Source organism: Methylobacterium sp. P1-11 (genome assembly GCF_008329595.1).
Classification (GTDB): domain Bacteria; phylum Pseudomonadota; class Alphaproteobacteria; order Rhizobiales; family Beijerinckiaceae; genus Methylobacterium.
Map to the genome: position 1 here is coordinate 1 of NZ_NPKS01000040.1, position 53,936 is coordinate 53,936.

General features: G+C 66.8%; 55 protein-coding genes. 25 read left to right on the forward strand and 30 right to left on the reverse strand.

What is annotated here, in order from left to right:
* Positions 1–285 precede the first annotated feature (285 nt).
* Complete coding sequence (locus CIW48_RS28310; RefSeq protein WP_149313758.1) at positions 286–1,176, reverse strand: NAD-dependent epimerase/dehydratase family protein; 891 nt, start codon at positions 1,174–1,176, stop codon at positions 286–288.
* Between the two features lie 100 nt (positions 1,177–1,276).
* Positions 1,277–2,185, reverse strand: a complete 909-nt coding sequence (locus CIW48_RS28315; protein WP_149313759.1) for a LysR family transcriptional regulator — start codon at positions 2,183–2,185, stop codon at positions 1,277–1,279.
* Positions 2,186–2,933: 748 nt separating this feature from the next.
* On the opposite strand from CIW48_RS28315, the gene CIW48_RS28320 reads away from it, so the two are divergent.
* The 8 genes from CIW48_RS28320 to CIW48_RS28355 all read left to right on the forward strand — a co-directional run bounded on the left by CIW48_RS28320 (position 2,934) and on the right by CIW48_RS28355 (position 12,534).
* Complete coding sequence (locus CIW48_RS28320) at positions 2,934–4,052, forward strand: efflux RND transporter periplasmic adaptor subunit (protein ID WP_149313760.1); 1,119 nt, start codon at positions 2,934–2,936, stop codon at positions 4,050–4,052.
* Positions 4,053–4,056: 4 nt separating this feature from the next.
* Positions 4,057–7,248, forward strand: coding sequence for a multidrug efflux RND transporter permease subunit (locus tag CIW48_RS28325; protein WP_149313761.1), 3,192 nt, complete (start codon positions 4,057–4,059; stop codon positions 7,246–7,248).
* Between the two features lie 32 nt (positions 7,249–7,280).
* Entirely contained in the window at positions 7,281–8,123 is an 843-nt protein-coding gene (gene ppk2, locus CIW48_RS28330; protein WP_149313762.1) for a polyphosphate kinase 2, read from the forward strand.
* A 50-nt stretch (positions 8,124–8,173) separates the two neighbouring features.
* Complete coding sequence (locus CIW48_RS28335; protein WP_149313763.1) at positions 8,174–8,539, forward strand: PRC-barrel domain containing protein; 366 nt, start codon at positions 8,174–8,176, stop codon at positions 8,537–8,539.
* A gap of 121 nt (positions 8,540–8,660) precedes the next feature.
* Positions 8,661–9,089, forward strand: coding sequence for a potassium channel family protein (locus CIW48_RS28340; RefSeq protein ID WP_149313764.1), 429 nt, complete (start codon positions 8,661–8,663; stop codon positions 9,087–9,089).
* A 79-nt stretch (positions 9,090–9,168) separates the two neighbouring features.
* Positions 9,169–10,839 (forward strand): SulP family inorganic anion transporter, encoded by a 1,671-nt coding sequence (locus CIW48_RS28345; RefSeq protein ID WP_149313765.1) that lies wholly within the window; start codon positions 9,169–9,171, stop codon positions 10,837–10,839.
* Positions 10,840–10,980: 141 nt separating this feature from the next.
* Positions 10,981–12,045: an AraC family transcriptional regulator gene (locus tag CIW48_RS28350; protein WP_149313766.1), complete on the forward strand. Its 1,065-nt coding sequence runs from the start codon at positions 10,981–10,983 to the stop codon at positions 12,043–12,045.
* Positions 12,046–12,105: 60 nt separating this feature from the next.
* Positions 12,106–12,534 carry a hypothetical protein gene (locus CIW48_RS28355; RefSeq protein WP_149313767.1) on the forward strand — a complete coding sequence of 143 codons (429 nt, stop codon included), beginning with the start codon at positions 12,106–12,108 and terminating at the stop codon, positions 12,532–12,534.
* 73 nt (positions 12,535–12,607) lie between these two features.
* Here the strand turns inward: CIW48_RS28355 and CIW48_RS28360 are convergent, their stop codons facing one another.
* The gene (locus CIW48_RS28360; protein WP_149313768.1) at positions 12,608–13,105 is read right to left on the reverse strand and encodes a hypothetical protein; all 498 of its coding nucleotides are present in this window, start codon (positions 13,103–13,105) and stop codon (positions 12,608–12,610) included.
* A gap of 245 nt (positions 13,106–13,350) precedes the next feature.
* The gene (locus CIW48_RS34305; RefSeq protein ID WP_149313769.1) at positions 13,351–13,734 is read right to left on the reverse strand and encodes a hypothetical protein; all 384 of its coding nucleotides are present in this window, start codon (positions 13,732–13,734) and stop codon (positions 13,351–13,353) included.
* On the opposite strand from CIW48_RS34305, the gene CIW48_RS33560 reads away from it, so the two are divergent.
* From CIW48_RS33560 to CIW48_RS28375, 3 genes are all read left to right on the forward strand, one after another.
* Entirely contained in the window at positions 13,615–13,887 is a 273-nt protein-coding gene (locus tag CIW48_RS33560; protein ID WP_173009427.1) for a hypothetical protein, read from the forward strand. The two genes, CIW48_RS34305 and CIW48_RS33560, sit on opposite strands and share 120 nt — an antisense overlap.
* 33 nt (positions 13,888–13,920) lie before the next feature.
* Positions 13,921–14,148: an AraC family transcriptional regulator gene (locus CIW48_RS28370; protein WP_348645143.1), complete on the forward strand. Its 228-nt coding sequence runs from the start codon at positions 13,921–13,923 to the stop codon at positions 14,146–14,148.
* Positions 14,149–14,333: 185 nt separating this feature from the next.
* Positions 14,334–14,615: a hypothetical protein gene (locus CIW48_RS28375; protein WP_149313771.1), complete on the forward strand. Its 282-nt coding sequence runs from the start codon at positions 14,334–14,336 to the stop codon at positions 14,613–14,615.
* Positions 14,616–14,628: 13 nt separating this feature from the next.
* Here CIW48_RS28375 and CIW48_RS28380 read toward each other — a convergent pair whose 3' ends face one another.
* The 3 genes from CIW48_RS28380 to CIW48_RS34310 all read right to left on the reverse strand — a co-directional run bounded on the left by CIW48_RS28380 (position 14,629) and on the right by CIW48_RS34310 (position 16,373).
* Positions 14,629–14,970, reverse strand: coding sequence for a GNAT family N-acetyltransferase (locus CIW48_RS28380; protein ID WP_348645144.1), 342 nt, complete (start codon positions 14,968–14,970; stop codon positions 14,629–14,631).
* Between the two features lie 385 nt (positions 14,971–15,355).
* Positions 15,356–15,808 carry a hypothetical protein gene (locus CIW48_RS28385; protein ID WP_173009428.1) on the reverse strand — a complete coding sequence of 151 codons (453 nt, stop codon included), beginning with the start codon at positions 15,806–15,808 and terminating at the stop codon, positions 15,356–15,358.
* A 133-nt stretch (positions 15,809–15,941) separates the two neighbouring features.
* Entirely contained in the window at positions 15,942–16,373 is a 432-nt protein-coding gene (locus tag CIW48_RS34310; RefSeq protein ID WP_149313773.1) for a hypothetical protein, read from the reverse strand.
* Between the two features lie 224 nt (positions 16,374–16,597).
* Here CIW48_RS34310 and CIW48_RS28395 point away from each other — a divergent pair, with 224 nt between their 5' ends.
* Positions 16,598–17,188 (forward strand): DUF2147 domain-containing protein, encoded by a 591-nt coding sequence (locus CIW48_RS28395; RefSeq protein ID WP_149313774.1) that lies wholly within the window; start codon positions 16,598–16,600, stop codon positions 17,186–17,188.
* A 658-nt stretch (positions 17,189–17,846) separates the two neighbouring features.
* Here the strand turns inward: CIW48_RS28395 and CIW48_RS28400 are convergent.
* Entirely contained in the window at positions 17,847–18,521 is a 675-nt protein-coding gene (locus tag CIW48_RS28400; protein WP_149313775.1) for an antibiotic biosynthesis monooxygenase, read from the reverse strand.
* A 178-nt stretch (positions 18,522–18,699) separates the two neighbouring features.
* Here CIW48_RS28400 and CIW48_RS28405 point away from each other — a divergent pair, with 178 nt between their 5' ends.
* Positions 18,700–19,392, forward strand: coding sequence for a helix-turn-helix transcriptional regulator (locus CIW48_RS28405; RefSeq protein WP_149313776.1), 693 nt, complete (start codon positions 18,700–18,702; stop codon positions 19,390–19,392).
* An 84-nt stretch (positions 19,393–19,476) separates the two neighbouring features.
* Here the strand turns inward: CIW48_RS28405 and CIW48_RS28410 are convergent, their stop codons facing one another.
* From CIW48_RS28410 to CIW48_RS28460, 11 genes are all read right to left on the reverse strand, one after another.
* Entirely contained in the window at positions 19,477–19,683 is a 207-nt protein-coding gene (locus CIW48_RS28410; protein WP_091785476.1) for a DUF6582 domain-containing protein, read from the reverse strand.
* A 178-nt stretch (positions 19,684–19,861) separates the two neighbouring features.
* On the reverse strand, positions 19,862–20,074 hold the full coding sequence (locus CIW48_RS28415; protein WP_173009429.1) for a PAS domain-containing protein: 213 nt from the start codon (positions 20,072–20,074) through the stop codon (positions 19,862–19,864).
* A gap of 540 nt (positions 20,075–20,614) precedes the next feature.
* A complete protein-coding gene (locus CIW48_RS28420) occupies positions 20,615–21,499 on the reverse strand; it encodes an NAD(P)H-hydrate dehydratase (RefSeq protein ID WP_149313778.1) in 885 nt (294 codons plus the stop codon).
* Positions 21,496–22,260 carry a histidine phosphatase family protein gene (locus CIW48_RS28425; RefSeq protein WP_149313779.1) on the reverse strand — a complete coding sequence of 255 codons (765 nt, stop codon included), beginning with the start codon at positions 22,258–22,260 and terminating at the stop codon, positions 21,496–21,498. Before CIW48_RS28425 ends, CIW48_RS28420 begins: the two co-directional genes overlap by 4 nt.
* A 78-nt stretch (positions 22,261–22,338) precedes the next feature.
* Positions 22,339–23,415: a patatin-like phospholipase family protein gene (locus tag CIW48_RS28430; RefSeq protein WP_149313780.1), complete on the reverse strand. Its 1,077-nt coding sequence runs from the start codon at positions 23,413–23,415 to the stop codon at positions 22,339–22,341.
* Between the two features lie 135 nt (positions 23,416–23,550).
* Entirely contained in the window at positions 23,551–23,793 is a 243-nt protein-coding gene (locus CIW48_RS28435) for a hypothetical protein (RefSeq protein WP_149313781.1), read from the reverse strand.
* Between the two features lie 214 nt (positions 23,794–24,007).
* Complete coding sequence (locus CIW48_RS28440) at positions 24,008–25,174, reverse strand: Xaa-Pro peptidase family protein (protein ID WP_149313782.1); 1,167 nt, start codon at positions 25,172–25,174, stop codon at positions 24,008–24,010.
* 15 nt (positions 25,175–25,189) lie between these two features.
* Entirely contained in the window at positions 25,190–25,870 is a 681-nt protein-coding gene (locus tag CIW48_RS28445; protein ID WP_149313783.1) for a GntR family transcriptional regulator, read from the reverse strand.
* Between the two features lie 68 nt (positions 25,871–25,938).
* Complete coding sequence (locus CIW48_RS28450; RefSeq protein ID WP_149313784.1) at positions 25,939–26,748, reverse strand: transporter substrate-binding domain-containing protein; 810 nt, start codon at positions 26,746–26,748, stop codon at positions 25,939–25,941.
* Between the two features lie 66 nt (positions 26,749–26,814).
* Positions 26,815–27,498 carry an amino acid ABC transporter permease gene (locus CIW48_RS28455; protein WP_149313785.1) on the reverse strand — a complete coding sequence of 228 codons (684 nt, stop codon included), beginning with the start codon at positions 27,496–27,498 and terminating at the stop codon, positions 26,815–26,817.
* A gap of 34 nt (positions 27,499–27,532) precedes the next feature.
* A complete protein-coding gene (locus CIW48_RS28460) occupies positions 27,533–28,339 on the reverse strand; it encodes an amino acid ABC transporter ATP-binding protein (RefSeq protein WP_149313786.1) in 807 nt (268 codons plus the stop codon).
* A 431-nt stretch (positions 28,340–28,770) separates the two neighbouring features.
* On the opposite strand from CIW48_RS28460, the gene CIW48_RS28470 reads away from it, so the two are divergent.
* The 5 genes from CIW48_RS28470 to CIW48_RS28490 are packed head-to-tail and all read left to right on the forward strand — an operon-like array spanning position 28,771 to position 33,038.
* Positions 28,771–30,027 carry a Zn-dependent hydrolase gene (locus CIW48_RS28470; RefSeq protein WP_149313788.1) on the forward strand — a complete coding sequence of 419 codons (1,257 nt, stop codon included), beginning with the start codon at positions 28,771–28,773 and terminating at the stop codon, positions 30,025–30,027.
* A 26-nt stretch (positions 30,028–30,053) separates the two neighbouring features.
* The gene (locus tag CIW48_RS28475) at positions 30,054–30,827 is read left to right on the forward strand and encodes a 5-oxoprolinase subunit PxpA (protein WP_149313789.1); all 774 of its coding nucleotides are present in this window, start codon (positions 30,054–30,056) and stop codon (positions 30,825–30,827) included.
* Entirely contained in the window at positions 30,820–31,554 is a 735-nt protein-coding gene (gene pxpB / locus CIW48_RS28480) for a 5-oxoprolinase subunit PxpB (protein ID WP_149313790.1), read from the forward strand. The genes CIW48_RS28475 and pxpB overlap by 8 nt, the downstream gene beginning before the upstream one ends.
* Positions 31,547–32,584, forward strand: a complete 1,038-nt coding sequence (locus CIW48_RS28485; protein ID WP_149313791.1) for a biotin-dependent carboxyltransferase family protein — start codon at positions 31,547–31,549, stop codon at positions 32,582–32,584. The genes pxpB and CIW48_RS28485 overlap by 8 nt, the downstream gene beginning before the upstream one ends.
* A 40-nt stretch (positions 32,585–32,624) precedes the next feature.
* Positions 32,625–33,038 carry a VOC family protein gene (locus CIW48_RS28490; RefSeq protein ID WP_091785426.1) on the forward strand — a complete coding sequence of 138 codons (414 nt, stop codon included), beginning with the start codon at positions 32,625–32,627 and terminating at the stop codon, positions 33,036–33,038.
* Positions 33,039–33,178: 140 nt separating this feature from the next.
* Here CIW48_RS28490 and CIW48_RS28495 read toward each other — a convergent pair whose 3' ends face one another.
* On the reverse strand, positions 33,179–33,883 hold the full coding sequence (locus CIW48_RS28495) for a GntR family transcriptional regulator (RefSeq protein WP_246695459.1): 705 nt from the start codon (positions 33,881–33,883) through the stop codon (positions 33,179–33,181).
* 158 nt (positions 33,884–34,041) lie between these two features.
* Between CIW48_RS28495 and CIW48_RS28500 the strand changes: the two genes are divergently transcribed.
* Positions 34,042–34,971, forward strand: a complete 930-nt coding sequence (locus tag CIW48_RS28500) for a ribokinase (RefSeq protein WP_149313793.1) — start codon at positions 34,042–34,044, stop codon at positions 34,969–34,971.
* Between the two features lies 1 nt (position 34,972).
* Here CIW48_RS28500 and CIW48_RS28505 read toward each other — a convergent pair whose 3' ends face one another.
* A complete protein-coding gene (locus tag CIW48_RS28505; protein ID WP_149313794.1) occupies positions 34,973–36,181 on the reverse strand; it encodes a helix-turn-helix transcriptional regulator in 1,209 nt (402 codons plus the stop codon).
* A gap of 219 nt (positions 36,182–36,400) precedes the next feature.
* On the opposite strand from CIW48_RS28505, the gene CIW48_RS33565 reads away from it, so the two are divergent.
* Together CIW48_RS33565 and CIW48_RS28515 are read left to right on the forward strand one after the other, a co-directional pair.
* The gene (locus CIW48_RS33565) at positions 36,401–36,604 is read left to right on the forward strand and encodes a hypothetical protein (RefSeq protein ID WP_173009426.1); all 204 of its coding nucleotides are present in this window, start codon (positions 36,401–36,403) and stop codon (positions 36,602–36,604) included.
* Between the two features lie 16 nt (positions 36,605–36,620).
* Entirely contained in the window at positions 36,621–37,307 is a 687-nt protein-coding gene (locus CIW48_RS28515) for a LysE family transporter (RefSeq protein WP_149313796.1), read from the forward strand.
* Between the two features lie 270 nt (positions 37,308–37,577).
* Here the strand turns inward: CIW48_RS28515 and CIW48_RS28520 are convergent, their stop codons facing one another.
* From CIW48_RS28520 to CIW48_RS28530, 3 genes are all read right to left on the reverse strand, one after another.
* The gene (locus CIW48_RS28520) at positions 37,578–39,671 is read right to left on the reverse strand and encodes a TonB-dependent receptor plug domain-containing protein (RefSeq protein WP_149313797.1); all 2,094 of its coding nucleotides are present in this window, start codon (positions 39,669–39,671) and stop codon (positions 37,578–37,580) included.
* A gap of 176 nt (positions 39,672–39,847) precedes the next feature.
* Positions 39,848–40,336 (reverse strand): nickel-responsive transcriptional regulator NikR, encoded by a 489-nt coding sequence (gene nikR / locus CIW48_RS28525; RefSeq protein WP_149313807.1) that lies wholly within the window; start codon positions 40,334–40,336, stop codon positions 39,848–39,850.
* A 406-nt stretch (positions 40,337–40,742) separates the two neighbouring features.
* Complete coding sequence (locus tag CIW48_RS28530) at positions 40,743–42,320, reverse strand: FAD-dependent monooxygenase (RefSeq protein WP_149313798.1); 1,578 nt, start codon at positions 42,318–42,320, stop codon at positions 40,743–40,745.
* 68 nt (positions 42,321–42,388) lie between these two features.
* Between CIW48_RS28530 and CIW48_RS28535 the strand changes: the two genes are divergently transcribed.
* Entirely contained in the window at positions 42,389–43,171 is a 783-nt protein-coding gene (locus CIW48_RS28535) for a TetR/AcrR family transcriptional regulator (RefSeq protein WP_246695458.1), read from the forward strand.
* A 251-nt stretch (positions 43,172–43,422) separates the two neighbouring features.
* Here the strand turns inward: CIW48_RS28535 and rnhA are convergent, their stop codons facing one another.
* A complete protein-coding gene (gene rnhA / locus CIW48_RS28540) occupies positions 43,423–44,085 on the reverse strand; it encodes a ribonuclease HI (RefSeq protein ID WP_149313799.1) in 663 nt (220 codons plus the stop codon).
* Between the two features lie 1,068 nt (positions 44,086–45,153).
* Here rnhA and CIW48_RS28545 point away from each other — a divergent pair.
* A complete protein-coding gene (locus tag CIW48_RS28545) occupies positions 45,154–47,226 on the forward strand; it encodes a TonB-dependent siderophore receptor (protein ID WP_246695460.1) in 2,073 nt (690 codons plus the stop codon).
* A 389-nt stretch (positions 47,227–47,615) separates the two neighbouring features.
* Here CIW48_RS28545 and CIW48_RS28550 read toward each other — a convergent pair whose 3' ends face one another.
* The gene (locus tag CIW48_RS28550; protein WP_149313801.1) at positions 47,616–47,828 is read right to left on the reverse strand and encodes a DUF4287 domain-containing protein; all 213 of its coding nucleotides are present in this window, start codon (positions 47,826–47,828) and stop codon (positions 47,616–47,618) included.
* A gap of 806 nt (positions 47,829–48,634) precedes the next feature.
* Here CIW48_RS28550 and CIW48_RS28555 point away from each other — a divergent pair.
* Complete coding sequence (locus CIW48_RS28555; RefSeq protein ID WP_197739391.1) at positions 48,635–49,387, forward strand: lactoylglutathione lyase; 753 nt, start codon at positions 48,635–48,637, stop codon at positions 49,385–49,387.
* Between the two features lie 460 nt (positions 49,388–49,847).
* Here CIW48_RS28555 and CIW48_RS28560 read toward each other — a convergent pair whose 3' ends face one another.
* Positions 49,848–51,254, reverse strand: a complete 1,407-nt coding sequence (locus CIW48_RS28560; RefSeq protein WP_149313802.1) for an amidase — start codon at positions 51,252–51,254, stop codon at positions 49,848–49,850.
* A 109-nt stretch (positions 51,255–51,363) separates the two neighbouring features.
* On the opposite strand from CIW48_RS28560, the gene CIW48_RS28565 reads away from it, so the two are divergent.
* On the forward strand, positions 51,364–51,927 hold the full coding sequence (locus tag CIW48_RS28565) for a TetR/AcrR family transcriptional regulator (RefSeq protein ID WP_149313803.1): 564 nt from the start codon (positions 51,364–51,366) through the stop codon (positions 51,925–51,927).
* A gap of 73 nt (positions 51,928–52,000) precedes the next feature.
* Here the strand turns inward: CIW48_RS28565 and CIW48_RS28570 are convergent, their stop codons facing one another.
* From CIW48_RS28570 to CIW48_RS28580, 3 genes are all read right to left on the reverse strand, one after another.
* Positions 52,001–52,684 carry a type 1 glutamine amidotransferase domain-containing protein gene (locus CIW48_RS28570; protein WP_149313804.1) on the reverse strand — a complete coding sequence of 228 codons (684 nt, stop codon included), beginning with the start codon at positions 52,682–52,684 and terminating at the stop codon, positions 52,001–52,003.
* An 86-nt stretch (positions 52,685–52,770) separates the two neighbouring features.
* The gene (locus CIW48_RS28575; RefSeq protein ID WP_149313805.1) at positions 52,771–53,016 is read right to left on the reverse strand and encodes a hypothetical protein; all 246 of its coding nucleotides are present in this window, start codon (positions 53,014–53,016) and stop codon (positions 52,771–52,773) included.
* A 95-nt stretch (positions 53,017–53,111) separates the two neighbouring features.
* Complete coding sequence (locus CIW48_RS28580; RefSeq protein WP_149313806.1) at positions 53,112–53,705, reverse strand: TetR/AcrR family transcriptional regulator; 594 nt, start codon at positions 53,703–53,705, stop codon at positions 53,112–53,114.
* Positions 53,706–53,936 lie beyond the last annotated feature (231 nt).

A 53,936-nucleotide genomic window follows, 5' to 3' on the forward strand; every position in this document is an offset into this window, starting at 1 on the left:
TCTGATCGCGCTCGGCACCGACAACGAACCGTCCCATGCCATCCTCCGGTCGTGCAGAGGAAAGCTACCACCTTCGGGGTTTTGACACAGCCAGGGTCGAGAGCGGGCACGGCGGCGACGTCTGCTTTTTCGCATTGCCGCCTGAAGGCGGACTGGCAGAACTCCACCCCAAGCGGTCCTACGGCTTCCGACCCCACCCTGTCGAAAAGCTCGACCCGCCTCGGCCTCGAAAGCAGACACGAGCACGCCGCAGGTCAATGCCGACCTGCGGCCGCCAAGCAGCGGTCAGGCGATGACTGATCGATAAGAGCGCAACTCCTCGACAATGGAGACCCGTGACGGGCGCCAACCGAGTTCGCTCTTGGCCTTCTCCCCCGAGACGACCTGATCGCACGCGATCGCATCGGCGAAGGGGCCGAGCGTCGAACGGGCGTCCTCAATGGGCCAAGCCGCCACGCGGCCATCGGCTCCGGCCGCCTCGCTCGCCGCACGGGCGATCTCGACCAACGGCGTCGGCGCACCGTGGACGCCGTTGTAGATCGAACCCGCTTGCGCCCGTTCGAGCGCGACGGCGTAGAGGTCAGCGAGGTCGTCGGCGTGTACCGTCGTCCAGCGGTTCAGCCCATTGCCGACATGGCGCGCCACGCCGTGCTCCCCGGCTTCGCCGTACATCATCATCGCGGTGCCGCCGCGGTCGCCATAAACCCAGCCCGGCCGGATCACGATAGGATGGACGCCTTCGGTGACCCCGGCGAGGATCTCCGCTTCGAGGGCTTCGCGAAAGCGCACGAGGTCGATGGCTTTCACCGGGTTGTTCTCGGTCGCAGGTCGGTCGCCAGTCGACCCGTAGACCAGACAGCCGCTCGTATAAATGAACCGCTTGGACGTCCCCCGAAAGGCAGCGATGATCGCGCGCGTTGCGGCTTCGTCGCAGGCCGCGGTATTCCGGTCGCCGGGTGAGGCAGCGTGGACGACGGCGTCTACCCTGCGGGTCGCCTCCGCTAGGTCGCCTCCATGGGAGAGATCGCCGCGAGCGACCGAGAAACCCGCGTCCGCCAGTTTGATCGCGCTGGCCTGCGAGCGGGCGAGACCTACGACCTCATGCCCGCCGACCTTGAGACGGCGGGCCACGGCCCCGCCGATCAACCCCGTCGCACCCGTCACCAAGACCCGCATGATCACCACCGTTCGGACTTCACCGCTTGTTTCAAGCGGATCGGTGGATCGGGGGGAAATTGCACATTCTGATATCGCGCTATCGCCCCCGCCGATGACCTCAGACCGAAGCTGCGACCTCGGCGATGATGCCGCGCAGCCAGACGGTCGCCGCGTGGCTGTCCGAGCGGCGATGCCACATCAACGCGAGGGGCCAGTCGGGGAGGACGATCGGCGGCTCGTGGATGGAGATTCCAATCCCCGCATGGGCGAACCGCCGGGCGACGCGTCGGGCGATCGTCGCGATCAGATCGGTCTCCGCGATGACGAAAGGCGCGACCAGAAACTGTGGCAGGCTTAGCACCACGCGGCGTTCGAGCCCTAGGGCCGCGAGCCTGTGGTCGACCAATCCGGATCGATCGCCTTCGGGGGAGACCAAGAGGTGTGGTGCGGCCGCGAATGCCGCGATGTCGGCCCCTGGCGCAAAAGCTGGGTGCCCCGGCCGGGCAGTGCAGGCGAAGCCTTCCCGGAGCAGGGGGCGCGTGAGAATGCGTGCCGATACGTCGGGCGGCACGCCTACTGCGAGGTTTGCCTCGCCGCCGTCGAGAAGGTCGATCGCTTCATCCCGTCCGAAGATTCCGCGCACGCGCAGGTCGATGCCGGGCGCCTCCTCGCCAAGACGCGCCAGGAGCGGGGGGAGCAGTACGAACGCAGCATAGTCGCTCATCGCGATCGTGAAGGTTCGGTCAGCGGTGGAGGGGTCGAAAGGGTCGGCTCGCAAGGCACCGCGCACGAGGCCGAGCGCATCGGCGATAGGTCCGGCCAAGTCGTCGGCACGGACGGTCGGCTGCATGCCCGTGGGCGTCCGCACGAAGAGTTCGTCAGCGAGCAGTTCGCGCAGACGGGAGAGGGCGCCGCTCACTGCGGACTGGCTGAGCCCGACGCGCAGGCCGGCCCGCGTCACGTTGCGCTCGGCGTAAAGGGCGTCGAAGACCTTCAGCAAATTGAGGTCGAAGCTGCTGATATCCATGGCGTTGACGGTAGGCCGTTCGCATTGCGTCCGCTTACCAGCTTTTCGGCCCGAAAGCCGACCGTCGCGAAACCACCCATCTGAGAAGTCTTGAGGGCTGTAGGTGCCGACGGCACATGGCCGAAAGCCGCCGGTCTGCTTCGCGGAAGAAGCGCCGGAAAAGCGGACAGCCTCCTAACGACCCACGTCAGCCGCTTGGACCGCCTTTGGCGCTTCTCCAAAGCGGCCGTTGATCAGTCGTTAAGAGCTGCTGAGTGGTGAAGGGGTCATCGATGTCGCTCATATTAAACCCGCGCCGCAGAAGCGCTTGAACCTCGAATATGCTCGCCGACACCGGAGTAAAGATTAGCTGGCGCAGGCTCAAAACGGTCCGCTACTCCTAATAGGTCCTGCGCGCCTTGATTGATCGGATAGGGCATCACAGGAGTGGAAGTTTCTCGGCTGCTGCATTCCCACGGCGTTGAGACCGAGGCTCGTCAGCGGTCGATTCGCGTCGGCTCTCCCTCGATCGCCTTCCCGAGCCTCTCCAGTTCCAGCGCGTAGCAAAACAAGAATAACAGAAGCCGGAACAGTCCCGCGATCTCTTCAAAGTCGATCGCCTAAGCTGCTGCCGCCTGCGCCATCCCGAGTGATCCGCGAACGGGAAGCAAATCTTGAGTCGGGGATGTCCGGTTTGATCAAGCAGCACGTCTGGAAACGGTCACGATGGGGCGCCGGCGCATAGGGGCCCCGGCCGCAAGGTCGGAACATGGACCGCTTTATCCCTACGTTGTGCGCTCTGGCATTTGTCGCCGCACTCGAAGTGCCCGCCCAAGGGCAGCCAGCCGCTCCCGCGGCGGTTCCGGTCGGGACGGTCAACGCCCAGCGCAAAGCTATCGATCAGACACTCGACTTCGTCGGCCGCGTGGAAGCGGTCGGCCGCGTCGAGATCCGCGCGCGCGTGACCGGCTTCCTGGACGCCGTCCTGTTCAAGGAAGGTGAGCTGATCAAGGAGGGTGCGCCGCTCTATCGGATTGAGCCCGATCTTTTCGAAGCGGGGCTCAAGCAAGCCGAGGGCGCGCTGGAGCGTACCAAGGCCGCGTACACCTTGGCGGCCATACAGTTGCAGCGGGCGCAGGAGCTACTCGACCGAAATTCCGGAACGGTCGTCGCCCGCGACCAGGCCCGCGCCGCCCTCGACCAGGCTAAGGGCGCCGTCACGGGCGACGAGGCGGACCTCCAGACCGCGCGGATCAATCTCGGATACACGCAGATCACGGCACCCATCGCGGGCCGGATCGGCCGGACCAGCGTGACCAAAGGCAACGTGGTCGGGCCCGACAGCGGCGTCCTGACGACCATCGTCAGCCAGGACCCGATCTACGTCACCTTCCCGGTGAGCCAGCGCGAGTTCCTGCGTTACCAGCAAGGCGAGGGCGTTCCTGACCGCAGCAAGGTCGAGGTCAGGATCCGGTTCCAGGACGGATCAGAGTACGACCAAGTCGGCCGGGTTAACTTCGTCAACATCAGCGTCGACCGCGCGACCGACACGGTCGTGGTGCGCGCCACCATGCCGAATTCGGCGGGCGCGCTGCGGGACGGTCAGCTGGTCCGGGTCGCCCTTCAGGTGGGCAAGCCTGAGCAGAAGGTCTTGGTGCCGCAAGCGGCACTCATCGCCGACCAGGGCGGCGTCTACGTCTTCGTCGTCGAGGACGGGCGAGCCGTGACCCGTCGCGTCAAGCCGGGGCCTGGCGGTACCGGGCCGGATGCCGTCATCGACGAGGGACTGTCCGGCGGTGAGTTGGTCATCGTCGACGGCCTGCAGCGGGTGCGGCCCGGGATCCTGGTCCAGGCGAGCCCGATCCGTCAGTCGGCGAGCAGGATGTAGGGCCATGCTGTCCGCGATCTTCGTCGACCGGCCACGCCTAGCGGTGGTCATTGCCATCGTCACGTCGATTGCTGGCGCACTGGCGCTGCTCACCATCCCGGTGGCGCAGTATCCAGACATCGTCCCGCCGCAGGTCTCGGTGACGACGACCTATCCTGGCGCCGCCGCCGCGGTGGTGGAATCCACGGTCGCACAGCCCATCGAGTCGCAGGTCGTGGGCGTCGACAAGATGATCTACATGAAGAGCGTCAGCGGCAACGACGGCAGCTACACGCTCACGGGCTCGTTCGAGCTCGGCACCGATCCGGACATCAACGCCGTCAACGTCAACAATCGGGTCCAGATCGCCCTGGCCAAGCTGCCCGAGGACGTCCGTAAGCAGGGAGTCACGGTCAAGAAGAAGTCTTCCGCCCTGCTCGGCGTGCTGGCGGTCTACTCGCCCAAGGCGACGCAGGACCCGCTGTTCATCTCGAACTACGTGACGATCAACCTGCTCGACCGCATCAAGAGCACGCCCGGCGTCGGCGACGCGACGCTGTGGGGCCCGCAGGATTACGCGATGCGGGCCTGGGTGCGGACCGACCAGCTCACCGGCCTCAACCTGACCACCGGCGACGTGATCGGGGCGATCCAGGCCCAGAACGTCCAGGCGCCCGTGGGGCGGATCGGCGCCCGGCCCATCTCCGAAGAGCAGCAGCTCCAGCTCAGCATCCAGACGCAGGGACGCCTGACCTCGGCCGACCAATTCCGGAACATCGTCCTGCGCACGAACCCGGATGGGTCCGTGCTTCGCCTCGGCGATGTCGCCCGCATCGAGCTCGGCGCGGCCAATCTCGACCGCGAGACGCGGCTGAACGGCAGCCCGGCCACCGTCATCGCGATCTACCAGTCGCCCGGCGCGAACGCCCTATCGACCCTGAAGGAGGTCGAGAGGCGGGTCGGGGAGCTGGCGAAGGCCTTTCCCGAGGGCCTCGCCTGGAAGGTGACCTACGATCCGACCGCCTTCATCACCGAAACCGTCCACGAGGTCCAGAAGACCCTGGTCGAGGCCTTCGTGCTCGTCGTCATCGTGGTGTTCCTGTTCCTCGGCAGCCTGCGCGCGACGCTCATCCCGACGCTGGCCGTGCCCGTCAGCCTGATCGGCACCTTCATCGTGCTCAAGGCGGTCGGCTACTCGGCGAACTCCGTCTCGCTGCTCGCGCTGGTGCTGGCCATCGGGATCGTGGTCGACGACGCCATCGTGGTCGTCGAGAACGTCGAGCGCGTGATGGAGGAGTATCCGGAGCTATCGCCCCGGGAGGCCACCAAGCGGGCGATGGCCGAGATCACGGCTCCGATCATCGCGATCACGCTGGTGCTGCTCTCGGTCTTCGTGCCGGTCGCCTTCGTGCCGGGCATCTCGGGCGAGCTCTTCCGCCAGTTCGCGGTCGCGGTCGCGGTCTCGATGTTCATCTCGGCCATCAACGCGCTGACCCTATCACCGGCCTTGTGCGGCGTGCTGCTGCGCCCTCATCACGGTCCGCGTCGGGGCATCATGGGCTTCGTGATGCGCTCCATCGACCGAGTCCGCGACGGCTACGGTGCCGCCGTGGCCCGCATCGTGCGCCTCTCGATCCTCGGCCTCGTGCTGACCGCGGCGGCCGCCTACGGCACCTTTGAGCTCGCCCGGATGACGCCCACGGGCTTCCTGCCCGAGGACGACCAGGGCGCGTTCTTCGTCGTGGTGCAGCTGCCGGAGGGCGCATCGGTCGGGCGGACCTCCGAGGTGGTGGGCCGCGCCGAGGAGATCCTGCGGCAGGAGCACGCGGTCGCCGACACCACGTCGGTGATCGGCCTCAACTTCATCGACAACTACTCCCAGGGCAACGCCGCCTTCCTGGTCGTGACCCTCAAGCCGTTCGAGGAGCGCAAGGGGGCCGCGGATGGGGCCACCGCCCTGATCGCGCGTCTCGGACAGCGGTTCCGGGAGGTGCCCGGCGGGACCGTCGTGCCCCTCGCGCCACCACCCATCATCGGTCTCGGGACCGGCGGCGGCTTCAGCTACGTCCTGCAGGATCTGCGTGGCGGCGATCCGAAGGAACTTGCCCAGGTCCTGCGCGGTCTGGTCGTGGCGGCCAACGAGGAGCCGAAGCTCAACCGCGTGTTCAGCACCTTCTCGGCGACGAACCCGTCGGTGTTCCTCGATATCGACCGGGACAAGGTGCAGGTTCTCGGCGTGTCCCTGAGCGGCGTCTTCCAGGCGCTGCAGGCTTCGCTCGGCGGCTACTACGTCAACGACATCAATCTGTTCGGCCGCACCTGGCAGGTGCAGGTCCAGTCGGAGGCCACCGACCGCGCCAAGATCGACGACATCTACCGGATCAACGTGCGCAACAAGGACGGCGAGATGGTGCCGCTGCGCTCGCTCGCGGAGGTCCGGATCGTGGTCGGGCCGCCCGCGCTGATCCGCTACAACAATCTTCGCGCCGTCACGATCCAGGGCTCGCCCGCGCCGGGCGTCTCGTCCGGTCAGGCGCTCGCCGCGATGGACGGCGTCGCCGTCCGCACGCTGCCGGCGGGCTTCGGCGGCGAGTGGACCGACACGGCATTCCAGGAGAAGCGGGCGGAAGGCAAGACCGCCATCATCCTGGGCTTCGCCGTCCTGTTCGCGTTCCTGTTCCTAGTCGCGCTCTACGAGAGCTGGACCATCCCCGTCCCGGTGCTGCTGTCGGTCACGGTCGGGATCGTCGGGGCCTACGCGGCCATGGTGTGGGGTGGGCTCACCCTCGATCTCTACGCGCAGATCGGCATGATCGTGCTCATCGGACTCGCGGCCAAGAACGGCATCCTGATCGTCGAGTTCGCCAAGGAGCAACGGGAGAAGGGCATTCCCCTCCAAGAGGCTGCCACCGAGGGGGCGCGGCTGCGCTTCCGCCCGGTGATGATGACCTCCTTCGCCTTCATCCTCGGGTTGCTTCCCCTCGTGATCGCGACCGGCGCGTCGCAGCTCGCCCGGCGCAACGTCGGGACGCCGGTCTTCGGCGGCATGATCGCCGCGTCCTTCATCGGCATCTTCGTGATCCCACCCCTCTACGTGACGTTCCAGGGCCTGCGGGAGCGGGCTTGGCGGCTCCTCCGGGGCAAGGGGGCGAAACAGCCGGCGGCACCGCCGGCTGCCGGCGCGAGCGGCGCCCCGAAGCACTCGCCGGCCGAGTGAAGCGGCCACTGCGATGAGGAAGGAGCACGACGATGCACGATTCCGAGCAGGTCGAGCTAAACGCCAAGCCGGACGAGGACCCGCGCGACGCGGAGGGCGCCGAGAAGCTCAAGCGGAAGGAATATGAGCGGGAGCTGCACAAGCTTCAGGTGCAGCTCTGCCAATTACAGGACTGGGTCAAGCGCACCGGTGCTCGCATCATCGTCGTGTTCGAGGGACGGGACGCCGCCGGCAAGGGCGGCACGATCAAGGCTCTCACCGAGCGGGTCAGCCCGCGCGTGTTCCGTGTCGTGGCGCTGCCGGCACCGTCGGACCGGCAGAAGACCCAGATGTTCATGCAACGCTACATCGAGCATTTCCCGGCGGCCGGCGAGATCGTGATCTTCGACCGCTCTTGGTACAACCGCGCCGGCGTCGAGCGCGTCATGGGCTTCTGCAGTGATGAGGAGTACCGCCGGTTCCTCGATCTCTGCCCGCGGATTGAGCGCTTCATCGTCGATGGCGGCACGCAGCTCATCAAGTTCTGGCTGGAGGTCGGGAAGCAGGAGCAGAAGCGGCGCTTCCTGGCGCGGATCGAGGATCCTCTCCGACAGTGGAAGCTGAGCCCCATGGACGTGGAATCCTACGGGCGTTGGTACGAGTTCTCGAAGGCGCGCGACGCGATGCTGGCAGCGACCGACACGGACGACGCGCCCTGGCACGTCGTCCGCTCGGACGACAAGCGGCGGGCCCGCCTCAACTGCATCGCCCATCTCCTTCGCCTCGTCCCCTACAAGGAGCGGAAGCGCCAGACGGTGACCTTGCCGAAGCGCAGCAAGGACGGGGCGTACGATGACGCGCTTCGGGACAGGCGCTTCGTCCCGGAACGGTACTGAATTCGGGCTCGTACCCGCGGGATGGCGGGGCAGCGACATGGGAGCGGGCGATGCCGAGGCATCTACGGCACTGGGTCTGGATCGCCTCCGCCGTCACGCTCGTCGGCACGGCGGCTGCGCAGGAAGCCCGCTCTCCCGTCACGGACGCGGCGGCCTCACGCATGCAGATCAACGCCGCCTCGCTCGTCCCGACGCTCCGCGGGCGCTGGCTCTACGCGGATCACCGCCTCGTCGTGGGCCGTGTGCAGGATGTCCGGGTGTCGACGGACGGCCATACGCTGATTGCGGTCGTGGCCCGTCGGCGCTGGCTCGGAGGCGGGGAGATCGGCGTCCCGGTCCCGCACCTGCGTCAGGTCGACAATGGCCTGACCGTTGACGGTACACGCCAGACGATCCGGGCGATGCCGGCGCTATGAGTACGGAGGCCGAGCGCAAATTCGACCGTGTTTCTCAGCTCATGCCTCTCCGCCTGTACTGCGAACCGGTAGCCGGTCCCTACGCTGGTGGTCAGGCCGGATCGAGCGGCGGAGGCCCACGATGTTGGCTCAACTGGCGGTCGGTGCGGGTGCCAGCATCTGCTGCATCACGGTCCATTCGCTCATGATGGCCGTGGTCCTCAGGGTAGCCCGTTCACACACCCGTATTCGCGGGTATAGCAGCGTTTCCCTCTCCTGGGTCATGTCGTCTGTGGTGTGCGTGTTGATGGCAGCGCACACCCTGGAAGTCATGATCTGGGCTCTATTGTACAAATTGGTAGGCGTCGCGCCGGCCGGATCTGATCTCCTGTACTTCGCCTTCGTGAACTACACGACGCTCGGCTATGGCGACATCATGCCGGTCGCTCGTTGGCGTCTCCTTGGTCCTGCCGCCGCCATGAACGGCATCCTGCTGTTCGGCTGGTCGACGGCCGTCATCTTCGAGGCCCTTCGGCGTACCCTCATCCGCATGGACGGGATCGCGCACTGACGGCATCGGAGGTGGCGCGCCGGTCCGCATGACTGGCGGGACCTTCGCACGTGTCCGCTCCGAACCCGGAGGACCACACATGAAGGGTGTAGCATCGACGACGCGGGCCCCCTGGAAAGTCGCGCCGGCCACATTTCGCTTCGACCTCGTGGCAGGGCTCACGGCCGCGGCCGTCGTCCTGCCCAAGGCCATGGCCTACGCCACGGTGGCCGGGCTGCCGGTGGCCGTCGGCCTCTACACCGCCCTCGTTCCCTCGATCATCTACGGCCTTCTGGGCTCATCGCGTGTGCTGAGCGTCAGCTCGACGACGACGCTGGCCATCCTAACCGGAGCCGAGCTCGGCAGCGTGGTGCCCGATGGCAATCCGGCGACGCTTCTCGTCGCGACGGCAACGCTGACCGCCCTTGTCGGTGCGCTGCTATTGACGGCACGCCTGCTGAAGCTCGGCTTCGTCGCCAGCTTCATCTCCGTGCCGGTCCTGACGGGGTTCAAGGCTGGGATCGGCCTCGTGATCCTGCTGGATCAGGCGCCCAAGCTTCTCGGGCTCCACATCGCCAAGCAATCGTTCTTCGCCGATGTGGTAAGCCTCGTTCGACACCTCCCCGAGACTTCCCTGCCGACCCTGACCGTTGCAGGTGCGACGCTGGCCGTGCTCGTCGGCATGGAGCGTCTCAAGCCCCACTCGCCGGCCCCGCTGGTCACGGTCGCGGCTGCCATCGCAGCGTCGTGGCTGTTGAGCCTGAACACGTGGGGCGTCTCGACGGTCGGGACGATCCCCCAGGGTCTTCCGTCCCTGACCCTGCCCGATCCAACGCTCGTCCAGGCGCTGGTGCCGGGTGCGATAGGCATCGCCCTGATGAGCTTCACGGAGAGCATCGCGGCCGGGCGGGCGTTCGCGGCCCCGGAAGATCCGCCCATCGATGCCAATCGCGAACTGGTCGCCACGGGTGCGGCAAACCTAGGGGGAGCGTTGCTCGGGTCCATGCCGGCTGGCGGCGGCACATCGCAGACCGGCGTCGTGCGATCCGCCGGAGGTCGAACGCAGGTAGCCTCTCTCGTGACGGCCGCGGCTGCCCTTGCCACGATGTTGCTCCTGGCTCCTGTGCTGGGCCTCCTCCCGCAGGCGACCCTCGCGGCCTTGGTCATCGTCTACTCCGTGGGCCTCATCCAGCCGGCAGAGTTCCGGGCCATCTACACGGTACGGCGGATGGAGTTCCGCTGGGCGGTCGTGGCGGCCGTCGGCGTTCTGGTGTTCGGGACGCTCCAGGGCATCGTCGTTGCCATCGTCCTCTCGCTCCTCGGCCTTGCCCTTCAGACCGCCCATCCCCGGGTCTCTGTCATCGCCCGCAAACGCGGCGCCGATGTCCTGCGTCCCCTCACCTCCGAACATCCGGACGACGAGACGTTCGGAGGCCTCCTGATCCTCCGGCCCGAGGGGCGGCTTTACTTCGCCAACGCGCAAAACGTGGCAGACCGGATCCGCACCCTCACGGCCGAGCACAAGCCACGCGTCGTCGTTCTCGATTTCAGTCGCGTGCCCGACATCGAGTATTCGGCGCTGCAGATGCTCCAGGAAGCGGCACGGCGGTCAAGCGTCACGTTTTGGCTGGTGGACCTCAACCCGGGCGTGCTCGACGTGGTGCGGCGTGCAGGCTTGGATCAGGAACTCGGACCCGACCGGCTGCTGTTCGACACGCGCACGGCAATCGAGCGCTTTAAATCCTCCCGCGCATCGACTGGTCGTGACTAAAGCCATTTCCGTCTGATCTCGACGATTTCTGATTGCGCGAGTCGATTGTTTCTATTCTAATCGGAAACGCAGAATTGAGTAGCGGAGGTGTTAATGTCCTCTTCTGCTGCGTTGCGCATGCGCCTGCCTCGAACCCTATCGATGGCAGCCACAAACCCTTACGCCCCTGAGAAGCCGCCCGCAGTCGGCTTGGCCCGTCCCGGCGTCGCGCGGGCCGTGTACACCGCCCTCGTCGATCTCGGTGCCGATCCGGACCAACTCGCCTCCGAGCTGGGTCTCGAAGCCGGGCTCTTCGACCGCGGGGCTCGCGTCCCGTACGCCTCGCTGGGCAGATTGATCGCCCACGGGGCTGACCGCACGGGCTGCCCGCATCTCGGGATACTCGTCGGGCGGCGCTCGACGCTGGCCTCGCTTGGACCGCTCGGCCTGCTGATGCGCCACTCGGATACGGTCGGCGACGCCCTGCGAGCCCTCGAAGCGCATGCCGGCACGCAGAACTGGGGCGCGGTGGTCGGCTTGGCCATCGGCAGCGACGTCGCCGTCCTGAGCTACTGCCCCTATGGGCCGGACGCCGAAGGCGCACCGCTCCAATCGGAAAGGGCGCTCGCCACGACGACCGCCATCATTCGGATCCTGGCCGGCTCCGGTTCGGCCCTGCTGGAGGTTCTGCTGCCGCGCTCGATGCCGCGCGACCCGGCACCCTACCGCGACGTCTTCCGCGCGCCCGTGCGGTTCGACCAGGAAGTGGCCGCCCTGGTGTTTCCCGCGCGACTTCTCGCCCAACGCATCGAGGGCGCGGATCCGGCCGTCCGCCGGAGGGCGGAAGATCGCATCCGTACCCTCGAAGCCGGGCAGACCTCCAATCTCACGGACGACCTCCGGCAGTACCTCCGGGCACAGGTGACACGGCAGCGCTGCAAGGCGGAGCAGGTGGCGCGCCTGAGGCTGGTCAGCCTGCGCACCTTGAGCCGTCACCTGAAGTCGGAGGGAACGACGTTCAAGCGGCTCGCCAACGAGGCGCAGTGCCAAGTGGCGAAGCGGCTCCTGGCCGACACCCGCATGACCATGGCGGAGGTCTCGGCGATCCTGGACTTCTCCGAGCCCGCCGCCTTCAGTCACGCTTTCCGACGCTGGTCGGGCATGACGCCGAGCGCTTGGCGGCGCGAGCACCAACCGGAGACAAGCCTCGGTCAGCTGCAAGCCTAGGTTCGCTGATTCTGACCAGACACGGCGTCTGTTCCCAGTGTACTGATGGAGGAAGCCGCGATGAGACCCGCGCATTTCGCAATTACAGCGGCTCTCGGGCTAAGCCTTGCCGCATCGGCCGGAGTGTCGAAGTCGCAGGCGGCGGGCGACGGTCTTTCTGCCTATCAAGGCGCTTGGGTGTTGGAGGGGCGCGACTGTGCGGACGTCTATACATCCTCAGGAAAAGTGGCCTCGTTCAAGAAGCCGGTCGATATCTTCGCACCGGCCTTCCTCATCTCTGGCAAACGCCTGAGAACTCCGATGGCGACGTGCAGCATCAAGTCAGTTCGACCGACCGGCGACCGTCACCTTCTTGTCCTCGATTGTACCAACGCCGTGGCGGGCCAGGAGGTGAAGGTTTACATGGCACCTCAGCCGAACGGGGTTCTCAGACGCTATTACGATGTCCAAGACCCCGCAGGGACAGGTTACCGGCGTTGCTCGCAGTGACACGCGGAACGGGGGCACCGCAGCGTCACATGGTGCCCGACATTGATGATGATTATGCTTCCGAGCCTCAGGGTCACACGCGGCGTGTGTCCCAGTTGAGGAAGAAGCCAACGTCGCCCGGCATGCCGTCGGGCCAATCGACGATCATTGCCCGCAGTCCGTAGCCGGCAGGCTGAAGCCGGTCCTGCCAGAACTCATAGGCCTGACGGGCTCGTCCGGTCAGGGTCTCCGGCCAATCCGTCTCCGAGTTGTTGATGGCCCGGCCGCCGTCGCTGCACATCATGTTCGGAAAACGCATCACCAGGAGCTCGTTCTTGCCCTGGTCCGCCGCGATCCGGAGCTTGTGCAGGAGCGACTTCGTGATCTCCTGCATCTTCTCCGGCGTGAGCTCGATGGGCTTCGACAGGGTCTTGATCAGCTCGACCTGTGCCTTGCGGGCACGGTCATCGGCTTGTAGGTCCCTCTCGGCCTTGGCGGCCTTCAACTTGGCCGTGTAGGCGCCGAGCTCGATGGCGGACATGAAGGTCTCATCGCCGAGTTCGGTCGGGGGTTTCGTCCTCAGCGCTTCCATGGTGGGCTCCCATCGTTCACAGAGCTGGCTCTCGCCACGTTTGGCCCGGCACACCGCGCGTGGCGCTCGGTGATGGGCTTCCGCCTGTTGGAATGACCCAGGCGATGGCGCCGGGCCCCGCATCAGTCGTTCAGCGCCGAATGTATCGGGCGGATTGGCCGCCTCGCCCGGGACGAAGCCAGCCAATGGGCCCAATGGGCCAAGCCTGGCCGGACGGAGTGAACGTCACCGTACGAGGCTACCACTCAGTATGGGGTGCAGCCCCCGATGTTCGCGTCGTAGTAGTGATAGGGCCCACAGCCGCCATAGGTCCTGGCACCGTAGGCGGCAGCCGCACCGACCCCCAAGGCGGCCGCGCCGTAGGCATACGGACGGTACCCGTAGCGCCCGTACCCACCGCGATAGCCATAGCGCCCGTACCCGCCTCGGTAGCCGCCGGCGACGGCGCCTCGGTGTCCGTGAAAGCCTCCGCGATAGCCACCCACGCGGCCACCGTGGAAGCCACCGCCATGGAAGCCACCGCCACGGAAGCCGCCACCGCGGAAACCACCGCCCCCGAAGCCGCGCGCTTCTGCAGTCACACCGCTGACCATCAGGGCAAGCACGGACGCAATGATAAGTCGCTTCATGACGGAGGCCTCCTGCTTGTTGACACCGTTTTGTGGCGGCCTGCGCTCAACTCGTTCTTTGGCCGGATCCACATCAGAATCGCATCAACAGGGGTAGCGACCAATCAGAAGGACTGCTTGATCAGACAGGCCATGGGGCGGAGCGAATTCTGAGTACCGAGAGACCGCGCCGGCCCGCGCTGGCTTTTGGCCAACACCCGCATGACCGCGACGGAGATCTCGGCCGCCTTGGACTACTTTGAGCCGGCCGCCTTCACTCATGCTTTCCGACACTGGTTGGGCATGACGCCGAGTGCGTGGCGGCGCATGAGCCAATCAGAGACGAATCGCGACCGGCGGCACGAAGATCCTCGTCTCTGCGGCCGGGTCGGCAGAGTTAACAGCACGTCCGTGCCTGTGCCAGTACTCTCGTGAAGCTGTCGCGAGGGTCGAACGTGCAGGATGCTCGCTCAACCATCAGGTAACTCCCTACTGCATTTATAAGACGCAGATCAGAGATGTATCATAAAAATATTGATTGCGAAGTACGATTGCATACTAATCTATTTCGTCTATTTTAACAAGATTTCGCCTCAGATTGGCTGTCTCTTGGCACGTTCATGGCTGAGATGCCCGCCTTCGAAGTCCGGATCGCGACCAGAGAGACTGGCGGCATCCTGCGCGCGCCGACCGAGCGTGAGATTGCTACGAAGGCGGAAACCCAGATCCGCAGGGTCCATGCACGTGGCGAGCTGATTGGTCTCAGCATCGCAGGGCCGAGCGCTGCCGGCATCACCCGGCTCAACGCGTACTTCGACGATGTCCTGATCGAAGTTTCGCGATTGAACGATGCCGGAGATGCTGCTGCCGCCCGCTCTATGCGAACATGGGGCGGCGCATAGCGGGAACGTGCATTCAAGCGAGCTGAAAAGCTATGCCGACGGCGTCTGATCCGCGCCTGATTAAGGGCAGCCCGCACCGCTCGAACAGCGTCAGCATGGGCGTGTTGTCCGGCAGGACCTCTGCAATCAGTCCGGTTCGTCCGCTCTTTTGGGCGATGCCGATGAGGTGCCGCATCAGCGCGGCGCCGATGCCCTTGCCCTGATACCGGTCGACCACGGTGAAGGCCACTTCGGCTTGGCCGAGCTGTGTCACCACATAACGAGCGCCGCCAACGATCACGTGCTCGCCGGCCTGTTCCGCAACGGCGACTAAAGCTACATGGCTCTTGAAGTCGACGTTGAGGAAGAACGCGATCTCCTTATCCGTGAAGTGGTGCTTGGCGCCGAAGAAGCGGCGCTAGAGCGACTGGGGGCTCGCATGCTCCACGGCGCTCAACATCCCATCCCGATCATCAGGCCGCAATGCGCGGATTTCCAGTGCCCGGCCGTCCCGCAGGCGCTCGATAGCCCACTAGTGTGACGGATCATCCATCACGGCCACCCTCCTCGAAAGCGCCGTCGTCTTGCGAGACCCCGCGGCGTGAATTGCGCCTCATAGAAGCCGTTCGTCGCGAGGCTCATGGGCCGGCTCCAACACACAGGCCGCAAGCTCGGTCAGTATGCGTAACAAACAGTGAACGTCACCGGGTTCGCTTTGCGATAGGCCCGTAGGCAGCGGACCCGGTGTTCATGCAGTGCTGTCAGTAGCCGCAGGTGCAGCCACTGTATCCTTGCGCGGGGTAGCTGTAGCCGTAGGCGGCGGGGGCGTAGCCGCCATAGTAGGAATCGCCGTAGCCATAGCCGCCGTAATAGTTGCTGGCCGCAGCCCCGACCGCGGTGCCGACCGCGAGACCGGCTAGACCCGCGCCGACGCCATAGCCGTAACCTCGACCACCGTGCCCATAGCCGCGGTAGCCGTAGCCGCGGGCACCATAGAAACCGCCGCGATAGCCGTATCCTCGGCCACCGTAGAAACCGCCGCGGTAGCCACCAGCCACGCCACGATAACCACCAACGCCGCCGCGCCAGCCGCCTCCGGCGAAGCCACCACGGAAGTCGCCGCCACCGAAGCCGCCGCGGGCCTCAACGGTGTCCGCGGCGATCAGCGCGCCCATCCCGAGCACGGCCAGAGACACCAAAACAACTTTCTGCATAGCACTCTCCATAACGCCGGCTTCTGAACGGTATTATGCGTGTTAAGCTTCCACGAGCCGCCTCGTTGTCGAACGGAGCCGCTCGTATGCAGAACCTTGTCTTTGATGGTAGCCCGCGCGCTCCACTGCGGTGCTAGTAGGCGTGGGAGGCAGCCGTGTATGGGCGGGGTGGATGCCGTCCATAATGTCCCGACGCCAGCACACTTGCGCCAACGACTGGGGCAACAGGATCAAATGGTAAAAGCGCAGCGCCAACGGAGACGAAGCCTGCCAACGCACGCAGATCGTCGGGCTGCCGTGGATCGCGGGAGATGAACTGCGTCTCGCGTTGGAACCTCAGATTGCATGCTCGTGTCGGTAGGCTCCCGGCAGGGGTGCAGGCGTCGTGCCGGGCGCAGGCGGCGTCGAGGGCGTCGATGGGTGGTAGCGGCGCGTTGTTGCCCATGCCGCAATAGTTGCCGTGAATTAGCACTGCCGGCTGGTCAATGCCGCTCGCCGATTGAGCCAGAGCGGGTGAGGTCAGGCAAGCGGCAAGGATAAGGGGAGGTAAGATCCTGAGGAGCATGGTTTCAATCCTCGCTACAGGTCCAGGAGGTCGGATTCACCGGAAGAGGCCCGTACTGCTCCAAACTCCTCATCGGTCGGATCGTACCGTCACCTGAACAGGTTGCTTGATCCAAGAGGACAGCCGGCGAAGTCCGGCGACGTTTGTGGTCAAATGTTGCGATCGTCGGGGAGCAGGTGTCGCGGGCCGCCAATTCGTTCCGATTACGCCCTGAAAGGACAACGATGACGCCTATCCCGATCCGCTTCGCCACCGGAGCCCTGATTGGTCTCGCCGCGTCCGCCGGTACCCTGTGCAATGCGGCTCAAGCGGCCGAGCCTTTCGGCACGTGGCAGACAGAAGATGGACGTGATCGTATACGAATCGAACGCGGCGGTTCGGACCACGCCCGCCTATGCGGCTTTGTCGTCTGGGGAAAAGAGCTCCTGGACGAGAATGGTAAGCCGAAGGTCGACCGCTACAGCCCGAACCCGAGCAAGCAGGGGCGGCCTCTGCTCGGTCATCAACTGCTGTCCAGTTTGAAGCAGAACGCAGGGGGTCGGTTTGAGGGCAAGATCTATAGCTCTGACAACGGCAAGTCCTGCGAGGTAACATTGTGGAGCAACCAGCCGTCGGCGCTGACGATCAAGGGCTGTATGCTCGCCGTATTTTGCGGTTCACAGACTTGGTCGCGCGTGATGGACGCGCCTCCCGGCCAGCTCCAGGGCGCTACCGATGCGCCCGGTGGACCGCGCTCTGACTCGGAACTGGGGACCAAGCCGGCGGTCGGAGGTGCTCCGGCGAACAAGGGGCGCTCGGCTGCGCAGCCGCAGTGAAATCGTACGCCTGACATGGCACGCCCGGTCACCGTGACCCCACGCTACGACAAAGGCACTCAGCCCGATTTAAGCAATGCGATGGATGCCGCCTCTCCCCGGCGAGCGTCACCTTCGCCAAGGCGCTGCTGCGACCTGACGTCGAGATTGCAAAGCCGACCGATCCCACACATCGACGCATTGCGCTCAACCGCCACGCTTTACGTCCGCTATAGAGACGCTCTTGAGGCTCTTCGGATGACCGAGATGGGCGCAAAGCCGAATGTCGGGTTTGGAGTGATCGGCTGCGCTGCGGTCGCGTCGCATATCGCTGCAAGGTATTATCCGGCAGGATGCCTTCTAACATCATCTCGCAATCTGAATGACATAGGTGTTCGCAGTCTCAATCCGGTTGGCGCGCCAAACGTTTGTAGGACGACAGCCTAGCTGGAACAAACGACAGCTGGTTGGAACAAAATGGTAGCGGTGCCCCTGCGAGGTGCCGCGTCTAAGTCCTTCCAAATCAGGTAAAAATCGACGCTTGTGTGCGCCGGGTGCCTGCTGAGCAACCTTTTGGCATTGAGATAGACGCTCGGCTTTGGGCAGAGCGTCGGCATCTACACCCTGACTTGCTGCGTCGGCCGACAATGACGGTGGCAGGGCGGACGGAGGGTCGGGCTCACCGCTTCTTCCGTCGGTCGACCGGCGGGTAGAACTGCGGGCTCTCGCGGCGGTCGAACATGCCGTAGTCGCGTACCACCCGCACGGTCCGGATGCGCATGCATTCGGCCTGGGCCGGCTCGGTCGGCTTGAACGCAGAGGCCGCGTCGGGGTCGATCCACGACAACAACAGCATCACCTTGCCCGGATTGTAGATCGAGTCGAACACGTCCGATGCCACAAGGCCGCTGGCCGTGAGAGCGAGCCCGCGCGCACCCGTCAGGTCGTCCGGCAGGGACTGGCCGGGGCGAGGCACCGTCTCGCACAACTGGCAAACCTTGGCGGCGCCGACCTCGGTCGCGTCGAGCCGCTGCTCACGCACCCCATGGCCTTGAGGCGGATGGGTGTCTGCCGTCACCTCGCCGACCCGGAGGTGGTAATCGGAGAACACCTCGAACCGGCCCTTCTCCTGGACGAGGTGGTGGCCCGCATGCGTCCGCCAGCGGATCACCGACTTCTCGTCCCGCCAAGTCGAGTGCGACAGCACCCAACCCGGTCGGGTCCGGCTCGTGAAGCGCTCGTTATCGATGAAACCGTCGATGTTCTCCAACTCGGGCTTCAGTGCCTTGCCGTGCGCAAGGTACGCGTCCTTCCGGCCCTCGCTGGGACGGGCCTCGAAGATGACCGAGAACATGGCTCCTCCGTCTTTGCAGGTCTGGTGAGGCCGAGTTGATCCCGGCCAGGAAGGCGGGCCGACGCTGGACTGGCGATGAGTGTGTGGCGGGAAGCTCATGATGTCAGCGGCGAACGCTTCGGTCACGACCGAAGCGTTCCGACGTGATCGACGAACGTCTGAGGCCTATGGTCGTGCGATGACGAACGCCGCCAGCCTGTCCGGAACCGCTGCCCTGATCGGGGATCCCGCACGGGCCAACATCCTCACGGCCCTGCTCGATGGCCGGGCCCTGACGGCGACGGAACTCGCCTACACGGCGGGCGTGACGGCGCAGACTGCGAGCGGCCACCTCGGGAAGCTGGTCGAAGGGCGCCTGCTGGGCGTCGCCGTCCAGGGTCGTCACCGGTACTTCCGGCTCGCCTCGCCCGAGGTCGCCCGGATGCTGGAGACCATCCTGGTGGTGGCGGCGGCGGGACCGGAGGCAGCCAGGCCGCGCGCGACGCCCCGGGTCAGTCCGGAGCTGCGTGCGGCCCGAACCTGCTACGACCACCTGGCCGGGCGTCTCGGTGTCGCCATCGCCGACGCGCTCGTGTCGCGCGGCCTGATCGTTTTGGGTGACGAGGCCGGCGAGGCGACCGAGGCCGGCCGCGCGTGGCTCGCGCAGTTCGGGGTGTCGGTCGAGCCTGCCGGTCGGAGCAAGCGTATGTTCTGCCGTCCGTGTCTGGACTGGAGCGAGCGGCGACCGCACCTCGCCGGCCGCCTTGGGGCGGCGTTGTGCCGCCGATGCGAGGAACTTGGCTGGGTTGACCGGGCCCGGGACGGGCGGGTCGTCACGGTGACCGAAGCCGGCCGGAGCGGGTTCGCGAACGTGTTCGGGTTTTACAGGTGAACGCCGGCAGCCTCGTCGGGCAGCGCCGCCGACCGGTGCGGCCCTGTCGAGACGATGCCCACGGTGGCCGGGCATCAGCGCCGGCTAGCTCCTGTCCAAAACCTTATCGGCCTTCGCCTCGACCTTCTTCTTGTCGGCCGGCGAGAGGTTGCCGGCCTTCTCCTGCTGGGCGGCGCGGGCCTTGGCGTTCCGGGCGTGCGCCTTGTCCTCCACGGGGTATTTCCGCTCCTCCGGCAGGGCAAACTTGCTCTTGGACAGGTCCTCGCGTTCCTCGGTCTTGAGCTTCGACATCGTGGTCTCCGGGTTTTCGGAAGGGGCAACGCTGCACCGGATGCGGTGGTGCCCGACTCGAAGGCAGCGAGGGCGAGGCATCCGTTCCATGCCGTCGTCGTGCGGGCGCTCCCGAGTGTGGCCGGCATTGGCTCCGGCCTTGCCCGTCAGGTGCGCCCAGGCGATCACCATTCCCCGATCAGAACTCCTTCACCATGAAACGCGTGGCCCCGGACTCGTCCATGTCGGTGCAGGAGCCGACCCAGCGCGCAATGGCGCCGTGATGGTCGCGCACGGGCTTGCCGCGGGTCAGGAACCAGAGGTGGGCGCCGCCCGCGCGGCGGGTGCGGAACTCCGCCTCGAAGTCCTCACCCGTCGCGAGCGACAGCCGCCACACCCTGTCGGCCCCCATCCGTCGTCCGGGTAGACGATGCCGGCCCATGCGGAGCCGTCGAGGGTGCTGGGCGCCGTGCCGCTGTAGGCGTGGACCTGCTCGTTGAACCTGTAGAGCCTACCGTTCGGGCGGGCTGCCCGGACGTGGCTCGGCGCGGGCTGCGCGACGATGCGGAATTGCTCCTCGCTCGCGCGAGGCGGCTCCTCTCGGGCGTGCTCCGCGGTGATGTTTGAGGCCGTAGGCGAAGCGGACCTCCTCGGGCGCGCCGACCCAGTCGCGCACCAGCCGCTGGTGCTGCACCTCGACGGCGCCATCGCCGGCGAGCAACCGGGCGAACCCGGGCCCGAGCTCGTGCCGTGCCGTGCCACGGCGAATACTTTGCGTTCCGGTCGTCCCAGGGCGCCGGGATGCTTGCCCCTGGTTCGAGCAGCGCCACGCTCGGTTCAAGCCCGTTCTCAGGCCGCCGGACAGAGCGGCACCGCCGCACGGGGCGTGCCGGTGCAATGGCGTCCGAGGCGCCCCTGCGGACGGCGCAACCACTCTGGCAGCATTCGGGATCTAGCCCCCCGTCTCCCGTAGCAGCCCCGGCACCTCGCCCGAGAGCTCCCGGGCGAGGAAGCCGACCGGGCCGAGTGATGCGGCTAGGCGCTTGCCGGCCTCGCCGTGCAGGAACACGGCCCACAGCGCCGCGGGCAAGGGCGCCAGGCCGCGCGCGAGCAGCCCGACGACGATGCCGGCCAGGACGTCGCCCGAACCGGACGTCGCCAAGCCGACGCCGCCTCCCTCGTAGAGCCAGCGTGCGCCTTGCGGGTCCACGATCCAGGTCTTTGCCCCCTTCATCACGACGACGGCGTGCAGCAGGTCGGCCGCCTTCAGCGCCGCGTCGAGCGGGTCGGCCTCCACGGCGTCCCGGCTCCGGTCCAGCAACTGCGCCATCTCGCCGGCATGGGGCGTGATCACCAGCCGTTCCCCGTGCCGACGGACTCCAGCGGCATGCGCGGCGAGCCCGGAGACCGCGGCCGCGTCGAGGATGAAGGAGGCGTCCGGCAGCGCCTCCAGCAGTTCCACCGCCAGCTTGGTGGTCGGGCCGTCCTCGGTCAGGCCGGGACCGATCAAGAGGGCGTCGCAGCCCTTCGCCATCTTCTGCAGGCATTCCGAGGCGCGTGCGCCGTCGACACCGCCTTCCGGCGTCTCCGGAAGGTCGATGACCATCGCCTCGGGCACCGCCAGTCCCATGCCGGCGGCCCTGCTCTCGACGGTGGCGATCTTCAGCTTGCCCGCACCGGCGCGCAGGGCGGCGATGCCGGCCAGCAGGGCGGCTCCGGGGACCGACTTGGAGCCGCCGAGCACAAACGCGCTGCCGCGCTCGTCCTTGCTGCCCTCGTGCGGGACCGGCAGAGGAAACGCCTTGAGGCTGTCGGCGGTGAGGCTGTCGTGCGTCATCGGGCGGCCACGTTCGCGTCGGGCTCGGAGGTGACTGGCGCCCCGGCCTCGGCGACCGGCGCGACGAAGTTGTAGCGTTCCAGGACGAGCTTGCCGGTGCTGCCCTCGCGGGGTCGGAAGGCGTACTCCGTCACCGAGCAGTTCGCGACGTCGCCCGCGGCATCGATGGCCAAGATCTCCGCCTCGGTCATGTCCTCGATCAGGTAGCGCAGGCACAGCACGACCACCTGGTGCGCAACGATGAGCACCCGCCTCTCTCCATGGTGAAGCGAGACAGTGTCCAACACGCTCCGGAGGCGCTGGATCACGTCGCACCAGCTCTCGCCCGACGGTGGGCGGTGGTAGAACTTGCCCAGGCGCCGGCGCATCTCGGCCTGCTCGGGATACAACTGCTCGACGCCGGTCCGCGTCAGCCTGTCGAGGATGCCGAGCTCCTTCTCGCGCAGCCGCTCGTCGACCAAGTGTTCGGGTGCGCCTTGCGCGAGGCCGCCGGCGGCGCGGATGTGCTCGGACGTCTGCCTGGCTCTTCGGTAGGGCGAGGTCAGAACGATCTCGGGCCTGCCCCCGGCCGGAAGGTCGGCAAACCAGCGCCCGACGGCTTCGGCCTGTCGCCCCCCAAGCGCGCTGAGGGGTACGTCGACGTCACGCTCGGCGATGTCGATCCGGGCCAGGCTGGCCCCGTGCGCGGCCTCGGCGGCGACGTTGCCCGCGCTCTCGCCGTGCCGCACAATCCATAATCGGTTCGGCCAGCGCTGCTGCATGCGGTTGCGTCCTCCCGTCGTGTCCGGCAACGCCGCCGACGCCGACCAGTTCACGCGTGGGGTGCTGCACCGTCGACGTTATGCCTCTGCGGAAGCTGCCTGAGGCCCTGCGTCATTGGGCGGATCGAGGCTGTCGGCAAGGCTGAGGTAGTCGAAGCGGCCTCTCCCGCGCCCGTCCGGCGGCAGCAGCCTCAGTCCCTGCTCCGCGTCGCGTCGGCCCGCAGCCCAGCGGTCGCGGATCGAGGAGGGCGAGAAGTCGAAGCTCTTGGCTGCGAGCTCGTCGGCGCCGGCCTGGTAGACGAGGTGGAGCAGCGTCACCGCTGGTCCCTTGGGATCGAGCCGCTGCCGCAACTCGTACTCGCGCCTGAGGCCCGCAATCGCCCGGCGCGGCGCGCTGGCGAAGATGAGGTCGTTCGCGCGCTCGATGACTGCGTCGAGGGAAGCCGGACGCGGCGCGCGCAAGGAGAACAGGTCCGAGGCGATGCACAGGAGGTCCCGCTCGGGCTCGGTCTCGAAGAGCGGGTCGAGGGGCAGGTTGTTCGTGTAGCCCGCGTCGCACAGGACCCGCCCGTCCACCTCCACCGGCGGGAAGGCCGGAAGGATGGCCGTGCTGGCGAGGATGTGCTCGGGCCGGACCTCCTCGCGGGCGGTGTCGAAGTAGACCTCCTCGCCGGTCTCGATGTCGACGCAGCCGACCGTCAGGCGCGTGCCGCCCCGGTTCAGGCGGTCGAAGTCGACGAGGCGTTCGAGCGTCCGCAGCAAGGGTGCGTTGTCGAACAGGGCCACGTCGTTCGGCACCCATGGCAGGGCCGACCAGAGGCCGGGGAGGCGATGGCGGAAGATGCTCGGCCGCCCCCAAGCGAGCGCCAGGAGGGCATGGAGCCCATTGTAGACCTGGCGCGGCTTGAGCAGCCCGGTCGGGCTCGGTCCCGTGGCCTGGGTCGCCTCGTCCCAGAACGTCCGGAGCTTGGCGACCCTGTCCTCGGGGGCGTTGCCCGCGACGATGGCGGCGGTCACGGCACCGATGGAGGCGCCCACGACCCAGTCGGGCCGAAGCCCTCTGTCATGCAGCACCTCGTAGGTTCCGGCATGGTAGGCGCCGACGGCGTTGCCGCCGGCGAAGACCAGGGCCAGGTGGCGTGTGTTGTCCGGCATCCGTGCCTTCATCCGTTGCGGGCTGAACTTGGTTATGACCCGGTCAGTGTCGCCGAGGCCGCGGAGGTTCCCGTACCAGGTGCCTCACCAACCGCCGGCAGGGCTCCTGCTCCCGGGCCTACGTCCGGTTTGGCGTCAGCCCTGCGGCTTGAACACGACTTTGGTGCAGTCGTCGTTCAGCGGCGCCTTGGCTTGGCTCGCGTGCCGACGATGACCGCCGCCGTCGAGGACGTCCTCGCGACGGCCCACATCCGCCACTGCGTAGGCGAGATCGACGAAGCCGTCGATGGACCGCAATAGACGGTCGGCGGGAACGTGGGTGTCGAACGAGTATTCGTAGAACGGAGCGGCCGGCTCAACTTGCCGAGGCCCCATCATCTACGTCGATCCCCGCCTCACATCGGCAGTGAGTCAGCATGCAAATGCCGCCGCAACAGCCGAGTTTTTCAACGAAATCGGCCGAAAGCGGCCGGTCTGGTTTAAAGCAACGGCGAAGGAGAACTGGACGCTGGCACGCGAGCAATTCCGTCGCTTTCGCTGCAGGCAGCCCGGCCCCATGTTGCCTATGCAGATAGCGATGATGTCGGCTGCCTTACCGCAGCGACAAGGTACGGGGGAGGTCGGAAAGGAGCTCGATCCCGTTTGCGGTGACGACGACAGTCTCGGAGGCGCCGACCGTCCAGGCGCCGAACCGGCGCAGGGTCGCTGGCAGGTGGAAGACCATGCCGGGCTCGATCGGTCTGTCCTGTCCGGTGAAGAGCGAGAGCAGGCTCCCCTCCCCCCAGTCCGGGGCGAAGGCGATGCCCATCGAGTAGCCGATGCGCTTGCGGAAGGCCGGGCCGTAGCCCGCCGCGTCGATGATGGCCTGCGCCGCCCCGTGGGGAGCCGAGCAGGGATGGCCGGGGCGAATCGCGTCGAGCGCCGCGTCGAGGGCGCGCAGCGCGCAATCCATCATCCGCGACGCCTCTTCCGGTGGCGGCCCGATCCAGACGCTGCGCATCAGCGCCGCGTGGTAGCGGGCGTGACTGCCGGCAAGTTCGAGGAAGACTGGGTCGCCCGGCTCCAGCCGGCGCCGCCGCCACGTCATGTGCGGCAGCCCGCTGCGCGGGCCTGACGCGACCAGAGGCTCCATCGCCATGGCTTCGGACCCGGCGGCCGTCGCCGCCGCCAGCATGGCGGCGGCGACGGCGTTCTCGTCGGTGCCGGCGGCGCAGGCGTCGAGCCCCGCGGCGAGCCCGGCCTGCGCGTAGCGGGCGGCGGCCCGGATCGCCGCGAGCTCGGCCGCCGACTTCACTGCCCGCAAGGGGGCGAGGAGGCCGGAGCCGTCGCGCAGCGAGCCGCGGCCGAGGGCGGCGTCGATCCGCGTCGCGAGCGCCGGCGAGATGAACCAGCCGTCCCGCTCCAGGGCCAGCTTGGCAAGCCCGCGTTCGCGCACGAGGGCCGCCAGCGCCTCGACCGGGTCGGCGCCGTCCGGATAGGCCTGGATGTCGTCGAGCCAGGTATTGGCGGCCGCGCCCGGCAGTTCGAGTTGCCGGACCAAGAGGGCCGGGTCCCCCTCCGCCGGCACGAGGAGGGCCTGGAAGGCGAAGTAGCCTGCAGTCTGGCGTCCGGTCAGCCAGTAGATTGTCTCCGGGCTGGTCACGACGAGGGCGTCGTGGCCGGCGGCCGCGATGGCGGCCCGGGCCGCTCCCTGCCGGGCGGCGAACTCCGCTTCCGGGAAGGCTGCCTCGCAGCCGCGCAGGGCCGGGAATTCGTGCATCGCGCCGCCCTCGTTTCAGACTTCGCTCAGGCGTCGGATGATGCCCTGCTTGAAATTCTCGAGATGGGCCGCGATGGCGTCCGCCGCTGCCGCCGCGTCCTTGGCCCGCAGGGCGGCGACCACCGCGAGGTGCTCGTGATGGACCGCCTCGAACCGCTCGGGCATCCGGCTCAGGTTGAACATCTGCGTCTTGAGTCGCAGATCCTTGATCGTCTTGGCGAGGATCGCGTTGTGGCTGTGATCCGCGATCAGGTCGTGGAAGCGCCGGTCGACCTCCCAGTTGCCCGGCGCGTCCGGGTCGCCCGCCGCCAGCAGCGTCTCCATCTGCCGCTGCAAATCCGCCAGCACCGTGTCGGCGATCCGCCCGGTGGCCAGCATGACGCTCTCCCGCTCCAGCAGGCGGCGGACATGCAGGATCTCGATCAGTTCGCGCAGGGAGAACTCCTTGACGACGAGCATCCCGCCGGGCTGCCGCTCGATCAGCCCCTCGGTCTCCAGCCGCGACATCGCCTCGCGGGTCGGGGTCCGGGAGATGTCGAGCATCTCGGCGAGGCGGCGCTCGTGCAGCACGGTGCCGGCCGGAAGGTCGCGGCGGACCAGCATGTCGAGCAGCCGGTCGTAAGCCCTCTGCCCGAGGCTCTGCTCGCGCCGGGCATTGAGCGCCGTCGTGTACGACGATGCATCGAGGGTCTTCATCGTGTCCTCCCGGAGCGGCCGGCCGGGCCGCTCCCATTTTCTTGTTCTCCGGCGTCCGCCGCGCCCGCTCACATGGCGGGCGTGCGGATCGGCGCCTTCGGGGCCGGGTCATAGCCGATCAGCGGCGTGACGAGCTTGGCGTAGGTACCGTCAGCGACCATCTCGGCCAGGGCCTTGTTGACGGCGGCATGCAGGTTCGGCTTGCCCTTCTTGATGGCGAAGCCCTTCTGGACGGTGCTCAGCGGGGTCTCGATCATCACCAGCGGCAGCTTGCGCGCCTTGATGGCGTAGTTGCCGGCCACTGCGTCGTTGATCACCGCATCGATGTTGCCGCCGACGAGGTCCTGCATGGCGTCCGCGGCGGTCTTGTAGCTCTTCAGACTGGCGCCGTGCTCCTCGGCGAGCTTGCCGAAGGTCGAGGCCGAGAGGGCGCCGACATTGCGGCCCTTGAGGTCGTCCGGCCCCTTGATGCCCGTATCCTTGAGGGTGACGATCCGCGCGCCGGACTCGAGCCACCCGTCCGCGAAGGCGACCTGCTTCTGCCGGGCCGGGGTGATGTCCATCGACTCGCTGGTGATGTCGTACTGATCGGCCATCAGGCCCACCAGCAGGGCGTCGAACTTGATGTTGACCGGGCTGTATTCGAGCCCGAGCCGGCGGCAGACCTCGCGCATCACCCGGACTTCCAGCCCGTCGAGCTCGCCGCTCGGCGTGCGCATGCTGAAGGGCGCGAAGGTGCTGTCCGTCGCCACGATCAGCTTGCCGGGCTCGATCAGCTCCAGCTTGCCCTCGGCTGCGCGGGTCGCGGGGGCGGCGAGGAGGCCGGCGCCGAGGCTGGCACAGAGGGCGACGAGGGCGAGGACGTGGCGGCGGTTCATGGTGATCTCCGGTTTCGGGACGGGGCGGGAGGTGTCGGCCGCGGCCCGTCCCGCGGCGGGGGAGGCTCAGGACAGGCGGGCGTAGCGCCGCTCGAAATAGGCTGAGAGCTGCGACAGGATCGACGTGAGGCCGAGGTAGATCAGCGCCGCCGCAATGTAGAAGTCGAACGGCCGGAAGGTCGTGGCGATCATGAGCTGCGCGTAGAGTGTCAGCTCCACGACCGTGATCGTCGACAGGAGCGAGGTGTTCTTGACCGCCGAGATCGCCTCGTTGGTCAGCGACGGCAGGATCATCCGGAACACCTGCGGCAGGACGATCCGCACCATCATGATCCGCGGGTTCATGCCCAGCGCGAGCGCCGACTCGACCTGACCCCGGGGAATCGCCGCGAGGCCGGCCCGGATGGTCTCGGCCACGTAGGCGCCGCTGCTGACGCCCAGCGCGATGATGCCGGCAGTGATCGGCGAGAGCTTCACCCCGATCTGCGGCATGCCGAAATACACGATGAAGACCTGGATCAGGGTCGGCGTGCCGCGGATGAACCAGACGTAGAAGCTCGCGAGCGCCCGGAAGGGCGCGAAGGACGAGCGCTTGCCCAGCGCCCCGAGCAGACCGCAGACCCAGCTCACCAGGATGCTCGCCACCGTGACGCCGAGCACCACCAGGGTCGCCGAGAGGAAGCCGGGGCCGTAGGTGACGATCTCGTCCGAGAGGGTGAGCCACCAATCCTGCAACGCCGCGACGCTCATCGCTGTCTGATCTCCCCGGTGGTGGGTCGGCGGCTCACGCCGTCTGTCCGAGCGCGGCGGGCGCGTGCAGCACGCGCCGGAGGAACTGGCGCAGCCGCTCGCTCCGGGGGGCGCCGATGATCGCGTCCGGCGGCCCATCCTCGGCGATCACGCCGCCGTCGAAGAACAGGGTGCGGGTGCCGACATCCCGGGCGAAGGCCATCTCGTGGGTGACGAGCAGCATCGTCATTCCGTCCGCCGCGAGGGAGCCGATCAGCGCCAGCACCTCGCCGACCAGTTCCGGATCGAGGGCCGAGGTCACCTCGTCGAACAGCATCACCTTGGGGGCCATCGCCAGGGCGCGCACGATCGCCACGCGCTGCTGCTGCCCGCCCGAGAGCTTCGACGGGTAGGCATGCCGCTTCTCGTAGAGGCCGATGCGCTGGAGCAGCGCCTCCGCCTCCGCGACGGCCTGCCGGCGTGGCATCCGCCGCACCCGGATCGGCGCCTCGATGACGTTCTCCAGCACGGTCATGTGCGGCCAGAGATTGTAGCTCTGGAAGACCATGCCGATCCGCGCGCGCAACTCGCAGAGCTGCTGCGGCGTCGGCTGGCGGCGGGCGCCCTGCTCGTAGTCGAAGGCAAAGCGCTCGAAATCCATGAAGCCGGAGGTCGGCGTCTCCATGAGGTTCAGGCAGCGCAGGAACGTGCTCTTGCCCGAGCCGCTTGCGCCGATGATCGACACGACCTCGCCCTCGTGGATGTCGAGGGAGATGCCCTTCAGGACCTCGTTGGCGCCGTAGCTCTTGTGCAGCTTCCTGATCTTCAGGAGCGGAGGCGCGGCCGTCTCGATCTGAGCCATCGTCGAACCTGATGTTATGCGGTCATGTCGCGGATATATGCTTCGATCTGCGCCAGATCGACGCTTATTTGCTGACAGTTTGCTTTTCAAAGCTATCGTATCAAAGTTTTTATCTCGTTATCGGCACTGTTTTACGTTGCAAAGGCCGCTTCGATGCCTTAGCAGAGCCGGTATACCGCCGGCATTCAAGCGGTATTTTTGAGCATGGCTGCCTCCGACATGGTCATCGAGCCCCTGGGTCCCGGTATTCCCTTCGCGACCGCGCCGAACCCGTGCCTCATTGTTCAGCCGATCGACCGGCCCGGGCCGGCGCGTCGGCGGGCTGCGGCCTTGGAATCCCGGGCCGGCACCGGCCGCGGTCCCGCGATCCGCGCCGAACCGGACGCCGGGGATCGGCGAGGCTCGGGGGCCGCGCGCAGCGGGCAGCCGGCATGATGGACCTCGCGATCGACCCGGATTTCTGCGCAGCCCTGTTCGCCGAGCTCCTGGCCTTCAGCCAGGACGCGCCGGGCGTGACGCGGGCGGCCTACGGCGCCGGCGAGGAGCGCGCCCACGCCCTGATGCGCTCCACCGGGCTGGCGCTGGGGCTCACCGCCGAGACCGACGCGGCCGGCAACCTGTTCCTGACGATGGCGGGGCGCGACCCGGCCCTGGCGCCCTGGATGGTCGGCTCGCACGTCGACACGGTGCCCCACGGCGGCAATTTCGACGGGGCGGCGGGCGTGATCGGCGGCCTTGCGGCCATGGACGCCCTGCGCCGGGCGGACCTCGTGCCGGAGCGGCCCGTGACGATCGCGGTGTTCCGGGCCGAGGAGAGCGTGTGGTTCCCCGCCTCCTATGTCGGCAGCCGGGCCGCGTTCGGCCTTCTGCCGCCTGAGGTGCTCGACCTGCCCCGCGCCGATACCGGCCGGAATCTGCGCGACCACATGGCCGTGCTCGGCCTGCGGCCGGAGGCGGTGGCACGGGGCGAGCGGCTGCTCGATCCGGCGCGGATCCACGGCTTCGTGGAGATGCATATCGAGCAGGGGCCGGCGCTGGAGGCGGCCGGGATCCCGGTGGGTTTCGTCACGGCGATCAGCGGCAGCTTCCGCTACCGGAAGGCCGCCTGCTTCGGCCGCTACGGCCATTCCGGCGCCGTGGCGCGGGGCGAGCGCAGCGACGCCGTCTTCGCTCTCGCCGACCTGATCACCGGCCTGGATTCGCTCTGGGGCACGCTGGAGGCGGAGGGCTGCCCGGCCACGATCACGCTGGGCGAGGTCGCCACCGACCCGGTTCAGCACGCCTTCGCCAAGATCCCCGGCGAGGTCCGGTTCTGCCTCGACGTGCGCAGCACCGAGCCGGCCGTTCTCGACCGGATCGAGGCGGCGCTCGCCGAGCGCGTCGCCGCCATCGAGGCCGCCCGCTTGGTGCGCTTCGTCCTGGGCGAGCGCACCGGCAGCACGCCGGCGCGGATGAGCGCCGCGCTGGTCGAGGCCCTGTCCGGGCACGCGCGCCGGCTCGGGATGCCGTTCCGGACGATGGCGAGCGGGGCGGGGCACGACACCGCGACGCTGGCCGGCCAGGGCGTGCCGAGCGCGATGATCTTCGTCCGTAACCAGAACGGCAGCCACAACCCCGACGAGGCGATGCGGATCGAGGATCTCTGCGCGGCCGCCACCCTGGTGGCCCACCTCGTCGCCGAAGCCTGACCCCGCGCGCAAGAAAGGATGCACTGATGATCGTCGATCTGAACTGCGACATGGGCGAGGGCTTCGGCGTCTACCGCCTGGGCGACGACGCCGAGATGCTGACCGTGGCGACCTCGGCCAACATCGCCTGCGGCTTCCACGCCGGCGACCCGCTGGTGATGCACGAGACCCTGCGCGGCGCCGCCGCGAACGGCGTGCAGGCCGGCGCCCATCCGAGCTTCCTCGACCTCTGGGGCTTCGGCCGGCGGCCGATCCACGGCGAGCGCCCGTCCGACGTCGAGAAGGCGGTGCTCTACCAAGTCGGCGCCCTGCTGGCGCTCGCCCAGGATGCCGGCTGCCCGGTGCGCCACGTGAAGACCCACGGGGCGATGGGCAACATGGCCAACGAGGATGCCGACCTCGCCCTGGCGGTGGCGCGGGCGATCCGCACCCTCGACCGCGACCTGATCTTCGTGGTGATGCCGGGCCTGGAGACCGAGCGGGCCGGCGAGAAGCTCGGCCTGCCGATCGCGCGCGAGATCTACGCCGACCGCGCCTACGCGGATGACGGTACCCTGGTTTCGCGCAAGCTCCCCGGCGCCGTGCTGCACGATCCCGAAGCCGTCTCGGAGCGCGTGGCGCGGATGCTGGAGGACGGGGCGATCACCTGCCTGTCCGGGCGGCGCATCCCGACGCGGATCGACACGGTCTGCGTCCACGGGGACACGCCCGGCGCCGTCGCCATGGCCCGCCGGCTGCGCGCGAAGTGTGCCGCCAAGGGGATCGCCCTGCGTCCGATGGCCGAGGTGCTCGGTGTCTGAGCCCGGCTACCGTCTCCTCGATTGCGGCGATCGGGCTCTCACGGTGGAGCTCGGCCGCGCGGTCGACCCTACGGTCAACGCGCAGGTCATCGCCCTCGACGCGGCGCTCCGCGGCGCCGGCCGCCCCGGCCTCCTGGAGACCGTGCCGACCTACCGCTCGCTCCTCGTCCTCTACGATCCGGACCTGCTGCCCCGGGACGACCTCGTCGCACTGATCGCCGCGCACTGGCCGCCACCGGACGGGGCGGTGGGGGCGCTGCGCCGCTGGCGGGTGCCGGTCCATTACGGCGGCGCGCACGGCGCCGACCTCGCCGACCTCGCGGCCGGGGCCGGACTCAGCCCGGAGGAGGTGGTCGCGCTCCATGCCGGCCGTGATTACCGCGTCTACATGATCGGGTTCGCCCCCGGCTTCGCCTATCTCGGCGGCCTCGATCCCCGGCTCCACGCGAGCCGGCGCACCGATCCGCGCCCCAAGACGCCCGCCGGTAGCGTCTCGATCGGCGGGAACCAGACCGGCGTCTCGCCGCCCCTGGAGCTGCCGAGCGGCTGGCAGCTCATCGGCCGCACGCCCGCGCGCTCCTACGATCCGGCCCGGGCGGAGCCGTTCCTGTTCGCGGCCGGCGACCTGATCCGGTTCGAGCCGATCGACCGCGCCGCGTTCGACGCCCTCAGCGAGGCCGCCCGCGCCGGCGAGACCGTCGCGACCCTGGAGCAAATCGATGCCTGAGGGCCTGCGCGTCGTCGCGCCCGGCGTGTCCTCGACCCTGCAGGATGCTGGTCGGCCGGGCTACCTGCGCTACGGCATCTCGGGGTCCGGCGCGATGAATCCCGACCTGCTCGCCCTGGCCAACGGCCTCGTCGGCAACCCGCTCGACGCCGCGGTGATCGAGATGGCGATGGTCGGTCCGACCCTCGTCTGCGAGACGGAGGCCTGCCGCGTCGCCCTCGCCGGGGCGCCCTTCGCGATGAGCCTGAACGGCCGCGCCCTCGACCCGTTCACCGCCCACGACCTCCGGCGCGGCGACCGGCTCGTCCTCGGCGGCCCGCGGCAGGGCCTGCGCGCCTGCCTCGCGGTCGCCGGGGGCTTCGCCGTCGCGCCGATGCTCGGCAGCGTCGCGACGCACACCCGCACGCGCCTGGGCGGCCTCGACGGCAATCCCCTGGCCGCGGGCGACCTTCTGCCCCTCGCGGCGCCCGCACCCCGCGACCGCCCGCTGACCCTGCCGCTGCCCCACCGGCCGACCTTCGGCGGGCCGATCCGGGTGGTTCTCGGGCCTCAGGCCGACGGCTTCACCGAGGACGGTCTGCGGACCCTCCTCTCCGAACCCTACACCCTCACGGCGCGGGCGGACCGGATGGGCTGCCACCTCGACGGGCCGCCGATCGTCCACGCGGACGGCTTCAACATCGTCTCGGACGGGATCGTGAACGGCTCGATCCAGGTGCCCGGCCACGGGCGCCCGCTGATCCTGCTGGCCGACCGCCACACCACCGGCGGCTACCCGAAGATCGCCACCGTGATCTCGGCGGATCTCGGCCGCGTCGCGCAGGTGCGGCCGGGCGAGACGATCCGGTTCGCGGCCGTCGCCGTCGCGGAGGCCCAGGCCATCGCCCGCGCGGCGCGGCTCGGCCTGGCCGCGCGGCTGGCGGCGCTGGTGCCGGCCGGCGGCGGCGGCGATCTCGACAGCGCGTTCCTGCTGTCCTGCAACCTCGTCGGCGGCGTCGTCTCGGCGCGTGCCCCCGATCCGGCGCCCTGAAAGCGCCGTACCCCCTCCCCTGCGAAAAAAGAGGTCATCGATGCTCACGCCGTTCCATCTCGCCTACCACGTCACCGATCTCGACGCGGCCCGCCGCTTCTATGGCGGCGTCCTCGGCTGCCAGGAGGGCCGCAGCACCGAGACCTGGGTCGATTTCGACTTCTTCGGCCATCAGCTCTCGCTGCACCTGGGCAAGCCCTTCTCCACCACCCGGAGCGGGACGGTCGGCAACCATAAAGTGATGATGCCGCATCTGGGCGTGGTGCTGCCGCTCGACGCCTGGGAGGCGCTCGCTGGCCGCATCGAGGCGGCCGGCATCGCCTTCGACATCCCACCAGTCGTCCGCTTCGCCGGTGAGCCCGGCGAGCAGCGCACGATGTTCTTCTTCGACCCGAGCGGCAACCCGATCGAGATCAAGGGCTTCCGGGATCTCGCCGGCGTGTTCGCCCACTGAAGGCCGCCCATCTTTCATGGCCGCTTTGAGAGAACGCCTCGCACTCTCGAATGGCCGACATGGGCGACAAGCCGAAAGCGGATGGTTTCATCCGTCCGAATCGGTCCTGGCGAGTAGGTGCCAGACGTCAGTTACATTCGCTACGCGCTTAAATTTAGCCGATAGCGATATGCATCTCCCCGGAACAGGCCCTCAACGTACTCGATCATAACTGAGTCCTGATTGTAGCTGTGGCGCTTGATTAGCAGGCACGGGAGCGGCCGTTCGAAGGCGAAGATTTCGCATTCGTCCGCCGTCGGCATAGTCGCCTCCACCGTCTGCTCGCAGCGCACGAGACGGCCGCTCGGGTGCCCGCCTAGGAAGGCGTAGACTGAGCCGGAGAGATCGCCGGTCTCAAGGGCAGGCACCGCGCGGATGTTGTACCAAGCGACCTCACGCGACATCGGCACACCGTCGCCGTAGCGAACGCGCGTCAGGCGCAGGAACGGGGCCGTCGAGGGCAGGCCGAAGATCGATGCGATCGAGCGGTCCTCGGTGACCGCCCGATCGAGAATGCGCGAGGACGGGATCTTTCCGAGCTCCCGCATCTCCTCCGTGAATCCCTTGAGCCGGTCCATGCCCGGGCGCACGGGCTCAGGGGGACAGCGCACGAGGAAGCCGGAGCGCCCGCGCGGCACAAGAAGTTCGTTGTAGCTGAGTTCGGCATAGGCGCGCTGGACAGTGACGCGGCTGACCCCGAGGCTGTCGGCGAGCTGGCGCTCTGCCGGCAGGATGACGCCCGGCGGCAGCGAACCCGACAGGATGAGCTCGCGTAGCTGGCCTTCGATCTGCCGGTACAGCGGCATCGCAGTGTCGCCGCGCAGGCGCAGGAGAGAGAGCACCGAGGGACGCTCGTCTCTCGCGACGTCCGGCTCAAACTCACCGTTTGTCGTCCGATTTTTGGGGCGCACGTCCGATCGACCTCCGGTACATAAGCTTATATCGGACAGGCTCGGAGTGCTCCATGCGCGTCTTCGTCATTGGAAGCTTCGTGATGGCCTGCTCGGTCAAGGTCGCCCGGCTACCGCAGGCGGGCGAGTCCCTCAATGGCTTGGCCTTCCTGGCCGAGCCTGGTGGTAAGGGCTTCAACCTCGCGCTCGCCACGCATAAGCTCGGCATCACGGTGGACGGACTCTTTGCAGTCGGCACGGACGTGTTCTCCCCGATGGTCCGCTCGACCTTCGCGCAAGTCGGGTTCTCCGAGGATATGCTGGTGCCACATGTAGGCTCGACGGGCGCCGGCGTCGCCTTCGTCGATGCATCCGGCGAGAACTGCCTAGCGGTCTGCCTCGGCGCCAACCTCGCCCTTGGTGCGGAGGACGTCCGAGCCGTGGCCGCCCGTGTTGGGCAGGCGGACCTCGTGGCGGCGACCTTCGAATCGCCGGACGCCTCCATCCGCGAGGCCTTCGCCTTGGCTAGGACGCTGGGCCTTCCCACTCTGCTAAACCCGTCACCGGTGCGTCCTATCGACCCGACGATCTTAGCCGACACTGCGATCCTCGTCGTCAATGCGGTCGAGGCCGCCAACTTCGGCCTTGGAGCTCCTGACGCCATCGCCGACGCCCAGGCCGCGACGCCGGCCATTGCCGCGCTGCTAGACGGTGGCCTCGAACTGTTGGTGGTGACCCTGGGAGAGCGCGGCGCGATGGCGTTCCGCCCTGGATCGCCGCCCCTACGCCAGGCGGCCTTCGCGGTGGCGGCAGTCGATACGGTCGGCGCGGGGGACGCCTTCACGGCCGGACTGATGGCGGGCCTGCTCGCAGACGAGCCCGTCGACGCGGCCCTGCGACAGGCCGCAGCCTGCGGTGCGCTCACCACCTGCCGGTTCGGGGCCTTTGGCGCCTTTCCAACCGCGCGGGCTTTGGCCGCCTTCTTGGACGCCGCCGCAGTTTGATTTACGCCGCACCGAAGCACTTCGTCGTCTGCCCGCTGAACAGCGCGAGCGAGGCGACGATGCATAGCAACTCCGCCTGCCGCTTGGTCCCGGTCTTGTTGAAGATCGAGGTGAGCTGCGTGCGTACCGTGCTTGGTTGGACGCCGACGCTCTCTGCGTAGCTCTGCAGGCGCAAGCCCCCGGCCAGCGCCTGGAGCAGCCGCGCCTCCGCCGGGGTGAGGTCGAACAGCATGTTCAGGAGGCCGTCGTCCGGAACTGCCCGCGCGCCGACGTGCACTAGGATGAGCAGCACCGCCGAGGCACCAAAGACGTCGCCGGGGTGCCGCTCCAAGCGCATGATGTGAGCGATCTGAGGGCGGCGGTCGGAATAGCTGCGCACCGGCATGGTCTGCGCCGCGTGCCGACCGCCCACGACGTTGCCGATCGCGTCCTGCAGCAGCTTACTGTTGATCAGGCTCTTGAATAACAGGCCGCCGTGCTGGCCCGGGGGCAGTATCTCCTCCCGCTCCTGCAAACGAGCATTCATGGTGAGTACCCGCCCCGAAGCCGACAGGACCGCAGCAGGGAGTCCGATCTGGTTGAGCGTCATGCTGGTGAGACGGGAGCGCTCGCAGTTGAACCGGGCGCTGAGATGGCAGGCGCGCACGAGATGGGGCCGCAAGGCGTCGAGTCTGGGCAGGATGGAGGCCTCATGGGGGCCGGTTTGGGCCCGACGTTCGGCGGTGACGATCGCGACGTCGCCTGTCGGCAAGGGAATCGTTGTCCCAACCTGCCAGAACGGCTTCTCGACATCGCAGGGCCAGCCGTCATAGGAGCCCGGCACGAGGTCGACGTCGCGTATGAAGCCCGCATGGGCCTCGGCGCGCCATTGCGCCGTGCGCCCGCTGCCCCGCCAGAAGGTCGCGGCCGTTTCATGACTGAGGCGCGGCTCCAAAGCCGGCGAGGCAATCCAGCGGGGCCTTCCGACGGGGGGCAGCACCATGAGCACGGCGCCATCCGAGTTCGCCGTCTCGCCAACCGACTGAAGGACCTCCGGCCAGAGCTCCGGGGTGCCCGCAGCCTCGTAGATCCGGTCGATAAGCGCTTCCCGCATCGGCACGCCCCACGATGATCTTGCTGGCCGCGGTAAGACCAATATCAGTCCAAAACCGGCACCGGCATCCTTCAAACAGATGATGCCGCCGGCGAAGGTCGGTGCGCCGCGCACCATTCCGCTGAGTCCGCCGTCCGTTCGCCACACCGGAGGCGGCGGCGACACAGCCTCCGAAAACCAAGGGGCGGCCGTGCAAACACCTAAAGATACGGTGCTTTCACGCTCGGCTGGGACGTAGGCAGCGAGCCTGTAGCAGTGCAGGCAGTGCCATCCGCCAGACAGAGGATGCTCAGGGTCCAGCCATGCCTAGATTGTCGGCACGCGGAAGGAACAGCCATGAAGACAATCGTCGCCACCATCATCGTCGTCTTGTCGTGCGCCGGGGCCTGGGCCGACGAATTGAACGACATGCCGGACATCGCCTGCGCCCAAGCTTCCTCGGCCGCGGAGCGTGATCACATTGGGTGCCCGAACGCCAACAGCGCGGCAGCCGAGCCCCGGGCGGCCGCTTCGCCCCTCGACCGTCTGGAAGACGACTAGGTGCATTCCTGGCGTCATGGGTGTCATCGCCGCGGCCCTGCTCGCCGGCGCAAGTCTTGGTCTGTCCATCGCTGTGCCGATCGGGCCGACGAGCTTGCTTTGCATTCAGCGAACACTGTCAGGGGGCTTGCCCATTGGCCTTGCTACCGGGCTCGGCGTCGCCACCGTGCATCTGACATACGGGACCGTGATCTTGCGCTGGGGCGCGGACTTGGTTGCGGCGTGGTCGAACGGGGCCGTGCTCTCCCTGGTTTCAGGGGCCGTGCTACTCGCCCTCGCGGTCCGGGTGGTTCGCAGCGACTCGGTGCTGCATGTGAGCAGCGAGCGCCGCGACTCCCTGGCCGCGAGCTACGGCAGTGCGGTCGTGCTGGCCCTGGCGAATCCGATCACCCCCGTGCTGTTCCTGGCCGCTATGCCGGCACTCCTCGCGCGCGGAACCGCGCCACTCCCGATGCTGGCGGCCGGCGTATTCCTGGGCTCGTTCGCCTGGTGGGTCGTGCTTAACACCGCCGTGTCCTTGTTCCGGCGCTGTGTCACCAGTCAGGTTCTGAACCAGCTGAACAAGGCCGCCGGCCTCCTCCTCGCCCTTCTGGCGTTGAGCCTGCTGGTTCGGGGACTAGACGGTAGTACGGCAGGCCGTTTGGACAACGCGAGTGCGAGCGGGCCAATCGGCGCGACTGGCCAACCGCCGGGCCGGCTCTGAGACGGCGCACAGCACAGCCTGCGATCTCAACATCATTGTCACCGGCCATTCCCCGATCGAACGCACGCCATTCTGGAACTTGCCAACTGGCGCAGCGGACTTGGCGGGAAAGCAGTCGTTTTCCGGACACATAGTGTGACAGGATGAATGACCGCTCAGGGTGGATTGCCGCCGGTCCGCTTACGAGCAGCACCGCATCGAAGCGGACGTAGCTGCCTCGCTCTCGACCCTAAGGAGGCACTCTGAACGACCGAATGCAGGGGGATGAAATCAGAACCGGCCTGCGATCGTCAGACGCACGGCGGTGGGCTCCACCGGGTGGAACACCCGGTCGATCAGCCCCTCGGCGGGCTCGCCCGGCAGTCGAGATACGTACGCGTAGGTGATCTGATCGGACCGGATGTTGGTCAGGTTCAGCATGTCGAGCGAGACGCTGACGCCGGTCTCGAAGTTGTAGCCGATCCGGCCGTTGACCAGCGCGGTCGGGCGCGAGCGGATCGTGTTGTCCTCGATCAGCGGGCGCGGCCCGAAGTAGCGGAGGCGCAGCGACCCGAACCAGCCGAGCGACTCGCCGAAGGTGACGCCCGCCGACGCGATGGTGGTGGGGGCCTCCGGCACCCGGTTGCCCACCGGGTCGTAGCTGGAGAAGCGGGCGTTGGTGATCGTCAGATCCCCTTCCAGCGATAGGAAGGGCGTCACGGCGTAGCGGTTCGTCCACTCGACCCCGAAGCGCCGGGTCGGGCGGCTCGGCTCCGTGGTGCCGGTATCGCCCTGGAAGATGTTCTCCGAGGTGAAGTCGAGGCGGAACAGGGCGAGGCTCGTCTCCAGCCCCGCGATCGAGCGGTTGCGCAGGCCGACCTCGTAGCCCGTGGAGGGCACCAGGAAGGGCGAGCGGGTGATGTTGAACAGGGGACTCGCGGGATCCACCGTGGCGGTGACGCCGCGCGCGTCGTTCGAGTGGAAGCCGCCGCCGTAGTTCACGTAGAACTCGGTGTCGAACCACGGCCCGAGCACGACGCCGAGCTTCGGGTTGACGATCCCGTCGGTCGCCTTGCCCGAGTTGGCCGGCGTGTCCGAGCGGACATCGGCGTAGTAGCCGTCGGCGCGCACGCCCACGCTGGTGCGCAGCCACTCGGTCCAGCGCACCCGCGTGTCGAGGTTGAGCGCGCCACTCGACTCGAGCACCCGGTCGTCGAGCACGCCGGAGCGGTACTGACGGTTCGTGGTGTTGAACAGGCCGACGCGGATCGAGTCCGTCCGGGTCTGCGCGCCGACCTCGACCTCCAGCGGCCGGCCGAACAGGTCGCCCTGGAAGATGTGCAGCACCTCGCCGCCACCCAGAACGCGCTGGTCGAGCTGGTGGAACTGGTCGCCGTTGACGGGATCGTTGAGGAAATAGGTGAAGTCGTTGAACAGGTTCATCTGGTAGCGGATCACGTAAGCCGAGGCCCGGGTGATGCCGGTGTCGTCCGTGGCGCTGAACCGCCCGGAGAGCGAGAAGCGGCTCGTGTCGCCGCCATCCGTGGGGTTGATCGTGCCGTAGCGGCTGAGCTGCCCCGAGACGACGGCGCGCTCCGGGATCTGGTTCGTGGCGGTCCAGCGGGCCGCGTAGGCCATGCCGGTGATCGAGAACCCGTCCAGCGCCGTGCCCTGGCTGTAGCGGGCCACCCCGTTGATCTTGCGCAGGGCATCCGGGACGGTCCAGGGCCCGTCATAGACCTGCGCCTCGCCGGCCACGAGCAGGTTGCCCTCGCCCAACGGCACGCAGGCGATCGACAGGGCGCGTTGGTAGCCGAACGACCCGATCGCGGTCAGGGCCACGTTCTTGGCGACGGTGTCGAGGTAGTCGATGCGCACCGAGCCGGCGGAGGCGAAGTCGCCGTCGCGCACGAAGTACGGGCCCTTGTGGAACTCCACGGCGCCGACGAGTTCGGGGATCAGGAAGTTGAGGTCGGCGTAGCCCTGCCCGTGGGCGTGGGTGCGCATGTTCACCGGCATGCCGTCGACGCTGATGGCGATGTCGGTGCCATGGTCGAGGTTGAAGCCGCGCAGGAAGTACTGGTTGGCCTTCCCCTCCCCGGAATGCTGGGTGACGATCAGGCCCGGCACTTCCTCCAGCACCTCGCCGGGGCGCGTCACCGGACGGGCGTTGAGCGCCGCGCCGCTGATGATGCCGGCACTGGCCGAGTCCACGGTCAGCAGGGAGCCGCCGATCCCGGTGACGCCCCCGACGTACCCGGCACTGGCGTTCGGTGTTCCCGGCGTGAGGATGGTCGAAGGCGGCGCGGAGACCACGGAGATCTCTGACAGCGTGACAGCGGACGGCGTCGGCGTACCCGCGTCGGGCGCTGCCCATCCAGGCATGCAGGTCGCGACGATGAGGCCGCTCGTGGTGAGCAGCGGCCGGGTGACGTGGCGAACGCCAACGCCTAGCGCAGGGCGACGGGGTTGGGAGATCGGACGGGGCACCTGCAGACCGGGTGAAGCGTGACGGTTCGCTTGTTCTGGCACGGCCGGAGTATGAGAAACATACGGATAACTCACACCGCCGGATTGGCTTGGCGCTGTTGCCCGTGGGACGCAGCCCCGTCAGCGTCCTTCGCGTCATGGCCATGCTGAAGATGGGCCTCGTCACCTTCGGGGATGAGGTGCAGGTGACCGTAGCGGACCCCACGCTGGGTGATGACGGCGTCCGCGTAACTCTGCATCTGAGAGACCGACCCGCGCAGGACCGCCACCTCCAGGCAGTCGTCGTGGTTGAGGTGGACGTGCATGCTGGCGATCGAGACGCCGTGCTGGTGACCCTCGTCGGTCAGCCGGCGGGCCAGATCGCGCGTGCCGTGACTGTAGACGTAGCTGAGCGCCCCGTAGCAGGCCGCGGATCCAGCACCGGCGGCGCGGGCAGGCGCCAGGGCGTCACGGACGATATCGCGCACCGCCTCAGAGCGACTGCCGTAGCCGCGGCTTTCGCAGATTGCATCGACCGCCGTCAGCAGATCGTCGTCGATGGTGATGGTGATGCGCTGCATGAACGTCTCGACGTGGCCGTCGTGGCGCAGCCGGGCGGCTACCGATCCCCTCAACGGCCGTTCATACTTATCGTAGCAGTCTGCGAACCGCTCGCCTGCCCGATGCCATGTCCGGTCTGTGGCGGCCGAACGGCTACCGCTTTCCACCCCGAGCCGAAGTTGCCGGAGTGCTGATGAACGGCCGCCTTGGAGACGCGCCGACGGCGGTTCGGGCGGCTGAGTTGGGTCGGTAACAGTAGGGCCACTCAGGGTAGCATTCAGCCGGTCCGCTTCTGCGCGGCGACGCCATCAGAGTAGACTGACCCGCGGGTAAGATCGCAGGGTTTACGCACATCAGGCCTCGGCAGGGCGTGTCTGAGGCATGAACCGTCGCGGGGCATACTGCTCCCCCCGGGCGTTCAGGGCGTCACTGATCCTCGTCGCAGAGGTGACGCCCATCCAGCGGATCGCCGAACCAACGGATCGCTGCTTCGGCCGCAGCATGGACATCTGGCTCGCCCACACTGGTCCAGGCCACGACGCCGTCCGGACGGACGAGCATAGCGTCGAGGCCGAGCCGGTCTACCGCGTCGCACCCGACATAGGCGACCCGACTGGGCCAGCGCCGAGCGAGCGCCTTGAGCGAAAGGCTGGACTTGAAGTCGAGAAGCAGCCCACCACCCGCCCTCAACAACTCTCCGGCCCTTCGTCCGTCGGTCAGCGTAAAATCGGGAAGGCTGCGCCCGACCAGCGGGTGGTCGCCGCCCAATTCATAGCGCAGGCCAACGCCCCATACGCGCTCGGCGAGATAGGTGGCGCCGTCGCGGGTGGCCGCGACGTCACGCACGACGGCCCTCAGCGCCCGCGAGCTGCGGCTCGGGCGCAGGATCGCGACTTGCGCCCGCGACCAGTCGAGGATTGCGGCACCGACAGGGATACGTTCGTTTGAATAGGTGTCGAGGAGGTCGTCCGACGCCTCGCCGCGGATCGTGGCGGCGAGCTTCCAGCCGAGGTTCATGGCGTCGCCGAGCCCGAGATTGAGGCCCTGGCCGCCCAGGGGCGAATGGATGTGGGCCGCGTCGCCGGCGAGAAGCACACGGCCACGACGGTAGGTGGTCGCTTGGTAGGCGCGGTCGGTCCAGGTGGTGGCAACCTTGAGCGCCGCAATCTCGACCTCCACGCCGGACACCCGACGAAGCACCGCCTGCACGGACTCTCTCGTAAGCGAATGGGTCCGGTGGGATCGACCGCCGTCGAACTCACCGATGATGATCGAACCGGGCTTGGTGTAGATGTACAGGCCATCGGCCGTCTCGTTGCGCCCGCCGCGGAGGCGATCGGGATCCGCGAGCTCGACCTCGACGGAATAGCCGGTGAACTCGGGTTCGGTGCCGGTGAACGCGAAGCCGCCGCGCTTGCGCACGAGGCTGCGCCCGCCATCGCACCCGACGAGCCAGCGGCCGCGGAAGGTCTGGCCTCCGGCGCTCACGGTTGCCCCGTCCGCCACGACGTCGATGTCATCGACGCGGCAACCGCGGCGGATCTCGGCGCCCCATGCCTCGGCCCGTGCCTCGAGCACAGGCTCCAGCGCGTCCAGATAGACCGCCAGGCGAGGTCCGGCTGGACTGGGCAGTCGCCAGGTCCACCGCGAGACGTCTATGTCCTCTTGGAAGAACTGGATGCCGGCGAAATGGCCGGCTGGCGTGCGCTGCGGAACGGTGGTCGGCGTCATAGAATCCCCGGCGTCTCCGTCACGCCGGTAGAAGCTCTGAATGATGGGGCTGGTGGCGGCCATCGCCTCGATGTCGCCGAGCAGACCACGGCGGTAAAAGGCCTCCAGGCTGGGTGCGGAGAGACCCCGCAACCCGAACGGTGGCCCCTTCAGGGAAGTCGTGGCTGTCTCGGCCTGCTCCAGGACCAGGACCGACACGCCCGCCAGCCGCAGCTCACAAGTTAGGAAAAGGCCGACGGGACCGCCGCCCACAATCACGACGTCATAGGTCACGGATGCCTCCTCACAGGGGCTGCGGCAGCGGCGCCGCCTGACGATTATGGCGTCTCGCTCATGGAGTCATGGAACAGCGTTCCAATCCCATCGTCTTGGAACGACGTTCCATTTATGTCAAGTCACACGGCATGACCCTCGAAACCCGAACCGAACGGCGCACGGCGCCGCTCTCGAAGACCCAGATCGTCGAGGCCGCGATCAGCATCCTCGATCGAGAGGGCGAAGATGCTCTCACGTTCCGCGCGCTCGCGACCCGCCTGGTGACGGGGAGCGGCGCCCTGTACCACCATGTCGCCAGCAAGGATGATCTCCTGGCCGCGGCCACCGACGACCTCATCGCCCACGTGACGCGACAAGCCGCCAGCGAGGCGACGCCCGAGCAAGCGCTGCGCGCCCTCGCGCGGGGGGTCTTCGACACGCTGCAGCGTCATCCCTGGATCGGCAGCGTGCTGTCGCGCGACCCCTGGCAGTATGCCGTGGTGAGGCTCATCGAGAGCATTGGCCAGCAGATCCAGTCCATGGGCGTCCCTGGCCCGGCCCAATTCAACGCCGCGACCGCCGTGATGAGCTTCATCCTGGGCCTCGCCAGCCAGCACGCCTCACGCGCACGGCTGTTCCCGCCTGGGGCCGATCAAACGGCGTTGCGGGACGTGGCTCTCAGGTCGATCGCGGCGCGGTGGATGACGTTCGAGCCGTCCGAGCACCCCTTCGTTCGCGAAGTGGCGAAAATCCTGCCCGACCATGACGATCGCGAGCAGTTCCTGGGAGGTGTCGACATCATCGTGAGAGGACTACGAAGCCTCCGAGAGGATGCAATGGACGGCGACGGATCCGATTTCTGCAGATGACGTCGGTCTGATAACCTTTGATACTGACCTGACCGTTGGCGAAACGGGAAAAGTTGCCGCTTCCGAATGGCTGCTTCCGGGTCGCGCTGTAGCAATCCGGAACAGCCTCGACCTGGAGCAGCCCTTCAGGGAAGCCTCGCCGCTTGGCCGCTACTTGCCCGAGAGCGACCTTTTGGCGTCCGAACGGCGACGCATGTCACAAAGCCGGGATCGACCCCGCGACCAGGCGTCGCCGCGATCGGCCTCGTCCACTATGCTCGGCTCGATCGCAGGCGTGCAACCTCGCTAGGCCCGATCTCAAGGTAGAAGCGGATCGCATCGTCGACGAGAGCGTCGGGCGTGACACCCGCCGCCTTCGCGGCCCGAGTGATCTGGAGGCCAAGCGCAAGATCGATGCGCAGGTCGGCACCTTGGCTCGGCGAAGCTGGTGCTGCGGTAAGGGCAGGTAGGGGCGCAGCATTGTTCCGCGACTGGAGCTTGCCAAGCTTCGCTTCCCGACGGCCGCGGTGGACGAGAGCGTCGGCGCGCTCATTGAGACGGTCGCCGGCATGCCCCCGGACCCAGGTCCATTTCACGTCGCGCGCCGCGTTCAGCTCGTCGAGGCGCTTCATGAGGTCGATGTTTTTCACCTCACCCGTCGTCGTGCGCCAGCCTTTCGCCTTCCACCCGCGCATCCACTCGGTCACCGATTTGACGACGTACTGGCTGTCGCACCGCATTTCGATCGCGGCCCCGGCCGGGAAATGCTCGAGGCCGTTGATCGCGGCCGTCAGCTCCATGCGGTTGTTGGTCGTGGTGCCGGGCTCTCCGCCGCACAGCTCGACCATGCCGTCCTCGGTCGCAACGACGACTCCCCAACCACCTGGCCCGGGGTTAGGGTCACAACCTCCATCGGCATAAACGATCGTTCGCATCGTGGCGTCAGCCCTTTCGTATGGGGTGGTCGACGGGAGGCCGCCATCGATGCCCGAAATTGGCTGACAGATGGTATCTCCGCCCCGAGCCGTTACCGCGGGAGAGCGGCAAGCGGAGCAGCATATCTATCACCTATGCCACGCCGCAGGCAGGTCGGGTGTGACGCTCGTCAGCGAGATTGCGGAGTTCGCCGAAGGCTGTCTGCACGGCCGTCATGGGGCGGGGCTGTGTCAAAACGCGGGGGTATTGCGAAGTCGTAGAACAAACGTCTCCGCAGCCGCCGCCAGGGATCTCCAGAGCGACTGGCCGGTGGCAACAAGAAGCCCCTGAGGCCGATGTCACGCTTCTTCGAGAGACCAGTTTTCTCCGGCAGCCGATAGCATTCGCGTTTTGATACAGCCTCGGTCGCGACCGGAAGGACCGTTCGGGGCGGTTCCCGGAATGTCGGCTTCCGGACGGCAGATGCATCGAAGCAGAGATAGCCGCGAGGACCGTCCACGACCCTTCTCAAACCTTGGGCGCGTCCGCCTTTAGCCGTTCGGATCCAACACAGGCGGATGACGGGAAAGGGGATCTATGCCAGTCCGCTTATGAGGAGCGACGCCTTGAGGGCGGAAAGCCGGTGAAGTGCTTCAATTGGCCAGCACTGTGCCTCTCGCGGCGGTATGTCGCCTCCTTGCAAGACTTCTGAAGGGGATATCGGATGAGTCAGGATCACGTGTTGCTCTTATGCAACAGCACGGAAACAATATATCTAGATTATAAATATTCTAGTTCGCGCGAGGCAACGGAAATCAATCTGCCTCAATAGCATAGGCATCATCTTGGAATTATTACAAGAATATGTTTAGAAATTACCTCCGAAAGACACCGGATGAAACCTTGCTTCAAATAGTGACCCTTCAGTACCTCCGCACCCGGATCCGCCAGTAGGTCCAACATGTATCGGCTTCCGTGTGAAGCTGCGGAGTGGATAAATGAGTGTCGCCCCTCAGCGTAGCCTTCTCGGGCTTTTGCTGGCCAGCACGGTCTTAGTGACGACTGTGCAGGCACAACAAACCGTAGCAATGGCCGACATTGCTGAGCCTGTGACGCTGGATCAGCTTACCGTCCAAAGTGAGGGCCAGCGCCCAGAGCCACAGGGTGGCGTCACGGTTGGGTATCTCACCAAGCAAACGCGCAGCGCGACCAAGACGAACACGGCCGTCATCGACATCCCGCAATCCATCACTGTTATCCCCCGAGAACAGTTTCTGGACCAGAACTATCAGAACTTGACTGAGCAGCTGCGCTTCGTGCCGGGCCTAATCCCCGCGCAGGGCGAGAGCAATCGCGATCAAGTGCTCATCCGCGGCCAGAATACCAGCGCGGATTTCTATATAGATGGTATTCGCGACGACGTCCAGTACTTTCGCGACCTGTACAACATTCAGCGGATTGAAGTCTTGAAGGGACCGGATTCTCTTATCTTCGGCCGTGGGGGCGGCGGCGGGGTTATCAACCGCGTCCTCAAAGAGGCGGACGGCTACCGGGTGCGCGAGATCGTCGCCGGGGGTGGTCAGTTCGGCGATAAGCGCGTTGCCGTGGATGTCGGCGATCGGATCAGTGACAGCGTGTTCTTCCGCCTCAACGGTGTCTTCGAGGACTCGGGCACTTACCGGCAGTTCGGCGACCTGACCCGATACGGGGTCAACCCGACCGCCACCTTCCTCATCGACCCGCAGACGACGCTGAAGCTCTCATACGAGTACTTCCACGATCAGCGCTTTCCTGATCGGGGCATACCCTCGCAGTTCGGGCGTCCATACCGGTATCGTGACAACATCCGGACTTTCTTCGGTAATCCGAACGTGAATTTCACGAAAGTCGATGCCAACATTGCCACGGTGCAGCTTGACCATCAGTTCGACACGGGCGTCGACATGCATAGCCAGTTGCGCTTTGCGGACTATGATCGGTTCTACGTCAACACGCTTCCGGGCAGCGCCGTGAACGCGGCCGGGACCGCCGTAACGATCACCGGGTACCGCAACGATACGCCGCGGACCAACTACTTCAACCAGAACGACTTCACGTACAAATTCTTGACCGGGGACATCAAGCATACCCTGCTGGGCGGTTTCGAACTCGGCTACCAAGAGGGGCTAGCCTATCGGCAATCCCTGTTCTTCGGAAATAGTCTCGCGAGCAGCGTCGTAGTCAATCCGCTCAGCCCGCTGACCTTCACGCCCACCTTTCTGCGCAACAACGGCACGACAGACTCGAATGCGCGCTACAGCCTCGGACTTGCCGCCGTCTATGCTCAAGACCAGATCGACATCACCGAGTGGCTGCAACTCGTCGGTGGCCTGCGCTACGACCATTTCGACTTCGCGTCGACGGATCGGCGCACACTGCGAACCAATACACGCGTGGATGATCCGATCTCGCCGCGCGCCGGTCTGGTGCTGAAACCGCTGCCGAACCTCGCCCTCTACACGAGCTACAGCGTGTCCTACCTGCCCTCGTCGGGAGACCAGATCGGCAACTTCACGCCAGGCCTCGTCATCGCCAAGCCGGAGCAGTTCGAGAACACCGAGGTTGGCATCAAGTACGACGTCAACCCGCGGTTTCAGCTCACGGCTGCGGCCTACAACCTGGATCGGTACAACCAGCGTCTCGCGGATCCAAACAATCCCGGCTTCTTCATCCTGTCGGGTAAGACCAACACGCAGGGCTTCGAGATCGGCGCCAATGGGTACGTCACCGATTGGTGGCAGATCGCGGGCGGGTACGCGTTCACCGATGCGCGGATCGCCAGTGCCACATCGGCCACGATCGTCGCCGGCAACACAGTCGGGTTGGTGCCGTTTAATGCCTTTACCCTGTGGAACAAGTTCGATGTAACAAGGAATTTCTCCGTCGGCGTGGGCATCCTGAACTACTCACACACTTTTGCATCCTCAGACAATACAGTGCGACTGCCGGGATACACCCGGATTGACGCCGGATTGTTCTACCAGTTCAACGACTTCGTGCGTGCCCAAGTCAACATCGAAAACCTGTTCGACCGACGCTACATCGCCACGGCCGATAACAACAACAACATCACGACGGGCGCGCCGCGCACGATCAGGGCGCAGATCATCGCGAGGTTCTGACCGCAACCGCTCCAGAGCGATCGGGCTCTTTTCCGTCAATATTTCTGTCGTTTCCAAAATTAGAGATTTCTTTTACTTTCTGGCGCCTCAGTAAACATTCCGTTTTGTCGGTGTATATTGGAGACAGAACGTCTACTCTCAGGCTAAAGGCTTGGGTCTGATTGCCCGCAGTGCCGAAGTTGCTGGACGTCTGGTGAACGGCCGCTTTGTGGAAGCGCTGACGGCGGTCCGGACGGCCGGGTTGGGTCGCTAGGAGCTCGTCCGCTTTTCCGGTGGACCTGCTCCGAAGCGGACCGGCAGCTTCCGGCCAGCTTCCGCTGAAAGAGATCACGCATAGAGCGTCTTAGACGTCTAAACAGCGGCCGCGCCGTATCGGCGGCGCAGGTCGGTTACCTCTGACGCTCGGACAGCACGTGAGCGACGATCGCGTTCGCGTGACCGTGGCCCATTCCATGCTCGGCTTTCAGCATGGAGACCAAGTCCATATGCTTTGCGGGAAGGTGTGCTCGGACCAGCTGCTGCCAATCGCCGATCGGGCGCCCGTACTTCTTCTCGATAGATGGAAAATACGACGCAGGTCCTTTGGCGGGCTCGGTCGGCATGCGGGCATCTTTCGCAACAGGCGGTGGGCGACAGCTTCGTCGCGCATCGCGCTGACTGCAACCCTCGCGCAAGAACCAGTACGGTGAGCCCGCCGATGTCCGCTCAAAGGCCGAAGGCGGCCGTCCGCTTCTGCGGCGGAGCTACTCCGAAGCAGCCATTCTGATTGCGGCCACCTCCAGCCGGCCGCTTCGCGTGCAGCCTGGCAAGTTAGACTGACGCTATGCAGCTCTTCCCGATGCCCGCGTTGGATCTTTCACATGCGCCAGCTCAAAAGATCGGCCACAACCAGAGATGCGGGTCCGAAGATGGGAGAGTTATTGTATTTGAACAATGCTGGAAGGCCGCAGGATAACACTAAAAAGCATGTTCAAAGAAATGAAACAGGCGGCGATCTGCATACGTTAAACTGGTGCTTGTCTCATGCTCGGGCATGCGGGGCGCGCTACGAAGGCGGTCAATCGCGAGAACGACGTTGCACGCCGGTATCAATGGCGCAACGAGGTGCCACGCCAGCTTCGATCCGATTTCTGCTCGCATCTGCTGCCATCACAGCCACGGCCGATTTTAACTTTTTTAACCGGATCACTGCTCGCGACACTAGTATATCCCGCTCTGAGAACGTCGAATCGGTGTATCAACATGGATCACGAGATCAACGACGAGCAGAGCGGTCAACGTCGTCGCGAAATTCTTCAGGTGGCCTGCGTTGCTGCCGTGGGGGCTTCTCAAAGCGCCCGGGGTCTCTGCGCAAGCCGCTCGGTTTGACGCGCGTGACAGCCTTCCACTCGGCGCGCGGCTACAGGGCGTGCAGAATTTCGGCGTCACCGCTCAAACCACGGAGCGGGCCTTCGAATTCCACGCGGAGGTGCTCAGTCGGACCGAGGTCTCGCGGGACGGCGCCTTCAGAGGGGAGCCGGTCCATCACACGCCGAGGGCCGACCAAGAGATCATTGCTCGCGAGCGACGCGTCGATCCTCGTACCCTCGGCGTTCCGGACCTGAAGGGCGACTCTCAGCGGCTCGACGTCCGCTTTGTCCAGCTCGAGAACGTCGTTATCGAACTCCTGCGGTATCGTGATGCCGCGCAGCCGATGAGTGGCGGCGACAGCTGGGCCGAGCCGCGTGATCACATGAGCCCAGCCTATCCGTGCTCGATACACATCTGCTTCTACGTCCGCGACGACGTGAACTTCGACACGTTCATCGGCGATCTGGAAGCCGAGTGCGCACGCCGGGGCATGACGCAGGTGCGGGCGAACCGCACCGTGGCCGTGCACTCCGAAGACGAGCGTCGCGCGGCACCGAAAAATGCCAATACGATCAAGATCCATGAGGGCCCGTCGAACGGCTGGTCGAGCATCGATTGCGAGGGTCCCGAGGGGGAACAGCTCGAATTCGTCCAGGTCCTCCGCCCCGTGAAGAAGACTGTCGCCGATGGCGCGGCGGTGCGCCGAACGCCGACGAAACGCGGCTGGCGAACGTCGAGGCAACGAAGTGGGATGACCTCGGAACGGCCTTGGACCGATAGATCGTGCGCTCGTTCGCTCAAGTCCAGCTGAAGCGCTCCTGTTCTCCTCCTGATATTCAGCGCCGAGCCTGAACTTTACCAGTTCAGTGGCGCCCGCCTGCCGTGGAGGCCTCAGTCGCCCTTCCAGTCTGCCTGACCGAAAGCGTTGGTGTGGACGCCTCCAGCAACGGTTCGCAAAACCTCTACTCTGGCACATCAATGCCGTCTGGCGGCGCCCACCCCGACGTTTGGAGAAAGCCTTACGGCGATCCGCGCGGTAGGCATGGGGCGACGGGAGCCCATCGGCTTTTGCGGCGGGCTAGCTCAGACGCGAACCAGCGGCTTTCGGCCAGTGACCGCCGATGGCAGGCGCCTCAGAACGACCGTGTCGGGTGGCTCTCAGCCTGTCCGGTCCTGGGAAGAGGGGTTTGGCCGCTACACACCCATCTCGACCATTCGACGTCGGTTCGGGGCCGGGAAACGCAGAGCGCTTCCCGGCGGGCTCCCTCCTGTCAGAGGCTCGGGTGCAGGCCGCGGACCGGGCTCACGCCCTCCAGCACCGAGGCGGCGCGCAGGAGCGTCGTCTCCGCCTGCCAGCTTCCCACCAATTGCACGTTGATTGGCAAGCCCTCGCGACTCGTCCCGAACCGCATCGACAGCCCGGGCAGGCCCGTCACGTTCAGAGGCACAGTCGCGCCCTGCAGGTACGTCAGGTCGACGGTCTCGCCGTTGACGACGAGTTCCTTGATGCCGTGCTTGTGCGCCGGGACCGGTAGCACGGGAGTCAGGAGCACGTCGTGGTCCCGGAAATAGGCCGCATAGCCGTCCCGGAGCCGCTCCGCCGCCTGCTGGGCCGCGACGTAGTCCTCCATCGACGTGTCCGGCAGCGACAGCATCGTCTTGGCCATCCTGTACATCTGGTCCTCGTGCCCGACCGTCGCCTCGCGGAACGCCGGCTTCATCTCCATGACGTGGAGCTTGTTGAACACGTCGAGGGCGAAGTCGCGCTCCAGAGCCGGGATGCGCACCTCCTCCACGTGGTGGCCCTCGCCCTTGAGGGCGTCGGCCGCGGCCTGGACGGTCGCCGCGACCTCGGTGTCGATGGGGCCGAAGCCCGGCCCGACCATCCAGCCGACGCGTAGCTTGCGGTCCGACGTAGCGCCGAGGCCGGCGTCGAACGGGACGGTGCTGGTCGCGAAGGCGTCCTGCCCGTCGGGGCCGGCAAGCTGCGAGAAGGCGAGCGCGAGGTCGCGGATGCTGCGCGCCATCGGGCCGACGTGCCAGAAGCGACGCGGCGCCCGCGGCCAAATGCCTGTCATTGGGACGCGCCCATGGGTCGCCTTCAGCGAGACGATGCCGGTCTGGGCCGCCGGGCCGCGCACCGAGATGGCGAGGTCGGTGCCCAGGCCGAGCGGCGACATCCCCGCCGCGATGGCTGCCGACTCGCCGCCGCTTGAGCCGCCGGGCGTGCGGTCGAGGTTCCACGGGTTGTTCGAGCGGCCGGAGAGCAGGTTGTCGCTCTCGATCCAGTAGGAGAATTCGGGAAGGTTGGTCTTCGCGAGAAGGATGCCGCCGGCCTTTTTCATGCGGGCGACGCTGGTCGCGTCGGCATCGGGGGTGCGGCCCCTGAAGATGGGTGAGCCGCGCTGGGTCATCACGCCGGCGGTGTCGATCGAGTCCTTCACGGTGAAGGGTACGCCGTGGAGCGGTCCGAGGTCCTTGCCCGCCATGACTGCCGCCTCGGCTTCCTTGGCGATGACTATCGCGCCCTCCGCGATCGTGACGATGGCGTTCACCTTGGGGTCGACGGCTTCGATGCGGTCGAGGTGCGCCCGCACCACCTCGACGGGCGAGAGCTCCTTAGTCCGGATCAGCTCGGCCAGTTTGGTCGCGTCGGAGAAGATGATGTCCTGGGTCATGCCGGCTTCCCTATCTGTCGTTAGGCAGGTTCGAGCTAGGGCTGGATCTTCACGCCGTCAACCCCTAACTAACGATCGTTAGTCTTTCTGCTTCGGCCTGGAGGTAAGGGTGAGTACGAGCGCGAAGGAGACGATCCTGGCCGCCGCCAGGAAAACCGCGCAGGCGCATGGCTATGGCGGTCTGAGCTATCGCGACCTCGCCGCCGAGGTCGGCATCAAGGCCGCGAGCATCTACCACCACTTTGCCAGCAAGGCGGATCTAGGCGCGGCGGTAGCTCGGCGCTACTGGGAGGATACGGCGGCCGAGCTCGACGCGATTCTGGCCGAGACCGGCGACCCGATCCGCTGCCTGCAGCTCTACCCCAACACCTTCCGCAGGTCGCTTGAGGACGGGAACAGGCTCTGCCTGTGCAGCTTCATGTCGGCGGAATACGCCAACCTGCCCGAGGCCGTGCAGCGGGAGGCGCAGGGCTTCGCCGACGTCAACGTTGCCTGGCTCGCCAAAGTGCTGGTCATGGCTGGGGCGGCGGAGCCCATGGGCAGCGAGGCGCGAGCGCGCGCCATTTTTGCGGCGGTGTCCGGTGCCCAACTCTACGCGCGGAGTCGTTCGGACGTCTCGCAGTTCGACGACCTGATCGAGAGCTACCGCGCCTCGGGCCTCCTGCCGACGTGAAATGGGAAGCGCGTCCGGCTGTTACGCCGAACGCACCTCGGGTCTGTCTCGATGTGTCGTGCCTCGCCGGTCCTCAGGCGCGCGCGAGCAGGTCGAGAAGGCGCTCGGCCGCGGGTCCGGACGAGGCCGGGTTCTGTCCGGTGATCAGCAACCCGTCCCCGACGACGTACGGCTCCCAGTCGCCGGCCTTGGAGAATGCGCCTCCGTTCCGCTTGAGCTCATCCTCGACGAGGAACGGAACCACCTCAGTCAGGCCGACCGCCTCCTCCTCGGTATTCGTGAAGCCGGTGACGGCCTTGCCCTCGACGAGTGGCCTGCCGTTGGGCGACTTGGCATGACGCAGCACGCCGGGGGCGTGGCAGACGAGGGTGACGGGTTTACCGGCCTGGAGGGTCGTCTCGATGAGACGCACCGAGGTGGGGTCCTCGGCGAGGTCCCATAGCGGACCGTGCCCGCCGGGATAGAACACCGCGTCGAAGCCCTCGTGTGTGACCCCGTCGAGGCGGACCGTGTCCGACAGGACGGCGTTCGCTTCGCTGTCCGCCTCGAAGCGTCGGGTCAGGTCGGTCTGGAAGCCCGGCTCGTTGCTCTTGGGATCGAGCGGCGGCCGACCGCCCTTGGGCGAGGCCAGGACCACCTCGGCGCCGCCGTCCTTGAACACGTAGTAAGGGGCGGCGAGCTCCTCCAGCCAGAAGCCGGTCCTACGACCGGTATCGCCGAGCTTGTCGTGGGAGGTCAGCACCATCAGGATCTTCATCGTCGTTCTCCACGGTTGGTGTGAGTCTGTCGTCCATATGCTCGGAACACCGTTTCGACCGGCCCGAGCTTCCGCTCGTGGGCGGGTCAGTTGTTGCGCCCCGCCCCGTCGATGGAACGCTCGGCGGTCGCCTCGCGCGCATGCCGGGCCTCAGTTCTCCTGGGCGCCGCGTCCGCATGGCGGACCGCCTCGGGGTCGACCATGCGAACGGCGCCAATGATCTCCAGGGTGATGCGCTCCTCGGCCGATGCGGCGGAGGCGCCGAACAGTGCGGCCCCGAATTCAGCGAGCAGCAGATAGGGGGCGACGGGATGTACGGTTCGTAGGTTCATGGTTCTCTCCTCGCGTCAGTCTTTAGTAGACTGGTCGTCTATATTTCTCGCATGCGCATGCCGAGCGTCACGGTTGGCTCGCTCGGTCTGGCTGGTTACGGGTTCAGGATGCGTAGTGTCGTCTTCATCGCGGCGTCGAACGGCGCGTTGGTGCGCTCGATCTTCGCCATGAGGCTTGCGCCGAGCCACAGGTGGTAGAGCGTCACAGCCGTCGCACGCGGCTCGCCGTCGACCCTCAGCGACCCCTCGGCAACCCCCGCCTCGATGGCGCCTGTCACACGGTCGATAATCCCGGCCGTACCGCCTTTGAGGGCCAACCGCATGGGCTCGGAGAGGTCCGAGACTTCTGCCGCGAGCTTCACCGCGAGGCACTTGCGCTGGTAGTCAAGGCTGCCCTGTGTCGCCTGCCACTTCCGCCAGTAGTTCATCAGGCGCTCGGCATGGCTGAGGCCGGACTCGGCGAGGGTGGCATCGATGTCGGCCAGGTATTCTTCGAAATAGTCAGCCAGGAGAGCCTCGCCGAAAGCCTCCTTCGAACCGAAGTAGTGGTAGAACGATCCTTTCGGCACATCGGCCGCGGCCAGGATCTCGTTGAGACCGACTCCGGAGAATCCCTTCGCGCCCACGATGCGGTGGGCGGTGTCGAGGATGCTTTGCCGGGTGTCGGCGTTGCCGTTCACGTGTGCCATGACGCTGACATAAGATCGATTAGACCGGTCGTCTAGTGGGTCTGCGATGAAAAACCGAGCTGCTGAAGTGCCGCGCCCGACTGAGGGTCCCCCGGATCTTGGTCCGGCCGGAAGGTGAGTTTCCGGTTCTCATGAGGGTCCCCCGGATTTTGGTCCGGCCGGAAGGTGAGCTTCCGGATCTCATTCGGCGGCCTGCAGGGCCGCCGCCAGGGCGAATTCCTGGGGCGTTCG

Bases quoted from the DNA above. Each gene is read 5' to 3' on its own strand.
- CIW48_RS28375 (WP_149313771.1), top strand. From the start codon at position 14,334: ATGGCTGAGATGCCCGCCTTCGAAGTCCGGATCGCGACCAGAGAGACT.
- CIW48_RS28430 (WP_149313780.1), bottom strand. From the start codon at position 23,415: ATGCCGGACAACACACGCCACCTGGCCCTGGTCTTCGCCGGCGGCAAC.
- CIW48_RS28435 (WP_149313781.1), bottom strand. From the start codon at position 23,793: ATGATGGGGCCTCGGCAAGTTGAGCCGGCCGCTCCGTTCTACGAATAC.
- CIW48_RS28325 (WP_149313761.1), top strand. From the start codon at position 4,057: ATGCTGTCCGCGATCTTCGTCGACCGGCCACGCCTAGCGGTGGTCATT.
- CIW48_RS34310 (WP_149313773.1), bottom strand. From the start codon at position 16,373: ATGCTCCTCAGGATCTTACCTCCCCTTATCCTTGCCGCTTGCCTGACC.
- CIW48_RS28500 (WP_149313793.1), top strand. From the start codon at position 34,042: ATGCGCGTCTTCGTCATTGGAAGCTTCGTGATGGCCTGCTCGGTCAAG.
- nikR (WP_149313807.1), bottom strand. From the start codon at position 40,336: ATGCAGCGCATCACCATCACCATCGACGACGATCTGCTGACGGCGGTC.
- CIW48_RS28475 (WP_149313789.1), top strand. From the start codon at position 30,054: ATGATCGTCGATCTGAACTGCGACATGGGCGAGGGCTTCGGCGTCTAC.
- CIW48_RS28355 (WP_149313767.1), top strand. From the start codon at position 12,106: ATGAGACCCGCGCATTTCGCAATTACAGCGGCTCTCGGGCTAAGCCTT.
- CIW48_RS28440 (WP_149313782.1), bottom strand. From the start codon at position 25,174: ATGCACGAATTCCCGGCCCTGCGCGGCTGCGAGGCAGCCTTCCCGGAA.
- CIW48_RS28535 (WP_246695458.1), top strand. From the start codon at position 42,389: ATGGAACAGCGTTCCAATCCCATCGTCTTGGAACGACGTTCCATTTAT.
- CIW48_RS28570 (WP_149313804.1), bottom strand. From the start codon at position 52,684: ATGAAGATCCTGATGGTGCTGACCTCCCACGACAAGCTCGGCGATACC.
- CIW48_RS28485 (WP_149313791.1), top strand. From the start codon at position 31,547: ATGCCTGAGGGCCTGCGCGTCGTCGCGCCCGGCGTGTCCTCGACCCTG.
- CIW48_RS28425 (WP_149313779.1), bottom strand. From the start codon at position 22,260: ATGCAGCAGCGCTGGCCGAACCGATTATGGATTGTGCGGCACGGCGAG.
- CIW48_RS34305 (WP_149313769.1), bottom strand. From the start codon at position 13,734: ATGAAGCGACTTATCATTGCGTCCGTGCTTGCCCTGATGGTCAGCGGT.
- CIW48_RS28385 (WP_173009428.1), bottom strand. From the start codon at position 15,808: ATGCAGAAAGTTGTTTTGGTGTCTCTGGCCGTGCTCGGGATGGGCGCG.
- ppk2 (WP_149313762.1), top strand. From the start codon at position 7,281: ATGCACGATTCCGAGCAGGTCGAGCTAAACGCCAAGCCGGACGAGGAC.
- CIW48_RS28360 (WP_149313768.1), bottom strand. From the start codon at position 13,105: ATGGAAGCGCTGAGGACGAAACCCCCGACCGAACTCGGCGATGAGACC.
- CIW48_RS28335 (WP_149313763.1), top strand. From the start codon at position 8,174: ATGCCGAGGCATCTACGGCACTGGGTCTGGATCGCCTCCGCCGTCACG.
- CIW48_RS28520 (WP_149313797.1), bottom strand. From the start codon at position 39,671: ATGCCTGGATGGGCAGCGCCCGACGCGGGTACGCCGACGCCGTCCGCT.
- CIW48_RS28345 (WP_149313765.1), top strand. From the start codon at position 9,169: ATGAAGGGTGTAGCATCGACGACGCGGGCCCCCTGGAAAGTCGCGCCG.
- CIW48_RS28575 (WP_149313805.1), bottom strand. From the start codon at position 53,016: ATGAACCTACGAACCGTACATCCCGTCGCCCCCTATCTGCTGCTCGCT.
- CIW48_RS28560 (WP_149313802.1), bottom strand. From the start codon at position 51,254: ATGACCCAGGACATCATCTTCTCCGACGCGACCAAACTGGCCGAGCTG.
- CIW48_RS28400 (WP_149313775.1), bottom strand. From the start codon at position 18,521: ATGTTCTCGGTCATCTTCGAGGCCCGTCCCAGCGAGGGCCGGAAGGAC.
- CIW48_RS28505 (WP_149313794.1), bottom strand. From the start codon at position 36,181: ATGGTGCGCGGCGCACCGACCTTCGCCGGCGGCATCATCTGTTTGAAG.
- CIW48_RS28490 (WP_091785426.1), top strand. From the start codon at position 32,625: ATGCTCACGCCGTTCCATCTCGCCTACCACGTCACCGATCTCGACGCG.
- CIW48_RS28350 (WP_149313766.1), top strand. From the start codon at position 10,981: ATGGCAGCCACAAACCCTTACGCCCCTGAGAAGCCGCCCGCAGTCGGC.
- CIW48_RS28450 (WP_149313784.1), bottom strand. From the start codon at position 26,748: ATGAACCGCCGCCACGTCCTCGCCCTCGTCGCCCTCTGTGCCAGCCTC.
- CIW48_RS28470 (WP_149313788.1), top strand. From the start codon at position 28,771: ATGATGGACCTCGCGATCGACCCGGATTTCTGCGCAGCCCTGTTCGCC.
- CIW48_RS28515 (WP_149313796.1), top strand. From the start codon at position 36,621: ATGGGTGTCATCGCCGCGGCCCTGCTCGCCGGCGCAAGTCTTGGTCTG.
- CIW48_RS28410 (WP_091785476.1), bottom strand. From the start codon at position 19,683: ATGTCGAAGCTCAAGACCGAGGAACGCGAGGACCTGTCCAAGAGCAAG.
- CIW48_RS28405 (WP_149313776.1), top strand. From the start codon at position 18,700: ATGACGAACGCCGCCAGCCTGTCCGGAACCGCTGCCCTGATCGGGGAT.
- CIW48_RS28445 (WP_149313783.1), bottom strand. From the start codon at position 25,870: ATGAAGACCCTCGATGCATCGTCGTACACGACGGCGCTCAATGCCCGG.
- CIW48_RS28340 (WP_149313764.1), top strand. From the start codon at position 8,661: ATGTTGGCTCAACTGGCGGTCGGTGCGGGTGCCAGCATCTGCTGCATC.
- CIW48_RS28420 (WP_149313778.1), bottom strand. From the start codon at position 21,499: ATGACGCACGACAGCCTCACCGCCGACAGCCTCAAGGCGTTTCCTCTG.
- CIW48_RS28315 (WP_149313759.1), bottom strand. From the start codon at position 2,185: ATGGATATCAGCAGCTTCGACCTCAATTTGCTGAAGGTCTTCGACGCC.
- CIW48_RS33565 (WP_173009426.1), top strand. From the start codon at position 36,401: ATGAAGACAATCGTCGCCACCATCATCGTCGTCTTGTCGTGCGCCGGG.
- CIW48_RS28460 (WP_149313786.1), bottom strand. From the start codon at position 28,339: ATGGCTCAGATCGAGACGGCCGCGCCTCCGCTCCTGAAGATCAGGAAG.
- rnhA (WP_149313799.1), bottom strand. From the start codon at position 44,085: ATGCGAACGATCGTTTATGCCGATGGAGGTTGTGACCCTAACCCCGGG.
- CIW48_RS28320 (WP_149313760.1), top strand. From the start codon at position 2,934: ATGGACCGCTTTATCCCTACGTTGTGCGCTCTGGCATTTGTCGCCGCA.
- CIW48_RS28545 (WP_246695460.1), top strand. From the start codon at position 45,154: ATGGCCGACATTGCTGAGCCTGTGACGCTGGATCAGCTTACCGTCCAA.
- CIW48_RS28495 (WP_246695459.1), bottom strand. From the start codon at position 33,883: ATGCCGCTGTACCGGCAGATCGAAGGCCAGCTACGCGAGCTCATCCTG.
- CIW48_RS28415 (WP_173009429.1), bottom strand. From the start codon at position 20,074: ATGGGGGCCGACAGGGTGTGGCGGCTGTCGCTCGCGACGGGTGAGGAC.
- CIW48_RS28395 (WP_149313774.1), top strand. From the start codon at position 16,598: ATGACGCCTATCCCGATCCGCTTCGCCACCGGAGCCCTGATTGGTCTC.
- CIW48_RS28580 (WP_149313806.1), bottom strand. From the start codon at position 53,705: ATGGCACACGTGAACGGCAACGCCGACACCCGGCAAAGCATCCTCGAC.
- CIW48_RS28455 (WP_149313785.1), bottom strand. From the start codon at position 27,498: ATGAGCGTCGCGGCGTTGCAGGATTGGTGGCTCACCCTCTCGGACGAG.
- CIW48_RS33560 (WP_173009427.1), top strand. From the start codon at position 13,615: ATGGAAGCCACCGCCACGGAAGCCGCCACCGCGGAAACCACCGCCCCC.
- CIW48_RS28310 (WP_149313758.1), bottom strand. From the start codon at position 1,176: ATGCGGGTCTTGGTGACGGGTGCGACGGGGTTGATCGGCGGGGCCGTG.
- CIW48_RS28550 (WP_149313801.1), bottom strand. From the start codon at position 47,828: ATGCCGACCGAGCCCGCCAAAGGACCTGCGTCGTATTTTCCATCTATC.